53 protein-coding genes and 2 pseudogenes (1 of these 55 running past the window's edge) are annotated in these 57,671 nt (G+C 37.0%); 9 read left to right on the forward strand and 46 right to left on the reverse strand.

The window, feature by feature from the left end:
• Positions 1-24 precede the first annotated feature (24 nt).
• Complete coding sequence (locus AA0X95_RS24495) at positions 25-1,269, forward strand: helix-turn-helix domain-containing protein (protein ID WP_413302669.1); 1,245 nt, start codon at positions 25-27, stop codon at positions 1,267-1,269.
• Positions 1,270-1,297: 28 nt separating this feature from the next.
• Here AA0X95_RS24495 and AA0X95_RS24500 read toward each other — a convergent pair whose 3' ends face one another.
• From AA0X95_RS24500 to AA0X95_RS24510, 3 genes are all read right to left on the reverse strand, one after another.
• Positions 1,298-1,528 (reverse strand): hypothetical protein, encoded by a 231-nt coding sequence (locus tag AA0X95_RS24500; protein ID WP_413302671.1) that lies wholly within the window; start codon positions 1,526-1,528, stop codon positions 1,298-1,300.
• Between the two features lie 252 nt (positions 1,529-1,780).
• A complete protein-coding gene (locus AA0X95_RS24505; protein ID WP_413302674.1) occupies positions 1,781-2,173 on the reverse strand; it encodes a DUF5655 domain-containing protein in 393 nt (130 codons plus the stop codon).
• Between the two features lie 201 nt (positions 2,174-2,374).
• Complete coding sequence (locus tag AA0X95_RS24510; protein ID WP_413302677.1) at positions 2,375-2,629, reverse strand: GlsB/YeaQ/YmgE family stress response membrane protein; 255 nt, start codon at positions 2,627-2,629, stop codon at positions 2,375-2,377.
• Between the two features lie 162 nt (positions 2,630-2,791).
• Between AA0X95_RS24510 and AA0X95_RS24515 the strand changes: the two genes are divergently transcribed.
• Together AA0X95_RS24515 and AA0X95_RS24520 are read left to right on the forward strand one after the other, a co-directional pair.
• Complete coding sequence (locus AA0X95_RS24515; protein WP_413302679.1) at positions 2,792-3,052, forward strand: YiaA/YiaB family inner membrane protein; 261 nt, start codon at positions 2,792-2,794, stop codon at positions 3,050-3,052.
• 127 nt (positions 3,053-3,179) lie between these two features.
• Positions 3,180-3,455, forward strand: a complete 276-nt coding sequence (locus AA0X95_RS24520; RefSeq protein WP_413302682.1) for a CC/Se motif family (seleno)protein — start codon at positions 3,180-3,182, stop codon at positions 3,453-3,455.
• A 58-nt stretch (positions 3,456-3,513) separates the two neighbouring features.
• On the opposite strand, the gene AA0X95_RS24525 is transcribed toward AA0X95_RS24520, so the two are convergent.
• From AA0X95_RS24525 to kynU, 10 genes are all read right to left on the reverse strand, one after another.
• Positions 3,514-4,980, reverse strand: coding sequence for a protein adenylyltransferase SelO (locus AA0X95_RS24525; protein WP_413302684.1), 1,467 nt, complete (start codon positions 4,978-4,980; stop codon positions 3,514-3,516).
• Positions 4,981-5,118: 138 nt separating this feature from the next.
• Complete coding sequence (locus tag AA0X95_RS24530) at positions 5,119-5,826, reverse strand: M48 family metallopeptidase (protein ID WP_413302687.1); 708 nt, start codon at positions 5,824-5,826, stop codon at positions 5,119-5,121.
• Positions 5,827-5,934: 108 nt separating this feature from the next.
• Positions 5,935-7,101 carry an NlpC/P60 family protein gene (locus tag AA0X95_RS24535; protein ID WP_413302690.1) on the reverse strand — a complete coding sequence of 389 codons (1,167 nt, stop codon included), beginning with the start codon at positions 7,099-7,101 and terminating at the stop codon, positions 5,935-5,937.
• 355 nt (positions 7,102-7,456) lie between these two features.
• Entirely contained in the window at positions 7,457-7,828 is a 372-nt protein-coding gene (locus tag AA0X95_RS24540) for an MmcQ/YjbR family DNA-binding protein (protein ID WP_413302692.1), read from the reverse strand.
• Between the two features lie 24 nt (positions 7,829-7,852).
• On the reverse strand, positions 7,853-8,248 hold the full coding sequence (locus tag AA0X95_RS24545) for a VOC family protein (RefSeq protein ID WP_413302695.1): 396 nt from the start codon (positions 8,246-8,248) through the stop codon (positions 7,853-7,855).
• Positions 8,249-8,409: 161 nt separating this feature from the next.
• Positions 8,410-8,967: an MMPL family transporter gene (locus AA0X95_RS24550; RefSeq protein ID WP_413302698.1), complete on the reverse strand. Its 558-nt coding sequence runs from the start codon at positions 8,965-8,967 to the stop codon at positions 8,410-8,412.
• Positions 8,968-8,975: 8 nt separating this feature from the next.
• Positions 8,976-11,492, reverse strand: a complete 2,517-nt coding sequence (locus tag AA0X95_RS24555; RefSeq protein ID WP_413302700.1) for an MMPL family transporter — start codon at positions 11,490-11,492, stop codon at positions 8,976-8,978.
• A 13-nt stretch (positions 11,493-11,505) separates the two neighbouring features.
• Positions 11,506-12,015, reverse strand: a complete 510-nt coding sequence (locus tag AA0X95_RS24560) for a MarR family winged helix-turn-helix transcriptional regulator (RefSeq protein ID WP_413302702.1) — start codon at positions 12,013-12,015, stop codon at positions 11,506-11,508.
• Between the two features lie 749 nt (positions 12,016-12,764).
• On the reverse strand, positions 12,765-13,076 hold the full coding sequence (locus AA0X95_RS24565) for a hypothetical protein (RefSeq protein ID WP_413302705.1): 312 nt from the start codon (positions 13,074-13,076) through the stop codon (positions 12,765-12,767).
• 884 nt (positions 13,077-13,960) lie between these two features.
• Positions 13,961-15,247 (reverse strand): kynureninase, encoded by a 1,287-nt coding sequence (kynU, locus tag AA0X95_RS24570; protein ID WP_413310220.1) that lies wholly within the window; start codon positions 15,245-15,247, stop codon positions 13,961-13,963.
• Between the two features lie 211 nt (positions 15,248-15,458).
• On the opposite strand from kynU, the gene AA0X95_RS24575 reads away from it, so the two are divergent.
• Positions 15,459-16,073, forward strand: coding sequence for a TetR/AcrR family transcriptional regulator (locus tag AA0X95_RS24575; protein ID WP_413302707.1), 615 nt, complete (start codon positions 15,459-15,461; stop codon positions 16,071-16,073).
• A gap of 95 nt (positions 16,074-16,168) precedes the next feature.
• Here AA0X95_RS24575 and AA0X95_RS24580 read toward each other — a convergent pair whose 3' ends face one another.
• From AA0X95_RS24580 to AA0X95_RS24645, 14 genes are all read right to left on the reverse strand, one after another.
• On the reverse strand, positions 16,169-16,390 hold the full coding sequence (locus AA0X95_RS24580; RefSeq protein WP_413302710.1) for a hypothetical protein: 222 nt from the start codon (positions 16,388-16,390) through the stop codon (positions 16,169-16,171).
• A gap of 205 nt (positions 16,391-16,595) precedes the next feature.
• Positions 16,596-17,291, reverse strand: coding sequence for a Na-translocating system protein MpsC family protein (locus AA0X95_RS24585; protein WP_413302712.1), 696 nt, complete (start codon positions 17,289-17,291; stop codon positions 16,596-16,598).
• A gap of 82 nt (positions 17,292-17,373) precedes the next feature.
• The gene (locus tag AA0X95_RS24590; protein ID WP_413302714.1) at positions 17,374-18,069 is read right to left on the reverse strand and encodes a Na-translocating system protein MpsC family protein; all 696 of its coding nucleotides are present in this window, start codon (positions 18,067-18,069) and stop codon (positions 17,374-17,376) included.
• Between the two features lie 242 nt (positions 18,070-18,311).
• On the reverse strand, positions 18,312-19,385 hold the full coding sequence (locus tag AA0X95_RS24595; protein ID WP_413302715.1) for an ATP-binding protein: 1,074 nt from the start codon (positions 19,383-19,385) through the stop codon (positions 18,312-18,314).
• A 310-nt stretch (positions 19,386-19,695) separates the two neighbouring features.
• Complete coding sequence (locus AA0X95_RS24600) at positions 19,696-21,108, reverse strand: DUF4179 domain-containing protein (protein WP_413302717.1); 1,413 nt, start codon at positions 21,106-21,108, stop codon at positions 19,696-19,698.
• Entirely contained in the window at positions 21,101-21,640 is a 540-nt protein-coding gene (locus AA0X95_RS24605; RefSeq protein WP_413302720.1) for a sigma-70 family RNA polymerase sigma factor, read from the reverse strand. The genes AA0X95_RS24600 and AA0X95_RS24605 overlap by 8 nt, the downstream gene beginning before the upstream one ends.
• A 644-nt stretch (positions 21,641-22,284) precedes the next feature.
• Complete coding sequence (locus AA0X95_RS24610) at positions 22,285-23,268, reverse strand: tRNA dihydrouridine synthase (protein ID WP_413302723.1); 984 nt, start codon at positions 23,266-23,268, stop codon at positions 22,285-22,287.
• Positions 23,269-23,546: 278 nt separating this feature from the next.
• Positions 23,547-24,275, reverse strand: a complete 729-nt coding sequence (locus tag AA0X95_RS24615) for an amino acid ABC transporter ATP-binding protein (RefSeq protein ID WP_413310224.1) — start codon at positions 24,273-24,275, stop codon at positions 23,547-23,549.
• 27 nt (positions 24,276-24,302) lie between these two features.
• Positions 24,303-24,968, reverse strand: a complete 666-nt coding sequence (locus AA0X95_RS24620) for an amino acid ABC transporter permease (RefSeq protein WP_413302726.1) — start codon at positions 24,966-24,968, stop codon at positions 24,303-24,305.
• A 35-nt stretch (positions 24,969-25,003) separates the two neighbouring features.
• Complete coding sequence (locus AA0X95_RS24625) at positions 25,004-25,786, reverse strand: transporter substrate-binding domain-containing protein (protein ID WP_413302729.1); 783 nt, start codon at positions 25,784-25,786, stop codon at positions 25,004-25,006.
• 103 nt (positions 25,787-25,889) lie between these two features.
• Positions 25,890-26,048: a DUF1540 domain-containing protein gene (locus AA0X95_RS24630; protein WP_413302732.1), complete on the reverse strand. Its 159-nt coding sequence runs from the start codon at positions 26,046-26,048 to the stop codon at positions 25,890-25,892.
• A 387-nt stretch (positions 26,049-26,435) separates the two neighbouring features.
• Positions 26,436-27,527 (reverse strand): ABC transporter permease, encoded by a 1,092-nt coding sequence (locus tag AA0X95_RS24635; RefSeq protein WP_413302735.1) that lies wholly within the window; start codon positions 27,525-27,527, stop codon positions 26,436-26,438.
• A complete protein-coding gene (locus tag AA0X95_RS24640) occupies positions 27,524-28,450 on the reverse strand; it encodes an ABC transporter ATP-binding protein (protein ID WP_413302738.1) in 927 nt (308 codons plus the stop codon). Before AA0X95_RS24640 ends, AA0X95_RS24635 begins: the two co-directional genes overlap by 4 nt.
• A 93-nt stretch (positions 28,451-28,543) precedes the next feature.
• Positions 28,544-28,969, reverse strand: coding sequence for a DUF6526 family protein (locus AA0X95_RS24645; protein ID WP_413302741.1), 426 nt, complete (start codon positions 28,967-28,969; stop codon positions 28,544-28,546).
• Between the two features lie 400 nt (positions 28,970-29,369).
• Here AA0X95_RS24645 and AA0X95_RS24650 point away from each other — a divergent pair, with 400 nt between their 5' ends.
• Positions 29,370-30,923, forward strand: a complete 1,554-nt coding sequence (locus tag AA0X95_RS24650; RefSeq protein ID WP_413302743.1) for an ABC-F family ATP-binding cassette domain-containing protein — start codon at positions 29,370-29,372, stop codon at positions 30,921-30,923.
• Positions 30,924-31,191: 268 nt separating this feature from the next.
• On the opposite strand, the gene AA0X95_RS24655 is transcribed toward AA0X95_RS24650, so the two are convergent.
• The 4 genes and pseudogenes from AA0X95_RS24655 to AA0X95_RS24670 all read right to left on the reverse strand — a co-directional run bounded on the left by AA0X95_RS24655 (position 31,192) and on the right by AA0X95_RS24670 (position 34,143).
• Positions 31,192-31,785, reverse strand: a complete 594-nt coding sequence (locus tag AA0X95_RS24655) for an NADPH-dependent FMN reductase (protein WP_413302745.1) — start codon at positions 31,783-31,785, stop codon at positions 31,192-31,194.
• A 23-nt stretch (positions 31,786-31,808) separates the two neighbouring features.
• A complete protein-coding gene (locus AA0X95_RS24660) occupies positions 31,809-32,789 on the reverse strand; it encodes an LLM class flavin-dependent oxidoreductase (RefSeq protein ID WP_413310227.1) in 981 nt (326 codons plus the stop codon).
• 88 nt (positions 32,790-32,877) lie between these two features.
• On the reverse strand, positions 32,878-33,729 hold the full coding sequence (locus tag AA0X95_RS24665) for a VOC family protein (RefSeq protein ID WP_413302748.1): 852 nt from the start codon (positions 33,727-33,729) through the stop codon (positions 32,878-32,880).
• A gap of 27 nt (positions 33,730-33,756) precedes the next feature.
• A pseudogene (locus AA0X95_RS24670) lies at positions 33,757-34,143 on the reverse strand (DoxX family protein).
• A gap of 143 nt (positions 34,144-34,286) precedes the next feature.
• On the opposite strand from AA0X95_RS24670, the gene AA0X95_RS24675 reads away from it, so the two are divergent.
• Complete coding sequence (locus AA0X95_RS24675) at positions 34,287-34,622, forward strand: winged helix-turn-helix transcriptional regulator (RefSeq protein WP_413302751.1); 336 nt, start codon at positions 34,287-34,289, stop codon at positions 34,620-34,622.
• 565 nt (positions 34,623-35,187) lie between these two features.
• Here AA0X95_RS24675 and AA0X95_RS24680 read toward each other — a convergent pair.
• From AA0X95_RS24680 to AA0X95_RS24725, 10 genes and pseudogenes are all read right to left on the reverse strand, one after another.
• Positions 35,188-35,307 (reverse strand): annotated as a pseudogene (locus AA0X95_RS24680) (IS1595 family transposase); the annotation flags it as partial.
• 80 nt (positions 35,308-35,387) lie between these two features.
• Positions 35,388-36,488: a hypothetical protein gene (locus AA0X95_RS24685; RefSeq protein WP_413302753.1), complete on the reverse strand. Its 1,101-nt coding sequence runs from the start codon at positions 36,486-36,488 to the stop codon at positions 35,388-35,390.
• On the reverse strand, positions 36,485-37,936 hold the full coding sequence (locus AA0X95_RS24690; protein WP_413302756.1) for a hypothetical protein: 1,452 nt from the start codon (positions 37,934-37,936) through the stop codon (positions 36,485-36,487). Before AA0X95_RS24690 ends, AA0X95_RS24685 begins: the two co-directional genes overlap by 4 nt.
• Positions 37,937-38,230: 294 nt before the next feature.
• Positions 38,231-38,398 (reverse strand): hypothetical protein, encoded by a 168-nt coding sequence (locus tag AA0X95_RS24695; RefSeq protein WP_413302759.1) that lies wholly within the window; start codon positions 38,396-38,398, stop codon positions 38,231-38,233.
• Positions 38,399-38,403: 5 nt separating this feature from the next.
• Positions 38,404-38,643 (reverse strand): DUF1643 domain-containing protein, encoded by a 240-nt coding sequence (locus AA0X95_RS24700; protein ID WP_413302762.1) that lies wholly within the window; start codon positions 38,641-38,643, stop codon positions 38,404-38,406.
• Positions 38,644-39,234: 591 nt separating this feature from the next.
• Entirely contained in the window at positions 39,235-40,359 is a 1,125-nt protein-coding gene (locus AA0X95_RS24705) for an SPFH domain-containing protein (RefSeq protein WP_413302766.1), read from the reverse strand.
• Positions 40,360-40,377: 18 nt separating this feature from the next.
• Complete coding sequence (locus AA0X95_RS24710) at positions 40,378-40,962, reverse strand: PH domain-containing protein (protein ID WP_413302769.1); 585 nt, start codon at positions 40,960-40,962, stop codon at positions 40,378-40,380.
• 1,015 nt (positions 40,963-41,977) lie between these two features.
• Positions 41,978-42,628, reverse strand: coding sequence for a hypothetical protein (locus AA0X95_RS24715; protein WP_413302772.1), 651 nt, complete (start codon positions 42,626-42,628; stop codon positions 41,978-41,980).
• A gap of 89 nt (positions 42,629-42,717) precedes the next feature.
• Entirely contained in the window at positions 42,718-45,339 is a 2,622-nt protein-coding gene (locus AA0X95_RS24720) for a hypothetical protein (protein WP_413302775.1), read from the reverse strand.
• On the reverse strand, positions 45,326-46,870 hold the full coding sequence (locus AA0X95_RS24725) for a hypothetical protein (RefSeq protein WP_413302777.1): 1,545 nt from the start codon (positions 46,868-46,870) through the stop codon (positions 45,326-45,328). Before AA0X95_RS24725 ends, AA0X95_RS24720 begins: the two co-directional genes overlap by 14 nt.
• A 554-nt stretch (positions 46,871-47,424) precedes the next feature.
• Here AA0X95_RS24725 and AA0X95_RS24730 point away from each other — a divergent pair.
• Genes AA0X95_RS24730 through AA0X95_RS24740 form a run of 3 tightly spaced genes read left to right on the forward strand, consistent with a single transcriptional unit; the run spans position 47,425 to position 51,238 of the window.
• Positions 47,425-48,723: a dsDNA nuclease domain-containing protein gene (locus AA0X95_RS24730; protein WP_413302780.1), complete on the forward strand. Its 1,299-nt coding sequence runs from the start codon at positions 47,425-47,427 to the stop codon at positions 48,721-48,723.
• Positions 48,696-49,259, forward strand: a complete 564-nt coding sequence (locus AA0X95_RS24735; RefSeq protein WP_413302783.1) for a hypothetical protein — start codon at positions 48,696-48,698, stop codon at positions 49,257-49,259. Before AA0X95_RS24730 ends, AA0X95_RS24735 begins: the two co-directional genes overlap by 28 nt.
• Entirely contained in the window at positions 49,256-51,238 is a 1,983-nt protein-coding gene (locus AA0X95_RS24740; RefSeq protein ID WP_413302786.1) for an AAA family ATPase, read from the forward strand. Before AA0X95_RS24735 ends, AA0X95_RS24740 begins: the two co-directional genes overlap by 4 nt.
• A gap of 623 nt (positions 51,239-51,861) precedes the next feature.
• Here the strand turns inward: AA0X95_RS24740 and rlmD are convergent.
• The 5 genes from rlmD to AA0X95_RS24765 all read right to left on the reverse strand — a co-directional run.
• A complete protein-coding gene (rlmD, locus tag AA0X95_RS24745) occupies positions 51,862-53,244 on the reverse strand; it encodes a 23S rRNA (uracil(1939)-C(5))-methyltransferase RlmD (protein WP_413302789.1) in 1,383 nt (460 codons plus the stop codon).
• Positions 53,245-53,256: 12 nt separating this feature from the next.
• The gene (locus tag AA0X95_RS24750) at positions 53,257-54,117 is read right to left on the reverse strand and encodes a DNA-3-methyladenine glycosylase family protein (RefSeq protein WP_413302792.1); all 861 of its coding nucleotides are present in this window, start codon (positions 54,115-54,117) and stop codon (positions 53,257-53,259) included.
• A gap of 95 nt (positions 54,118-54,212) precedes the next feature.
• A complete protein-coding gene (pdaA, locus tag AA0X95_RS24755; protein WP_413302795.1) occupies positions 54,213-54,974 on the reverse strand; it encodes a delta-lactam-biosynthetic de-N-acetylase in 762 nt (253 codons plus the stop codon).
• A gap of 52 nt (positions 54,975-55,026) precedes the next feature.
• Complete coding sequence (locus AA0X95_RS24760; protein ID WP_413302798.1) at positions 55,027-55,992, reverse strand: nuclease-related domain-containing protein; 966 nt, start codon at positions 55,990-55,992, stop codon at positions 55,027-55,029.
• A 301-nt stretch (positions 55,993-56,293) separates the two neighbouring features.
• Positions 56,294-57,671 carry the 3' portion of a fumarate hydratase gene (locus AA0X95_RS24765; RefSeq protein WP_413302801.1) on the reverse strand. It continues 176 nt past the right edge of the window, so the window shows 1,378 of its 1,554 coding nt (coding positions 177-1,554); its start codon lies beyond the right edge, outside the window; the stop codon is at positions 56,294-56,296.

Below are 57,671 nucleotides of genomic sequence, written 5' to 3' on the forward strand. Positions count from 1 at the left end.
AACTAAATAGGGTGTGTTTCATACATGTTAGGAGAACGGATACGGGAAATTCGGAAAATGAAAAAAATGACACTTGAAGGACTAGCAGGGGAAGAACTAACCAAAGGAATGCTTAGCCTAATTGAGAACAACAAAGCTAAACCTTCCATGGAAAGTCTGACGTATATTGCAAAGCGTTTAGGTGTGGAGGTAACTGAGCTGTTAGAAGAAATCAGCGGACAGGAGCTACGAGGACTTTTAGAAACAGCGGAGAAATTATACAATTCCGCTGTTGAACAATGTCCCGACAAATATAAACAGCTTATTAGCTCGCTCGATCCTTATATGGATAAGTTAAATGGTGGGTATGAAGCTGCCCGATTATTAGACATCTATGGCCGCTGCCGCTATCATGAACAATTTAATGACTGGAATATCTATTGTAAACGTGCAGCGAAAATGTATGACGAGATGAATCTGACAGCGAAACGAGCAGGGATTGGGATTTTGTACTCCACAGAGAAATTTGTTAAACACGAGTATACTGAATCATTAAAGATTTTCTTAGCTGAACGTGCTACGATCGAAGCAAAGCATGCGTATGTTGACCCAATTACTCGTGCTGACCTTGATTATCAAGAGGCCATTCTTTACTTTGCGGTTGGCGATTCAGAATCCGCTAAGCAGGTGATGGAAAAGGCTATTCAATTCTCAAAAGAGCATCGGATTTTTTATCGAATTGATGATTTGTACAGGCTTGCCGTAGCCCATGCGATGATGACCAAGGATGAAGAAAATAAGTTGCATTATCTTAAGAAATTAAAGCAATATGGGGACTTTGCAGATCATACACCATCCATCCTTTTCTATGATTTGTTCAAGGTCATGTCGCTAATGGAAAAACAGGATTATTATGCTTCACTTGAAATAATTGACCACTATTTGTCTAATCCAAAAACAACAGATTTTTATGAAGTATGGTTTCTTCTTGAAAAGGGAAAGGCCCTATATAGCCTTAGACGGTTTCTAGAAGCTATACCGTTTCTTGAAAAAATGACCATTCCCTCTTGGGTGCATCATCCTTTTGATTTGTCACTGTTATATGTAAAGGATTGCTACAAGGCCCTTTGCCTGTTTGAATTAGGCCATGATGATGAAGCCCTTCATGCCGCCAAACATGCAGTGAATCATTTCGAACTGCTTCCACAAACACCTTTTAAGGATTTTGCCCATGAAACGTATAACAGAATGATAGAGAACATCAAAGAAAATAAACCCGCTGAAGACTAAAAACGTCACAACTCGGCGGGTTTATTTTCTATGTTTCTTTTGTTTCATTTAATTCATCTATTAATTGTTTAGTCCTTTTGGCATTTCCTTCAGCAAAGTTCTCGAGGCGTTCCTTTAGTTCATCATCATCGTGAATACGTTCTGCAGTGATTAAATACGATCGCATTAAATCTTCTTCCACCTCAATGGAATGTTCAAGGACTTGTTCAAGTTTGTCCTTCTCTTCCTTCTTCTTTCGGTTATCTGAGTTTAGAACCACAAGAAGACCTCCTTTTTACCATTATCCTTCACTAATTCATACCCAGCTATCCACTTAACCGAAACAATTTTAAAGATAACTTTATTCATATTTAGTGGGATCAGTAAAAGTGATATAGACCAAACAGATTGCTGTCGTCACAAATCCTCAACCAAGATTAATCTGCTCAATAATTAGATAGTTATTACATAATTGCACTTGTATGCAGTCTGCATAAGTTGGCGTTTTAAATTATTGGTTAAATTTATTTAGCTAATTTCTAGCTCTTTGGTTAGCAAAGGTATACGCTTCTTCTACCCATTTATTCACATCGCTAGTAAGTTCGGACTCATCTCTAATCATCAAATGATGAATCCAGCGGCCAGGATACGGTTCAGTTGCTTCAACAATTTGGTCATGTTCAATATATCGTCCTACGCAAAAAGTAAGGACAATCGCATTTTCCGGACGTTTATTGAGCCACGGCTTATGCTGCCATACCCAAGCAAACTTTGGTTTGGTTCCGAATGAGATTTGGGATTTCTTCACATCAAATGGTACGGGTGCAATCGATTGGATCATTTGATTCACAGCCTGGAACAATGAAATGAGATGTTCTTGATTAGAAAAGAAGTTGTCTATATCCTTTTCAAATACAGATTCCATCCTTTATTCCCCCTCTCTTCACCTTCAACCTTACATGTACAAATAACTTCTACTTATCTTATTCCTTCTATTTAAATTATACCTGTATTTTCCATAAATATCATTCTAAAAGAAATGTAGTTAGGTAGAGAATAAATATACGAAAATAGGGTCCCCAATTGGTGGTGAACCCTATTTTTTCATATATGATTTTTCCCTATATTAATCAAACAGTTTTGCAAGTAAGCCTGCAACAATGACGACAATAATGGCACCAATTATTGATGGTACTAACGAGAATCCCAGAATCATAGGACCCCAATTCCCCATTAAATATGGACCAACCCATGCTCCCACGAAACCTGCAACAATAGCTCCTGCCCAGCCCCCCGGCATATCGAAAGGTGATAACTTGCTCCCCACAACACCAATTACCATAGCAACAATAACAGTAAGAATAAAAGAAAGAATAGTCATGCCATTAACTCCTTTTTTGCCATTATATGCAAAACTTGTACAAAGCGTTCGGACATACGGGAGGTATTTCACAAAACGCAAAATTTATAATTTTGTAAATTTACTTTGTACTTTTATGGTAAAATTATTGTAATAAATTATAAAAAATGGGGGATTTTACAATTGAAGAAAAGAAAGCGTAATACTCAACACTTTACCTTTTTAGCCTGGGCATCCTTTTCAATTTTTACAGCTTTAATGTTTATTGGACTCTATACGTTAGATGAAACATTATCTGTTAAAGGTTATTATGCAATGGGGACTATCGGAATTATTACATCATCCTTTATGGTTGCAAAAGTAACACGTGACAATCAAGAGGATATGGAAGACGAATACTATGAAGACGGAATCAAAGGAAAAAAGGAAAAAATAGAAGGTTAATAATTTACCTTAAAACAACAGGTGGCAGCTTTCTACTTGTTGTTTTTGCTTTTTTAATAGGTTTAACACTGTTAAAATCAATTTTTTAGTATAATAAAGACATACCAATCCTGGGGAGGATGTTTGTATGCATGTTGAAATAGATGCAGAATCAAAGAAATGGATAGAATCTAAAGGTAATCAAATTACTGTAAAAATTCTAGAAACAAAAACTTGTTGTGCTCCCGGTGTTCAGGAAGTAGTGGCAGTTCCAGGAAAGCCCAAAACAACAGATCAGTTTACCGAATTAAATGTTGAAGGTCTTTCAATTTATGTACAAAAAATTTTATGTAATAAAGAAAAACTAACCCTTAAATTATCGGGCATCAGCTTTTTAAAAACCCTAGCAGCTAAGCTTCAATAAATGGAATAACAAAAGAAAAAAATGCTACTTCCTAACACGAAGTAGCATTTTTCTCAAATCAGGTGCCGCAAAACGTTTGATACGGACGACTTGATGGTGCAGGTAGTGTGCAGTATTCTTCCTGTTCAGGTGAGTGAGCATAAGGATTAGATATCACCTGAAGAAGCTTATCCAGTACACTGAAATCTCCCTTTTCCACCGCAGCTTCTAAAGCCTCTTCTACCCGGTGATTTCGGGGAATAACAGATGGATTGCTTTTCCGCATTAACTCATGTGAAGATTCTTTCGATTCCTGTTGTCTTTCTAGTCTCGCCTGCCACTTCTCATACCAATGTTCAAATTTTGGATCTACAAACAGTGCATTATTTTTCTGTTTATCAAAGGTTAAAGCAATGAAGGTATTGGTATAGTCTGCACGATGCTTTTCCATCAACTGAAGTAGTTCTTTCACTAAAGCCTCATCTTGTTCCTCTTCGTGAAAGATTCCCAGCTTTGCCCTCATTCCTGCGAGCCATGCTCCTTCAAATAACGCACCATATCCTGAAAGTGTTTCTTCAGCTAGCTTCACAGCCTCATCTTGTTTTTCGTGCAAAAGCGATAATAGTGACTCAGCAAATCGTGCCAAATTCCACACAGCAATATACGGTTGATTGCCATACGCGTAACGGCCTTCCCTATCAATGGAACTGAATACGGTAGCCGGACTATATTCATCCATAAAAGCGCATGGACCATAGTCAATCGTTTCGCCGCTAATGGCCATGTTATCGGTGTTCATCACTCCATGAATGAAGCCTACCAGCTGCCATTTAGCAATCAGTGCGGCCTGAAGCTTAATTACTTCTTTTAAAAACGAAAGGTATTTATTCTCATCATCTTCAATTTCAGGATAATGACGGTTAATAGTATAATCAGCTAAAGCTTGTAAATCCTCCACTGTACCAAATCTTGCAGCATATTGAAACGTACCGACGCGAATATGACTGGCAGCAACACGGGTTAGAATAGCACCTGGCAGGACTGTTTCTCGGTATACTGGTTCCCCTGTTGTTACAACAGCGAGACTCCGGGTCGTTGGAATACCAAGCGCATGCATGGCTTCGCTAATGATGTATTCTCGCAACATTGGTCCGAGCGCGGCTCGACCATCACCGCCTCGAGAAAATGGCGTTCTTCCAGGCCCCTTGAGCTGAATATCCACCCGTTCATTCTTGGGAGTAATCTGTTCACCAAGAAGTACAGCCCGCCCATCACCTAGCATGGTAAAATGACCAAATTGATGTCCTGCATAGGCTTGAGCCAGAGGGGAAGCACCTTCGGGAATCCTATTGCCTGCAAAAACGGCAATACCCTCCTCTTGTAATGCCTGGACATTCAGCCCTAGAGATTTAGCTAATGTGCCGTTTAGAATGACCAACTGCGGTGAGTTAACGGGTGTTGGATTGGTGCTTTTATAAAATGCTTCCGGCAGTTTAGTATAACTATTGTCGAATTTCCAGCCTGGGTCTTTCATTTCTTTTGTCATTGGGTCTCCTTTACTACTTAAGTCATTCTGTAACAAAAAATTAGTAGGATTTTATTACTTCTGCTAATTATTATACCCATTAGCTGACAATATTGGCTTGAATTGAGTACTTTATAATTCTGTTAAGTCTCTTCACTTTTATACAGTCATTTTCCAATTAGATAAAGCCAACCAGTTTTCTTTTTCCTTATAATCAGGCATAATTTTTCCAACCAGCCTCCAAAAAGAGCGATCATGATTTAAATGCACCATATGACACATTTCGTGAACAACTACATAATCAATCACACTTTGCGGCGCCATCGCCAGTCTCCAATTAAAGGTTAAATGATGCCTTGAATCACAGGTTCCCCATGTAGTTTTGCTATCTGTGATTCGAATAGAACGTGGTTTTGATTTAAAGTAACTTTGATATGTCGAGATGCTCTTTTCAACTATTGTTTTACACTGCTGATAATAAAAACGTTTTAAAGTTTGTTTAATTTTCTCATCCTCGGGGTATTTCACATATATATATAACTTATTTTGCTCAAATTTTACGTAATCCTGGGCAATCGTACTGTCTTGAAAAATTTGTATAGGAAAGGTGTTTCCTAAGTAAAGAAAGTTCTCACCATGATCATATACCTTTTCCTGCGGCCCCTGTAGCCGCTCCTTTATTTCTTTTAATTTTTGCTGAATGGGGTCCCAATTTTTCTCTAATAAATGAACCACCTTTTCATCAGGTGTTCCTTTGGGAGCCTGAACTTCAATACTGCCATAACTATCAATTGTAATAGCTATGGAGGTTCGGTTTTTGTACTTGATATCAAAATGTATGGACTTACCAGAGTATGAATGTATCATTTCTTCACCTTTTTGCATTTCTTAAACAAATAGTGCCTGTCCCTCAGAAGGAACAGACACTATTATTATAAACTATATTAGTTTAAATCTTAATTTTTTCCCATGTATTTAAGGATGTAGTACTCTAGCAGCACTCGTGAATTTTGCTGGGTTATAAGTGGAAATCTTCACCACATCACCTGTTTGCGGTGCATGAATATATTGTCCGCCACCGATATAAATACCAACATGGTAAGCTGGTGAACCTCTAAATACTAAATCTCCTGGCTGTACTTGACTCGGAGAAATTCTCGTTCCGACATTTTGCTGGTCTCTTGACACCCTTGGAAGATTAATACCCACTTGACGGAACACATAACTTGTAAATCCTGAACAATCAAATCCACTTGGCGTTGTTCCTCCCCAAACATAAGGCGTGCCTAGATATTGTTTTGCAATGGCAATTACGTTACTTACCGTTGCAGAAGTAGACTCATTGGATACATTGACCGTTGGTGCAGATGGTGCAGATATTGAAGTGTTGCCTACTACAGATTGCCTTTGAGCTGGTTGAACACGCTGCTGCTGGGCTAATTGAGCTTGGCGACGCGCTTCTTCTTGTGCTTTCTTTAGTGCCTCTTCTTGTGCTTGTTGTTGCGCAAGTTGATCCTGTTGGCCTTGTAATTTGTCTTCAGCTTCTGCTAATTCTATTTCAATTTCTTTTTTATCTTCTTCTATATTTTTTTGTTCAGTAGCTAATTTATCCTGGCTCTTTTTTAATTGGTCATATTCACTGTTTAATTTATCCTCTGCAGCTTTTAATGCTTGTTCTTTTTCATTCAGCCCGTTTAGTAAAGCATTATCACTTTCCATGATGTTTGAAATAGCAGTAAAACGGGTAAAAAACTCAGAAAGGTTACCAGAAGAAAGCAATAGTTCAGCGTATGTAACAATAGACTGTTTTCCTTCTGACTGAATACTTTTTAGTCGTTCAGAGTAGACCTCTTTGTGAGCATCTAAGGATTTTTTGGCTTCTTCAATTTCAGCCTGAGTTTCGACTATTTTCCCTTGTTGTGTTTTTATTTGAACATTTAGTTTTTCACTTGTTTCTATGGAAATACTGATTCGATTATCTAATTGTTGGATCTTTGTTTCAAAATCATCAATCTGATTTTTGGTATCACTGATCTGTTTTTGTGTTGCAGATGTGGCTGGACTTGCAAAAGTAGGTGTTCCTTGAATAGTAGTAGCAAGAATTGCAGCTGTAACTGTATATTTAAATAATTTTTTTATCATTACATTATCTCCTCTTGTAACCTATCATTTATTCCAACTTCCTAATATATTTATAGTTTATACTCCAAATGGACTAATAACAATGGAATTGGCATGAATGTAATATAATTGTAATTTTATGTAGAATAATCTGACAAAAATGTCGACTAATATTCCAACCTTGTAGAAAAATGATAAAGAATGTTTGGAAAATGAGATAAATTTACTATTTTTAGAGAGTCGCTGTTATGCCCCGTTTGCTATGGAATGTTTGCTTTCACTGGTAAAAAGGATACAGATTCTACCATTAATATAACTACAATATATCTGTAATGATGAAAAAACGAAAAAAAAAGAAAGGCAGATTTGCCTTTCTTCACTGTTTATGAAGTTCTTTCCTTTTCTTAATTAAACGCTTCGGTGCTGCACGCAAATAGGCTTCTTGAATGAGATCAGCCAACTCTTCCCAGTCTTGTCCCTCTGGATTTTGAGTAGACACCCAGCCATGTTGTCCTATGTATGGGGTTTTGAAAAAATGTTCTTTCTGCAGCAACAATTCTTGCGTTTCCCTATCTGACTTGAACGACAAACTGAATCCATTCTCACTTTCACCTGATATCACGAAGGATTTCCCATTGATTTTAAAAGTATTGTGACCGAACCCATCGATAATTTCAGTAGCTTCAGGCAGTGCTAGACAAATGTTACGCACATTTTCAAGCATGCCCGTCGTGTCATGTGTTTTCATGTCTCCACCCACCTATCGACCATTCTATTTTGCATTTGCATCGGGTTGATGAATTCCAAAAATATTGCCTTCAGTGTCAATATAGTATCCTTGCCACGCCATTCCAGGGAGGGCATATTTAGGCATGGCGACCTTGCCGCCATTCTCAAGAATTTTCGCTTCCGTTACATCGTAATTTTCCACTCCCATTGTACAAGCATATCCATTTAATGCTTGGTTTGTTTCCGGAGAAGCACTTTGACGTTGCATCAGTGCCCCATTAATTCCAGGTTCCTTTTCATCGCCAGTTACTGCACCAAAGTAAGGCATTCCTGCATATTCACTCCAATCCTGAAATGACCATCCGAATACCTCTCCATAAAACTTTTTTGCCCTTTCCATTTCACTCACATGAATTTCAAAATGAACTAATCTTCCCATAATGGCCTCCTATTTTTACAAGAATGAATTATTTCTAGGTTGCTTTTCAACTTAGTAGATTCTCTCAGACTTCTCTATTATAGGATATTTTATAGAATTTAATTCCGTCAATATCAAAAAAAGGCAGTTTCCCCCTTTGAAAGGGGATTGCCTTTTGCGTTTTACACTATTTTTTCCTCAAGACTTACATTCTCTGCTCTTTTTCTAGAAAATACATTTGCTAGCACTTCTGGAAGAGCCATCAAGGCTGGCACAAAAATTGGAAGCAGTATAAAGCAAAGGATGACCAGACCGGCAATAACAGCTATGGCCAGTTCTGATAAAAGGATGATACCTGAAGGCATCAGTGTGGCAAAGGTGCCGCCAAGGATGATCACCGCTGCTATAATCACACCGCCTATTTGCTTTGAAGCCAACACGATTGCCTCTTTAGCCGGCATATGAGGATATTCCTTAAAGCGCATCATTAAGAATATACTATAGTCTACTCCCAGAGCCACAATGATGATAAAGGAGAAGAAAGGTACGAAGGAAGAAATACCTGCTAACCCCTTCAAATCTATGAAAATATAGTTAATGATGAACATCGCCGTATAGTAAGCCCCAACAAGGGATGCAGTAATGAAAACCGGTGTCCAGAAAGATCGTATAACAAAGAACAGGACAAGCAATACTCCGATAATGACGATTGTCGTAGTTTTATTTAAATCTCTGGTCAAAACCTTATTCATATCGTTTGTTGTCGCACTGGTCCGGATGTTCCACTTTTGGCATCTGATAGAACAGTGCCTTTAAGCCCATCTGAAACAGTTTGATTAATTTTGTCTACTGTTTTTAAAGCACTCTCTGAATATGGATCATCATTCATAACAACCATAAATTTGGTGATTTTTCTATCTTCGGACATGAACGTGTCAAACGATCTTTTAAAATCCTTATTTGTCAACGCTTCCTTTGGCATAAAGAAGGTTTTATTTGTATTTAGCTGTGTTAGGTACCCATTTGTTTGGCCTAGTCCGTCAGAGATTTGCTTTAATCCGTTGTTTACATCTGATAGCTTTTCACCAAACACACTAAATCCATTTAGTCCGTCTGCCAGCTGCTGCTGACCTGATTTCATTTGGTTCAGACCATTCGTGACATTGTTCATATTGGTTACGATGGTGCCGATTCCTTTGGAGGCTTGATCAAGTCCCGATTCGAGCTTTTTCAACCCATTTGCCATTTGCGATAACCCGCTGCTCATGACAGACAGATTATTATTAGCTGTCCCAAAACCAACAGTTACTGCATTATAATTTTCATTTAGTTCTTGGATTCCTTCAGGTGTAATTGGACTTAATGAAGCTGATACCTGATCGATGGTTTGCTTCAAAGCTAAATAATTTTCATCACTTTGAGAATCTTCATAACTGTTTCCTAAAGCCGTTACCATGGATTGCATTTGCAATAAGACACTTTTGACCCCAAGTAGAGCCTGTGCTGCATCTTGATAATGGGCCCCCATCTCTACATATCCATTCTGCATCTTCCCATAATTTTCAGCTAACAAAGCAACACCACTGCTCATTTTGGAGAGATTTGTTTCAATAGCAACTATACCGTTAGAGATCGTTTGTGAATGACTTGACCCATCATCTATACCAGTTTGGATTTGCTTCAATCCATTGGTTAGTGCATTCATTCCATCTTGGAGCTTTGCAGTGCCGTCTACCATTTGACTGACTTTGGAAAAGTCCGCCGAACCGAATCCAGCTTGTGCCTCTTTCAATCCATTATAGATTTGATCGACACCACCTTGAGTTTGGGACAAGCCATCTGTTACCGCCCCCATTTGATTATCGACATAAAAACCGTCAATTGGCTTCCCTTGGGGTTGGGTGATGGAAGAAACCTGCTTCACTCCTTTAATACTCTTCACTCTCTCGGTTATGTTGTCAATGACAGCGAGAGATTCATTATTATCCATTGCTTTGCTAGTTTCGATGACCACAGTCGCAGGCATTGCCTGGCCTTTACCAAAGTGGTCCGCTACTAAATTAATAGCTTTAGATGAAGGGTATTTATCTCCAAGTTCTCCAATGGTATCAAAGTTTAGCTTTTCCTGATGCAAATACATCATCGGTCCAATAATCAAAAGAATGATTACCGTGGATATAATTGGATGCTTAACAGCAAAAGAGGATGTACTTCCCCAAAATTTGTTTTCCTTATGACCGGTTATACTTTTAGAAGGCCAGAAAAGCTTTTGGCCTAACACCTTCATGATAAATGGAGTTAAGGTCACAATTTCAAGCAGTAAAATGGATACCCCAATGACGACCACTACTCCAGATCGATAAATTGGGGATTCGGCAAAAATGAGCGCAAGAAAAGCAATAAATACCGTGAGTATGCTGTATGCAATTGTTTTACCAGCCGTTTTATAGGTGTTTACGATTGATTCATCAATAGAATGTCCATGGGATAATTCTTCCTTAAATCGATTAAACAGAAGTATGTTATAATCCGTACCAATCCCAAAAAGAATAAGCACCAGAAGCATTTGGGTAAGACTCGTTATTGGAAATCCCGCTTTATCAATAAGTTGAGCTGCAATTCCCATGGAAACAAGATAAGAAAAAGCTACAGTCACTAAGGAAATCAAAGGTGTAACGACTGACCTAAAGGCAATAATAAGGACTACTAATATAAAAATAACGGTTAAAGCCGCACTCTTTTCAACACCTGCCTGAGAAGCCTTCAGATAATCATTATTGATAAAGTCTTCCCCACTAAGATAGTATTCAACAGGTACTTGATCCAATTTGCTTTCCATTTGTTTTTGGATATCATCAATTTCTCGCCCTCTTTTATCCAGCTTATAGCTCACCATAAGTGTCGTACCATCTTTAGATACAAGAGAGCTTTTGGCTTCGGGGATACTGAAGGGATCCATGATGTTAGCAACCCCAAGCTCTGAGCCGCTATCGCGAATAGATTCTACCGCACCGCTGATTTTCTCCATTTCATCATCTGATAGTTTATTTTTATCGTAAAAAACGATGAGGTTGTTCGTCCCTTTCGTTGTATCCATCTTTTTTAAGATACGATCTGCCATTACTGAAGGGCTGTCACTACTCGTTCCTTGCTGCCCTTTTTGCCGTAGTATGGCATTAATGTCTGGCTGAATGACTGTAAGTACAATCGTCGCAATTAGCCATATGGAAAAAATGGCCCAGCGGCCTCTAATAATCTTCCTCACCTTGAATCCTCCGTTATTTTAGAAATTTATTTTGTTTTTCTTGAAAGTATAAAACATCAAAGAATTCACGATTATCCATTCCTTCTGCTTCCATTTTTTCCTTAACAGCAGAAACCAGTAACCTCATGCCCTTCTCAACAATCTCTTGTTCCGCTGGATTTAAGAGATTTAATACTTCCAATAATGACTTATTTGCGATTTCCGATATGTCCTCATTTATTCCTTCATTTAATTCGTTGGAGAGTGAAATATACACTGAGCGTTTATCTTTAGGGTTTGGCGTTTTCACAAGAAGCCCTTTTGAAGTAAGTCGTTCAACGATATCTGAAACAGTACTTTGGGTCATTTTAAGGTTTTGAGAAAGATGTTTGATACTGATTTTTTTATGAGCAAATACTTCCCCAATGACTCTTGCTTGCGGAATAGTAACACCATGCTCTTCAGAATGTTTCTGAAGACTTTTCATTATATAACTTTGTAATAGATCAAGAGATTCACGAATAAAAATAGCTTTTTCCTCCATTATTAACCCCTTTCAAAAAAATAGCACACGATACATCCCGCAAGATACATCGTGTGCTATCTATCGTAAAATTTACTAGCCTTATTTTTCAATTAAAAGGTGCCAGGGGGACGGTTCTCTTGGCTTTTTAAGAACGGCCCCCCCTTTCATCGGCACTATGGCTTACCTCAAAATTATTTCTTGTGCTCTTTCCTTCATTTCGTAGAACCGATTATTTAAGAGTTTTAGGATCGTGTCATCGGCGGTAAAGTGCATGACAATGGACTGTATTTCACGTTTGTTGAACTTGCCACGTTCATGAATTTTAAATCCCTTGCCGTTAAGTTTATACCTGACCATAAAACTGTCAGCCTTTCTTCTCTCGGATAAACTTGTAGAAAATGAAGAACCGCCTCTTGGCATGTACAATCAGGATTCATACAATAGGAGTCAGCGATCAAAAATAGCTTTCCCAAATAGTCTAGGGAAAAAAAAAATCACTGTCTTCATTTGGGAATATCTCTGAATAACAAACAGTAACGCCTTGAGCAATTTTTCTCAGAACCGCATTCATACTACCTCTCCTTTTTTATACTTCGAAATAAGGGCAACTTTCCCGTTTATTCTAATTATTAATTTATACTCAATTCATCACTTTAATAGAAAGTTACTATATGAGGGCATGGTCGTGGGATTAAAATGGTGAAAATTAAAGGGGAAGATTGCAGGTTTAATAGAGATAAAAAAAATTCAGAAACAGTTAAATTAACTTAGCCAAAATACACTCTTACACTCTCTTCTTTTTTTGCTGTTTCTAAACAGTTTTGTATAAACTCCAGGATTTGTTTTAAATCCCAATTCTGAGAATCACCATTTTTATATAGTTGCTTGTATTTATTCAAAGCCTTTTCAATTTGTGGAATGGAGTAAGTATTCCAATTTCCTGACCCACTAACTCCTGCATAGTATTTATGCGCTTCAAGCAAGCTGTACAGGATCGTAGCATTATAATTCCCCATGCTAAAACGTGCATAAGCAATTTCTTTTCCTGCTTTATTGACTCCATAAATATCGTGACCCATTATTTCTCCTCCTTAAAAATAAAAAATACCAGAAAGTGTAGTGACAATGGAATCTTTTATTAATTATAAGTAGTTACTTTGTTTATCACTCCTTTCAGGCTTGTTTTTTATTGTTTAAACAGTATGGAAGAAAAAAGGTTGTATAGGTAGGAAAGTGAATGTTCAACTAAGAGGTTGGAATAATTCTCTAGTTGTTATCATTTTATAAAGGTTTCAAGTGTACTGGATGTATAAAAAATGCGAGTATGAGCTTGAGGCAAAGTGGGGCTTTCAATATAATAATTTCATCATTTGTTAAGCTTGTCAACATCCAATAATTCGACAAAATCTGAACGTTTTACCTATTGTTTGGTGTGATCGTATCCATCTGAAATAACAGATGAAGGCAACTCCCAAAAATGGGTAGTTGCCTTCTTCTAAAATGAATTGTGAAACATTCTTTTACATGCCAATGTTTGTGAAACACACAGGTTACTAGTACTAAAATAACGGCTTAAATTATCCTTTTACTTCTGCCTTTTTTTTATTGGCTCTACCCTGAATAACTGTGGATAACTTTTAGCAGTTATTTCATTCATTGATGTGCAAATACTTTTGCATGGATGTCTGTTATCATTCATTGTTGATTTTCGTGTAGGTATGAGAATCATAAGAGGAGAAATTCCCCCTATTGTATAAAAAGTAAGTTTAATAAGCAGAAATAAGCGGAAAAATTCCCCTTACCTGCTCTAAAATAAGTCAAAATCCAACGATTTGGATCAAATAAACGGAAAAAATACCCTTATTTTGAAGGAAATAAGGGTATTTCCCAATTTAAGGGGAATTTTTCCCTTTATTTTTCAAACACTGTGAAATCAACATTCAGTTATAACAAAGCCTTTTTATTAAGCAACTACTTCACGTTCATTCTTAAATTTCTCGTATTGTTTTTCCACCATAATCTTTTTCAGAATTTGAACCACTTCCCAGACTTCCTCGTAGGACGTATATAAGGCAACAGGGGCAAGTCGAATAATATTTGGTGCTCGAAAATCTGGAATGATCCCATTTTCCTTCAAAGACTTACAGATTCGTGCTGCTTCCTCATGCTCAAGACTCACATGCCCACCACGTCGGACATCCTCTCTTGGAGTTCCGATGAAAAATCCTAAATCTATTAATTCATTGTCAATTAAATTCATTAAATATTGATTGATTTTAAGAGATTTTTGGCGAATATTTTCAATACCTGCCTCTGTAAAAATTTCTAATGACCCAATTAAAGGTGCAGTACTTAGTACATGAGGAGTTCCTATCTGGAAAGCACCTGCTGAATTAGCGGGAGTTAATGTATGCTCCATATCAAATTGATTCTCTTTGTTAGAGCTAAACCATCCAGCGAGTCCAGGCATCTTTCCAAAATGCTTACGATTTACAAATAAGCCTCCTACTCCACCAGGTCCGCCATTTAAATGTTTATAATTGCACCAAAACGCAAAATCAACATCCCATTCACTGAATGAATGTGGCATCGAACCTACTGAATGGCAGGCATCAAATCCAATTAAAATACCTCTTTTATGTGCTTCATCGGTTAATCGTTTTATATCTAATATTTGACCACTACGATAAAGTACAGTGGGCAAAACGATTAAATTGACCGTTTCATCCATCGCGTCGATAATATCGTCCTCATCTAAAAAGCGGCTATCTCGGCTTTTTACGCGAATGAGATGTGTATCTGAGTCATATCCACGGGTCCTTAATTGGCTTTGAAGAGCATAAATATCTGATGGAAATGTTAGTTCATCTGCTAAAATTTTTGTGCGTTTGCCTTCCGGCTTATAAAATGTTGAAACAAGTTGATGCAGATTAACAGTTGTAGAACCAGTTACAATCACTTCTTCTGGCGAGCCACCTACTAACGGAGCCAGACTTTTACTAAGTTCCTCTGCCATATAGAACCATGGATAGGTCCCTTGGGTCCAGCCATCAATCCCAAATTCTTTCCAATCTTCTAAGGATTGTAAAAGAGTCTTTTCCGCCCTTTTCGAAAGAAGTCCTAACGAGTTCCCATCCATATAAATAGTCCCAGGTTTTAAATAAAACTCTTCGCGAAAGCCTTTAAGAGAATCTTTCTTATCCAATTCTTTCGCGTAATCTAAATCTGCTTGAAAGTTATTTAAAAGCATCATGATTCTCCCCTTCTCAACGAATAAAATAGTTTTAAAATCGCTTTCATAAATTAATATGATATCATGTCAATATCATTATCTTTTGAATATGACATGGTGTCAATATTATATTTTTCAGATAATTATTACTATATGTTTCTTCTTACTTCCCTTTCCTTTTTTTGAAAATCCATATATTCTAAAGATAATGAGTAGTGGAGGAGTAAAAATGAATCAAAGTAATATTGAGGATAAACGACATTTACGATCGATGATGACTAGGCAAAAGTTATTGGAGGCTGCTAGGGAAGTTTTTCTCGAAGAAGGCTTCCAAAAAGCCACAATCTCACAAATGATCAAAAAAGCGAACATTGGATACGGAACTGCCTATGTTCATTTTGAAGGAAAAGAAGACCTTTTAATTGTATTGATGGAAGATGTTATGGAACGATTTTATGAGATTGCCGAGATCTCCTTCCTTCCAAAATCAAAACAAGAAGCTAAAGATATCATTTACAAACAAGCCAAATCTTTTTTATTAATGGCAGAAGCTGAACGGGATATGATGCAAGTCTTCGAACAGGCTATTGGGGTTTCTTCTCTCATTTCCGATAAATGGAAAGCGATTCGTGAAAAATTTATTCAGCGAATTTCAAAGGACGTTTTCTATGCTCAACAAAACGGATTAGCTAGAGCAGAATTAAAACATGAAATCGTCGCACGAGGCTGGTTTTTTACGAATGAAATGTACTTATGGGAAATTGTTCGCAACGAACATCATCGTTCTGTTGAAGAGGTAGCAAATACGATAACATCTATTTATACCAGAGGTCTTTATATTTAAGGTCCTATGTGGGACGGTTCTCTTGGCTTTTCAAGAACTGTCCCTTTTCTACATAAATGAGTTGCACCACGCATTCCACGTGTCCGGAGTCTAGGTTATTCCATCGAAATCTTCACAATATCATCCAAATATTTCGTTATATTATATCCATAAATCTCTAGCCTTTTGGGAATCATTTTTTCCCCAGTGTTAGTCTCTACCTTTATGTTTTGAACTGAAACGAAATAACGGGGCTGCTCGATGTCTTCATACGGGACAGCCATATCTTCATTGTATTCTACTCCGTTTTTGTCAACGAGCACTCCTTCAGAATTCATCTCCATTGAACTCGGTTCATTTTCATCCCCACCCATAACATTAAATTGAAGCGACTCAAATGCTCGATTCTCTATTTCATGATTGCTTATGACAACTTTGGTTGGCTCTCACTTCCACCATGTCGATGGAAATTGTACTGCATGCATATTCAAAAGTTTGAGGATATTCCTTAGTGGCATCCTTTCCAAAAATCCTTTCATTGCATTACTTTAGGATAAAGCATATGATACTGTTATCTTCGTGAAAGTCCCAATCCACAAATATATCTCCAACAGGATTGCTAAAGATTTCTTCAAAGCGACCATCACGATGAAGATATGACTTTTCGAGTTCATCCTTTGTAACCGACAGAGTCTGTTCAAATCCCTTAGCAATCAAAGCCTTTTCAATTCGCACTAAAATCCCATCTCGTTTCACCAAAAATATCTTCGGCGAAATAAAATAGGCTTCTGTTTTCTCAGGTTTTTTTTCAACCAATACACTAATTCTATCAACTTCATCGATTAAAGGGTTCAGGTCAACATGGACACCTTGATTCCGATCAACAAACTGAGTGACAGCATTTTCAAATTGAACAGTTATCATACCTGTATTTTGCGGATAGTTCCAATCATGGTAAAAGGATTCAATGTCCTGTTCAAATTCCAGCTCAAGAATTCCTTTTAATTGGTTAAGAACTGTTTTCATGACTATATGTCGCGAAATATCAACATTATCTGAATTTCCGTGTTCCAACAATGTAGATTCTAATGGAGACATGAATCCCCGTATGTAAAAAACCAGAAACCTCTCATTTGCAAAAGCAAAACAAGATTCCGGCCCACGCCCGAAATTTTTCCTTAACAATTTACTAGTTAAGCTGCTAATATCCATTAGCTTTTGTTGCAGTGACAAAGACATCAGTGCTACTACCTCACTTTCCTCAAAGCAAAAAAAATACTGCCTGACATTATCATGCCCAGGCAGTAAATTCTTTATTTCTTTAATGAGTATAGCCTTTGTTAAAAATGAAGATTAAATAACTTCTATTCTTTTTAGGATCCCACATCATAAATAAATCTTCAATCGACCGATTAAACATTTCTTCGAATAATTCTCGATGCTGATAATACCCCTTTTTAATTTCCCTAGCATTAGTAAATAATAAGTCGGTATTCCCCTGTTCAACGAGCAAATAATCTAGTGGGAGAATGACCCCTTTAGATTCAATCGCACAAATATTATGAGTATACTTAACAACCTTGAGCTCACTGGGGATTTTATGAAGCTTGGAGCCTACTAGTCGAACTAATTGAAATAACTTCCTCTCAAAGCTTTTATCTATCTTAACATCAGGATTAAAACTATTATTCACTAATAGTAAAATACCCGAATTAGAATGATAGTTCCAATCTTGATAGAGTGATTCAAAGGGACTACCTAATAGTTGTGATGCCTCTCTTAATAATTCTTTTGACAATGCTGTTATGACGGTGGAGCTGTATTTCATCACCAAATTATATTCTTGCTTGTCCGTCAATATTTCCTCAGCAGGTGTCATAAAATTACCGATATACACATATAATCTGTTTGCCCTTAAAACCGCATAACAAGTTTCAGGACCTTTTCCAAACCCCCGCTTTATGACTTTACTAAATGAACTGCTAAGAGACACCAAATCTTCTTGAGTTGCAACCATTCAAATCCCCCTTACAAAAAATAAAAAGGCCTAACTCCACAAAAAGGAAGTTAGGCCACAGTTAGGACGACTATTAAGATAGTTTCCACTATTTACCATTACAGTAAGTTATTAATTAAGTTAAAATTACTCATTTTTAACAGAATGATATAACTAATGACTGCAAGACATTAGACAAAGACAATTATAACAATATGATGTAAGGATAACAATATCTTTAGATAAAAAATAATAAAATAACATCACTTTTGTGAAGGGACAGGTAATTTCACATGAATGGAGGCTCCATTTGAATCACTCTCTATGTATATATCTCCTTTATGTTCCTTAATAATTTGCCTGCTGACTAACATGCCTAGTCCTGTTCCATTTTCTTTTGTTGAAAAAAAAGGCTGGCCAATTTGGTTAAGTATCTCCAGCGGAATACCGGAACCCTGATCGCTGATGCTGATTTTGACGAGTCCTCCAACAATGTGGTTCCCATGTATTCTCAGAATTCCCCCATCAGGCATAGCTTCGATTGCATTTTTTATATAATTAATAAAAACTTGTTTTAATTGGTTATTATCACCAATGATACATGTATTAGTAAAATTGAATTGTTTTTCTATTTGAATATTATTTAAGTGGGCTTGAGGTAGCATTAAGGTTACAACCTGCTCTAATAGAACTTGGATTTTTACTCTTTCATATTTTTGTTTGGATGGTTTTGCGAGCACCATTAATTCCTTTAATATAATCTCAATCCGATCAATTTCCGAATTAATGATTTCAAAATAGATTTTATTACCTTTGCTTTCTCCCATTATTAATTGTAAAAAGCCTTTGATCGCTGTAATTGGATTGCGAATCTCATGGGCGATCCCAGCTGCCAACTGTCCGGCAGTAGCTTGTTTTTCTGATATTCGGGATAGACTATTAATTAATGTTCGAGACTCTTGTTTTTCACGTTCCGTTGTAAGCCTATTTTGTTTTATGGCCGTAATATCCTTTAAGACGAGATACGAACCAAGAAAGTCCCTTTCAAAAAAAATGGGCATTGAGGTAATGTTAACATCTAAGGTGCTCCCTTCAATCACTTGTACCTGGGCATCGAAATTATCGAGTTTCCCCTGTTCTCTTCCTTTAAAAAAGGTATGCGCTGGCTCTAAAAATTCTGAGATAAACAGCTTATTTAATGGTAATTGTTGTAAGGTATCTCTTGAATAGCCCAATAGCGGTTCACAAGCATGGCTGGCATATACAATGTTCCCTTGCAAATCAATTAATATAAACGCATCGCGATTTTTAGATAGGATTGAGAATTCCTTATCCATATTGGTATCTCTATAAACTTTTAAAAGAACACTTTTTCGGTCGGTTCCATGTATAACGATAAGGATGATCCCCCTTTTTATGAAATTAAAAAGCCACAATAAGTGCAGGGGATTCCCTTTTACTTACTGTGGCTTTAAAATCTAGCGTACTATTCTAGAATTCGTTACCGAATAGATTTCATTATTTACTTCATTTTCAAATAGAACAGAGCATTAACCCCATATCCATACTAAATATATTATATTTTTAGAATTTTAGCAATAGTATATGGGTATTTTCTTCCAATGACAAATTTTTACTACCGTGAGTTTATTTTTCCCCAGGGAGTTCAACTGTAAATGGTTTTAATTCCTTAGATGGGACAAAACTGGAAAAATCAAATAGCAACATTGTATTTTCTAGCTTAAAATTTTCAATCCTTTCTTCTCCGTTTAAGTCAAAAGTAGATTGGAAGTGCGCTGTTGCCTTATCAATCATTTTTACTTTATTAAGTGGAATACCGTGATTTTTAGGAGGCCATGGATTCTCCGGGTCAATCTTTGTTAAATATTCCTTATCAACCAACCAGAAAAGGTATTTCAAATTATGGTTAATCGTTTCAAGTTTACCTTTACTCAAATTCTTCGGAAGTCCTGTAAGTTGATAATCTATTACCAATTCCTCACCTTTTTGAGTAACATCATTTACCTGTAGGCCTAAATTGAACCGTGTGCTTTTTACGGTGAAAGAATTACTATTCAAAAGCTGTTGTACTTTCGGATCTGCTTCAGATAAATGAGGATAAAATGTAAGAGAAGTAATATCTGAATCGAGCTTAGTCATTTCTCTTCTCATGGTACTATGATATCCATCTTCTTGTTTCGATTCCTCGAGATAGGTTGGGTTTTCAAACCTATACACTTTTCCTTTATTATCAACAGCTTTTTGTATAAAAATATCATCACCCTTATATTTCTCCACGGTCTCATAAATAAGCGAAGATGATGCTTTTGCAGTGAGTATCTCTTTAATACTGATTTTCACCTCGTCTTCCGGGTATCTTCGCTCCTGATTAATAACAAGTGTGCGATTTTTTTCTTGTTTAATTGGAATATCAAAATTCCATTCGCCTTTGATACCGTTTATATTATGAATCGTTATAGGAAGAGTAGAGTTCTCCTTAAATGATTTATACGGGTATTGCATTTTCCATTGAAAATTATATCCATTTTGTACTTTTTTAATGTCATTTGACTTTCCATTTAGCCAAGGGTCATGATCCCCTTTATTGTGTTCAAAGTTTACATCAAAGCTTACTTCCCCTTTTTCGTTATGCCCCTTTTCAACATCTTCATCTACAAATCCTGTAATGGATACCACACTACCATCAAAGTAAGCACTGGTCAGTTTTACAGTTAACCCATTTTTTGTAATGGTTTGGTTTAATTCTGTAACCGCATCCTGGTTAGCTAATTCCACTCCTGTTGAATCATTAAATCCTTGAAAAATCCCGCCAATTAAAGGAGTTTTAGCTAATACTCTATTCATTGTAGGATTAACAAATCCTGAGGCAACGGTGATTCCAAGAAGAGCAGCAGTAGTCGCCACACCTACAAGAACCTTCTTATTCTTTGCTTTTCCCCTGTTGCCTTCCTTGTTGATCCCTTTGGAAATTGCGCTAAATACTTTTTCTTTGGGCACAGGTATTTGCTCTATTGCTGTTTTGAAGTCCTTGTTATCCATGGCATTTGTCCTCCTCATTTTTATAGGACTTTTTTAACTCTGCTTTGCCTCGACTTAAATAAGTTTTTACGGTGCTCTCAGGAATTTCCATGATACCGCTAATTGTTTTGATCGAGTAATCGTAATAGTAGAATAAAATTATGGCAGTACGGTAATTCTCTTTCAGCTGCTGAATAGTACTTATGAGCTGTAAAGATTCTTCAATATTTGAATTTGCCAGACCCGGCAGGTTTGACAATATTTCATCACTCAAGGGAACAACATTGCTTTTTCTCTTTACCACTTGTCCCGAACAACGAATGACAATCTTAATCAGCCAGGTCGTAAAATACTCCGGATGTTTCAACGAATGGATAGATGCAAAGGCCTGATAGGCTGCCTCCTGGACAACATCCAACGCATCTTGTTCGTTATGTACATAAAGATAGGCAGTCCGGTAGATTCTTTCATAGTGCTGTTGAACTAACTTTTCAAAGGCGCTTTTATTACCTTTGATTGCTTTTTTAACTAGCCGGTGGCTTTCATTTTCCATCTTTTTTAACCCCCTTTACTAATTAGTGGAACTTATAATCAAGAAAAGTTTCAAAAAGTTAGAGTTTTTATTTTTCTAAGGAAAAGCATAACATGGGGGTAATATCCTAAGTTCAAAAAAATAAACAGAACCATTTTGGTAAAGGGTTCCGTTTTGATGTACTTTTCTTAAAATACGTGCCAAAATGATAATCGTATTGGCATCGTTATCGGTATGTAAAAAAGTAAAACTCGCCATTGGCGAGTTTCTTTATTAGGAATATATAACCTCACTTACTTGTGACACGGTTCACCGTAATGCATCAATCTGAGGTTCTCTTGGATTATTGAGATAAAACTCACCCTTTTAAATAAGATGTCTTATTCTTGTAACCAGCAAAGGTAAAATAAGCGGAGTTTTTCCGCTTAAATTTAAAAATGGAGCTCGTTTCGGGGTAAATAAGCGGAGTTTTTCCTCTTATGCAAAGAAAAACCACCCCTTTTTCACATTTTTCGAGTCAATAGGCGGAATTTCTCCGCTTATTTAAGCAATTTTTAATAATAATTTCTAAATAAGCGGAATTTTTCCGTCTATTTATTTGATCGGGTTATTACCCGACCCCCTAACCGATAAGTTTTCCGAATTTATACAAAGGGCACAACATTTTACTGTGCCCCGATTCCCTCAAGATTCTTTGACGCAAAGGTATTAAGCAATGCACGCACTTCATCTGTTGATTTCGTGTTCATCAATTGATTTCTTAATTCACCAGCCCCAGGGAATCCTTTGACATAGATCTTAAAAAAGCGATGAAGAGCAGTGAACCGTCGTAGCTCTAAATGCGAATATTTATCATGAAGATCCATATGCAGTCTTAAGAGATCAAGCAATTCCTGGCTGCTATGAGCTTTCGGCTCCTTTTCAAAGGCAAATGGATTATGGAAAATACCACGGCCAATCATAACCCCATCGACACCATATTGATGGGCGAGCTTCAGGCCAGTTTGACGGTCAGGAATATCCCCATTGATCGTCAAAAGGGTATCTGGTGCAACCTCGTCACGAAGTTTCTTAATCTCCGGGATCAGCTCCCAATGAGCATCTACTTTGCTCATTTCATCCCGTGTACGCAGATGAATGGAAAGATTGGCAATGTCTTGTTCCAGTATGTGTTTTAGCCAGACCTTCCATTCGTCTACATCCGAGTAACCAAGCCTTGTCTTGACACTTACGGGCAATCCTCCAGCTTTTGCTGCTTGTATTAATTCTGCTGCAACTTCCGGACGGCGGATGAGGCCACTACCCTTCCCGTTCTGTACCACATTGGGTACGGGACAACCCATATTGATATCCAAACCCTTAAAGCCCAGTTCCGCCATTCCAATACTCATTTGACGGAAGTTTTCAGGCTTGTCCCCCCATATATGAGCAACAATTGGCTGTTCATCCTCTGTAAAAGTCAAACGCCCGCGCACACTTTTGATCCCATCAGGGTGACAATAACTCTCACTGTTTGTAAACTCTGTAAAAAACACATCAGGTCTGGCTGCCTCACTCACTACATGACGAAAAACAACATCCGTCACTTCTTCCATGGGTGCCAGTATAAAAAAAGGTCGTGGTAAATCACGCCAAAAATTTTCTTTCATATTGAAATTCAAATCCTCTCATTATGGGATACCAGGCCAAGCTCTTGTCCCAAAATTAAAGAGCAGAATGTCCCTGCTTCTTTTACACTTATACCATGTTTAAGTACTTTTTATCAAACGGATTGGAACTGTTTATTTTCACCAAATCGGGGATTGTATCTGAAATTTTCATTTTAATCACAATCTATGTACAATTTTTTGCAGAATATATATACGCCTATCTAGATTCACATACAAAATAGCCCAGTTTTTGGACTGGGCCATTTCGGTATTTCAAATTACTTTAACATGGTTGCTTGAAGGAATTCTCTTGTACGTTGCTCCTTTGGATGATCAAAGAATTCATTTGGCCGATTTCTTTCGATAATTCTACCATCGTCCATGAGGACAATCCAATCAGCAACCTCACGAGCGAAGCCCATTTCATGGGTAACCACTACCATGGTCATTCCCTCATCGGCTAACTCCTTCATGGTTGCCAATACCTCACCAACTAGCTGCGGATCAAGGGCAGATGTCGGTTCATCAAAAAGCATAATATTCGGCTTCATGGCCAGCGACCTGGCAATTGCCACACGCTGCTTTTGACCGCCGGACAATTTGCTAGGATACACATTGGCCTTATCCTCTAGACCCACCTTTTGTAGCAACTCGTTTGCTTCAGCAATTGCTTGGTTTTTTGGGACTTTCTTTACCATGATGGGTGCTTCAATGACATTTTCAAGAACGGTTTTATGCGGGAATAGATTAAAGTGCTGAAAAACCATCCCCACCGTTTGGCGGACCTTGTTAATATTGTGTGTTTCCGGGCTAATCTTTTCCCCGCGAATTGAAATTTTCCCACCATCCCTTTTTTCTAAAAAGTTTAGGCATCGCAGCAAAGTACTTTTACCAGAGCCAGATGATCCGACCAAGCAGACAACTTCACTATCATACACGGACATGTTTATATCTTTTAATACATGTAAACTGCCATAAGATTTATGTAAGTTTTCTATTTTTATCATTTCTCGTTCATTCACTTTATTGTCCTCCTATCGATCACTAACTGCTAATCTCTTCTCGAACAGGCTCACCAGCATTGTTAATACTGCAACAAGTACTAGATAATAAACGGCTACTATTAACAAGTAGGTCATTTCATCGAAATTATTGGAACCCAGTGTCGTCGAAACATTGAACAGTTCATTCATGGAAATAAAGGCTGCCAGAGATGAATCCTTAAGTCCAATAATAAATTGGTTTCCAAGGGGAGGCAGTGCCCTCTTGAAAGCCTGTGGAAGAATGATACGGCGCATGGCTAGTATTCTAGTCATGCCGAGAGAGCGTGCCGCTTCCATTTGCCCTTTATCAATGGACTGAATCGTCCCCCGAAAAATTTCTGCAATATAGGCACCGTTATGGAAGGCGAGTGCAAGAGCCGCTGCCCAAAAGTCAGGAATGAGAAAAATTCCGCTGAAGCCAAAATACAGAATGAAAATCTGGACAATGAGCGGCGTTCCCCTTACAAGGAATACATACGCATTTGAAATATAGCCCAATACTTTAATCCTTGAAATTTTTAAAAGAGCAAAAAATAATCCGAATAAAATCCCAATTAAAATGGAGACAACCGTAAGCTTTAACGTCAACAGTGCCGCATCTATGAAAAGGTTTTCACTGCTTATAAATGTATGTAAAAAGTGAGAAAAACTAGGCAAAATAACAACATCCTTTCTTTCTAATAAACAATCTATTATTCTGGTTTTTTCGTAATATCCTCACCAAAATACTTTTGACTGATTCGGGATAGTGTTCCATCGTTACGAAGTCTTTGAAGTGCTTCATTAATCCTCTTGAGCAGGATTGGATTATCTTTCGGAACAACAATAGCCTGCTCGCTTCGCTCAATTAACTGCTGCCCCTGAATTTTGAATCCTTCCTTTTTTGCACTTTTACCAGTGACAAAATCGGTAATAACGGCGTCATGCCGGCCAATACTTAGCGCTTTTAATGCCGTAATATCACTGTCATACATTTTAATATTGCTGGTATACTTTTTGGCTGTATCCGCATAGGTGGATCCCTTTGCCACGGCCACTTCTTTTCCTTTTAAGTCATCTACTGTTTTAATCTTGCTGTCAGGTCTTGTGAAGATCTGTGGACCTGAGTAATAGTAGGGTGTGGAAAAATCAACTTGTTTGGCACGTTGGGGATTAATGGTGTGGCTGGCAACGGCTGCATCAGCCCGTCCCGTTTTAATGCCCTCAATGAGTCCTTTAAATTTCATCCTCTTCTGGACTGGTTTAAGGCCAAGTTCTTTTCCGACTGCGTTTCCTACCTCAATATCGAAACCAGTCATCGATAAATCATCATTTCTAACATAGCTAAAGGGCTTAAATTCTCCGGAAGCTGCAAAAATAAATTTCTGCTTATCTATCAGCTTGGTTCCATCTGTCAGCTGGTCCTTTTGGATACAGCCAGTCAGCATCCCCATCAGAAACAAGCACGATAGAATAATTATGTATCGTTTTTCCATGCTTGATTTTCTCCTCTCTCGTTCAAGCTATACCGTTACTTTCCCAGCATTGATGAAAAGGACTGCTCTTCTGCTTCTGAAGCAGAAGAGCAGTCCCCTGTTTTCAATCACGAAGCTCGAACGTTTTGCAAGCTGTTTCTTCCACAGTATCAGCCTTTCTGCTGCCGTGTGGACCTATAACATAAATGGAGTCAGCCACACATTGGTCGCCATCAGCCCAATACTTGCAGTTTTTAACATTACATTTCACATCCAATTTCATATTGTGCCACCCCCTCTATAAGGTTTTCTTTTTTAATACCCCCTTCAAAATTGGTTGAAACAAGATATTTTTACCAATGCTTTGCCACTGCCAAAGTAATTCGCCGTTAAAGTGGTTCAATTCGCTGATAAACTTGTGAATTCGCTGATAAACTTGAAATAATCGCTGATAAAACAAATTCACAAACTAATATGGTATCGTTTTGCACCTTATTAGTTTGTGAATCTGAGTTCAAACGTGTTTAATAACAACATTCTTTACGAAAACAGCCAAAAAAAAAGACTATTTCTTTTTGAAATAGACTCTTTGAATTATTTAAATACAAATTGTACGGTGTGCAACTATATTTTACAAAATCAAAGTTGGAATTTGTTATTAGCCTTTTTCCTATTCCCATTTAAACACATAACTGGCTAACACAAACCCAACTAATAACCAACAGCCCAATACAAGAGTGTCCGTTCCCAATTGAAGAAAAGGGGTTCCAAGATTCATCGTCTCCCTCAAGGCAGAACTTAAATGAGCAATAGGCAGTACCTTAACAATGGGTTGAATAATATCTGGCATATTACTAATCGGAAAGAACACACCTCCAAGAAACAGCATGGGAAACGTAACAAATCCTGCGATTGGCCCAGCACTTTCAGGATTTTTGGCAATCCCTGCAATTATAAAACCAAGTGACATAAATGCAAGGGTGCCAAGGACAATGAAGAAGATCAAAGCAAGCCAAGAGCCTACGACGCTAATACCGAAGACTAAATTAGCAATTAGGACGACCAATAGAGCTTGAGTTCCATTAAGTAATAACCGAGCTGTGATTTGAGCAGCGATGAAGGTGGAGGCTTTGAGTCTCGTTCCTTGCATTCTCCGCAAGATCCCTCTTTCCCGCCAGGCAGCAATTTGTCCAGCCACACCGTTCATGTTATTGCTCATAATCATCATAGCAACAATTCCTGGGACGAGGAAATCGACATAACGAATATTTCGGGCTTCGATGCCTATTTTTTCAACTGTCACTAATGGTTTGTAGCCAACAAGTGCTTTACTATATTGATCAATGATGCCATTTACAACGGTCAGGCCGAGTTCCGAGGTGGTGAGATTTTTCTCATTATAATAAACTGGAAGGGAAAAGGGGTGTTCCTTGTCCTTCAAGTTTGCTTCATACCCTTTTGGAATTTCAATAAGAAGCTGGATTTCTCCATTTCTCAAGGCTTGTTTTCCATTTTGAACTTTTCCATAACTTATGGTTTTTAGTCCCTCGTACTTGTCAAACAGTTTCTTTAAATCCTCCGAGGAACTTGTTTGTTCCAAGTCGATTACCCCTACGGTTAACGATAGATTATCCTCCTTACCTGCAAAGGAACCAAGAGCTAGCATTAAGATAATCGGAAAGAGTAAGGTAAAGAATAAAACCTGTTTATTGCGAGCAAAGATTCTTAATTGTGCAAGAGTTAACTGCCAGTAAGCTCTCATGACTCTCTGATACTCCTTCCTGTCATATGAATAAATACATCCTCTAATGTTGCAAAACGTGTTTGTAAATCCTCAATTTTAAATAAATGTTCCGTAGAGGCCTGAATTAAGGAGGTTAAAGCTGTTTGTAAATCATCTGTATATAACTGGATAAAGGTATCTTTTATAGACACTTCCTTAACACCATTTAAATTCAAAAGTAACTCTTTTTCAGGCGAATTGCTTAAATGAAACTCTATGGTACTAGTTGATTGAAGTTTCTTCACTAAATTGTCTGGCGTATCAAGAGCAATTAATTCACCTTGATCCATAATCCCGATGCGGTCACAGAGCACATGAGCTTCATCCATATAATGTGTGGAGAGGATAACTGTTTTTCCGCGATCTTTTAAGCGAAGTACAATGTCCCACAAGGTTCTTCTTGCTTGTGGATCGAGTCCAGTCGTTGGTTCATCGAGAAACACAATTTGCGGGTCATGTATAAGAGCTAAGGCAATAGCAAGACGCTGCTTTTGTCCGCCGGAAAGTCCTTTAATACGGGCATTTTTCTTCTCTGTTAAAAGCATTTCATCAATTAATTCATCGATGTTTACGTGGCTCGGATAGAAACTTCCGTACAATTGCAGAATTTCATTTACTTTCAATAATTCAAATAAAGAAGTGGACTGAAGTTGAACTCCGATGACCTCTTTGACTTTGTTCACTTCCTTTTTCACATCAAAGCCTGCGAGGGCAGCGGTTCCTTCATCTGGCTTTCTAAGACCAACTAACATTTCAATCGTGGTTGTTTTTCCAGCACCATTTGGTCCAAGGAGACCAAAAACCTCTCCTTTTTCCACCTGAAAGGATACCCCGTTAACCGCTGTGTGAGAGCCGTATCGTTTTAATAGACTTTTTACGTCTACCATTATGTTTTTAAGCATAGCAAGCCTCCTTATGACATTTATGTAATCCTTATATTGGAATTTAAGAATTCAAAAAAAGAAACAGCCATTTTAAAGCTGTTTCCTTATCAATTATACGCGATGATGGTCTGCACGCCAATTCCGAACAGCCTTTTTAATGTCATCTGGTGAAAGGTTCACTTGGACAGCTCGCTCAACTAAATCTACGAATTCTTCGTCATCCGTAAATCTTAGTGCAATCACTTGCTTCAACGATAGCTTCGAGTCTAATAGCTTCCCAGTTAACCGATAGTAGCGAAAATTTTCCTCCGTACGAATGATTCGATCCTGTAGCTGCAGGGCATATCCTCTTAGTTTAACTGTCACAAAGAAAAACAACAGGGCAAATCCTAATATAATCACACTGAGCAGCCACTGACTTTCTACATGTTGAAAGAAAAACACAATCGATAAAATGAGCATAATAAGTCCAAGCAAAGCTGTCCCAAAATGATAAAGCGGGTCAACTTTTCTGTGATTTTTATAGTTTTGGTTCATTGTGGGGAAAACCTCCTTTTTATTAAGTTTACCATCACTCATTCTATTCCTAAATGATTTTCCTTATGCCTTTAATGATTAATTTAACAATAGCCACTACTTCTAGGAAATCGCAGTCAGGGCTTCCTTTGTTACTGTGACGAACAATTAGAACACAACCAATTCTTTCATTTTTTGTTGAACTATTCCCACATAGGAAAACCTCATATCATACATCCTAGTTCGGTTGTATAATAGACTTTTACCCGATTGTTTTACATCTAAGTAAAAATAATTTTATAATCTCATTTTATTAAGATGGGGCAGACTTCATTTTTCACAAAAAATAACTTCAAGATAGAAAAAGAAGACAAATTCTAGTAAGATATTCACATGTGACATTAGATAAGGGGTTAAAAAAATGAGCGTATTAAATGTAAAAAATTTAAGTCACGGTTTCGGTGATCGTGCGATTTTTAATGATGTGTCTTTTCGACTTTTAAAAGGAGAGCACGTTGGACTAGTTGGGGCAAATGGTGAGGGTAAGTCTACTTTCATGAATATTGTTACTGGGAAGTTGCAACCCGATGAGGGGAAAGTGGAGTGGTCAAGAAAAGTTCGTGTAGGTTATTTAGATCAGCATGCTGTACTTCAAAAAGGTACTACGATGCGTGACGCTTTGAGTACTGCTTTTCAATACCTATTTGATGCTGAAGCAGAGATCAATGAACTTTATGCAAAAATGGGCGATGAAGGTGCTGATATCGATGCATTACTTGCAGAGGTTGGAGAACTACAAGAAACTTTAGATAGTAATGATTTCTATCAAATTAATTCAAAAGTTGAGGAAGTTGCTCGTGGTCTAGGATTAGACGATGTTGGACTCGACAGAGATGTGGATGATCTTAGCGGTGGGCAACGTACGAAAGTTTTGCTAGCTAAGCTTTTGCTAGAAAAGCCTGAAATCCTATTACTAGACGAGCCTACGAACTATTTGGATGAACAGCATATCGAATGGTTGAAGCGCTATTTACAGGAATATGAGAATGCATTTATCTTGATTTCACATGATATTCCATTCTTGAACAATGTTGTGAACTTGATCTATCACATGGAAAACCAAGAGTTGAATCGCTATGTTGGTGACTATGATAACTTCTTAAATATTTATGAAATGAAGAAGCAACAGCTAGAGTCTGCTTACAAGCGTCAACAACAAGAAATTGCTAATTTGAAAGATTTCGTTGCTCGTAACAAGGCAAGTGTTGCGACTCGTAATATGGCGATGTCTCGTCAAAAGAAGCTCGACAAAATGGAAGTTATTGAGTTGGGGAAAGAGAAGCCGAAACCAGAGTTCAACTTCAAAGAAGCTCGTGCAGCTAGTCGTTATATTTTCACGGCTGAAGATCTTGTTATTGGTTACAATGAACCACTTTCTCGCCCGCTGAATTTGAAAATGGAACGCGGACAAAAAATTGCATTTGTTGGCGCAAACGGTATTGGTAAGTCTACTCTTCTAAAAAGTATTCTTGGGTTGATTGATCCAATTTCGGGTAAAGTGGAACGTGGTGAGTATCAACACATCGGTTACTTCGAGCAGGAAGTTAAACAGTCCAACTACAACACTTGTATTGAAGAGATTTGGAGCGAGTTCCCAAGTATGAATCAGGCTGAAGTACGTGCTGCTCTTGCAAAATGTGGATTAACGACGAAACATATTGAAAGTAAAATCGAAGTCCTTTCTGGCGGCGAAAAAGCCAAAGTTCGATTGTGTAAAATTTTAAACACAGAAACGAATTTATTAATTCTAGACGAACCTACCAATCACTTGGATGTTGACGCAAAAGAAGAATTAAAGCGTGCTTTAAAGGCCTATCGCGGAAGTATCTTAATGGTATCCCACGAACCTGATTTCTATCGTGAAATTGCGACTGATATTTGGAACTGTGAGGATTGGACTACGAAAGTGTTTTAAATAAAGAATAAGGGGTACCCAATGAGTAGTATCTCATTTCGGTACCCCTTTTATTAATATTGTTAAATATCACTTCTATAAACTATTTATCAAGCCTTTTTCCGAATGATGGAAAGGTTTGAAATGTAGTGAGAACACCGTATTGGGCAACGCTATACCCCACCTTTTCCCCAATAAAATGGCTTCCCTAAGTATAGCTTCAAAAAAGAATATCAGACACCTAAAATTGCGTCTGATATCCTCGTAAAATTATTTATAAGATTTGAGTTCAACGTAAGGTTTTTAATGCTCTACTCCAATCAACAACCTCACCAAGCATAGCATTTACATTATCTAGATGTAATTCTTGTGGTTTAAAATCAGTCATATTTTCAAAGTCCGTAAATAATGAAAGGGTTGGGTGTGTGCGAACATCAGCCATTTTTAATTCGGCACATATTCCACGCAAATGTTCTGCCGCACGAGCACCACCAGTTGAACCATAACTCACTATTCCTGCCGCTTTGTTATACCAATTTTCACGAGCAAAGTCTAATGCGTTTTTCAAAGCTCCAGTTAGGCTATGATTATATTCTTGAACAATAAAAACAAAACCATCAAGGCTTGCTAATTTTTCATTCCAAGGTCCGCCCTCCGAACCATCGGTTGTTCCTAGGAAAGGTAAATTATAATCAGCTATATCTACAATTTCATAATTTGCGTCTCCACGTTTGTCAGCAATTTCTTTTACCCATTCTCCTACTTGTGGACTTACACGTCCTTGGCGAGTGCTTCCTAATATAATTCCAATGTTTAACTTTTCTGTTGTCATCGTTTCTACCTCCTCAGTTTGTTTCCCAAATAGTTTGTCAAAAAAACCCATTTTCAACACCCCTTTAAAAGTTATTATTTACTTGTTTCTCTTCGAACAATTGGAGCAATTTCCGTTGCTAACAATTCAATCCCTTTGGCCACATTCGTAAAAGGCTGACCACCTATATCTAATTGAGCTAGGAAACGTTGGTGTCCAAAAAGTTCATATTGTTGAAGAATCTTTTCAACGACTTGCTGTGGACTGCCCACGAACAATGCAGTATCCGGACTAGCCATGTGGTCAAAGTGCTCCCTTGACATCCTTGTCCCCATTCCACGCTGACGATTCACATACTCCCAGTAATTAGAGTAATAAGGATAAAACTCATCTTTTGCTTGCTGGGTTGTCTCAGCCAAATAGGCATGGCCGGTTACACCAACCTTCAAGTTTTGAGGTGAATGTCCAGCATCTATTGCCGCTTGACGATATAGATCGACAAGCGGCTTAAACCGTCTTGGATGACCACCTAAAATAGCTAAAGCCATTCCCACACCAAATCTTCCAGCACGAACGGCACTTTCAGGTGTCCCCCCAACTCCAATCCAAACGGGTAAATTTTCTTGCACCGGTCTTGGAGCAATTTCAGCATTCCTTAATGAAGGGCGAAACTCACCTGACCATGTAACGGTCTCATTTCGTGTCAGTTGTAAGAGGAGGTCCATATGTTCTTCAAACAATTCATCATAATCGTTTGTACTAAAACCGAAAAGAGGAAATGATTCAATAAATGCTCCTCTACCAGCCAGAATCTCAGCTCGTCCATCTGAAACTAAATCCAAGCTAGCAAAATCTTCAAATAGACGAACAGGATCAAGCGTGCTTAAAACACTTGTTGTACTTGTTAATCTAATTTGTTTTGTTACTTGTGCAATAGCAGCCAATAGCACCGCTGGGGACGAAGAAGCATAATCCAGACGATGATGTTCTCCTACTCCAAATACATCGAGTCCTACCTCATCAGCAAGTTTGGCGGCTTGAATAATTTCATTTACCCTTTCCTTAGCCGTAATCATCTTTCCAGTCAAGGGGTCCGGACCTATATCTGCAAGTGTGTATATACCAATTTCAATACCCTTAGTAGCCAATTGGGCACCCCCGCTCTTATATAGCTAACTTTATTGCAATTCCAGAAGGATCAAAGGTTATAAATTGATTATTTTCTTCTATTACCTCCGCACCAATCTGCTGCAATTTCGCGACTGTTTGTTTACGAGTCTCTTCATTATCAAAAATGAGTGTAAACGAATCGAGACCAACACTATTTTTGGCTGGCGCAGGAGCCCCAACACCATTCCACGTGTTAACACCTACATGATGATGATATTTCCCGTAGGAAAGGAATAAGGCTTGTCTTCCAAATCGGTTAACAACATCCATTCCCAATCCTTTTACATAAAATTCTTCCGTCTTAATTAGTTCTGACACATGTAAATGAATATGACCCATTACCGTTTCCTTAGGCATTCTTTGCCAAGGCTTATCCGGTGTTGCATGTTTTAGCAAGTTTTCAAAATCCAATGGATCAACAGCCATTTCTACCTCATTACCATTCCATTTCCATTCAGAAGGAGTCCGGTCACGATAAATTTCTATCTCATTTCCATCTGGATCATGTAGATATAATGCTTCGCTGACAAGATGATCTGAAGAGCCAAAGCGAATTCCTTTATCTACTAAATGAATGACTATATTGGCTAAGTCCGATTGATCTGGTAATAGAATGGCAAAATGATATAAACCAGTAGTTTTTCCTTGTTTTGGTACTACGCCTTCAGGTTGTTCAAGTGAAAGAATACTTGTTTTCCCATCTGTTGTTAGTTTTGCTGTTGAGGCTGTTTGTTCCAAAATATTGAAACCAAGTATCTCCTTATAGAATTGTAAGGAACGTTCTAACTCTTCAACTTTGATTTTGACATGTCCCACGAATGTGATTGGTTTTGTGTGAAATCCCATAATTCCCCTCCAAGAGTATTCTTTTTATCATCTAAATAATTTTTGATCCAATGATAGTTGTGATCTATCTGCAAAGACGAAATAAATTGATATGGCTAATAAAATAAGCTCAAGTTCATATCCTGCCATTTGCCCATTACCAAGAAAACCAACTGAGAGCTTTGCAGTAATAATAGCTCCTGCCGTAATAAGTGCAAACAATTAGGTAAAAAGTCGTGTACCAAGCCCTATTATTATTGCAATACCACCTAATAATTCTATTACTGCTACAACATAAGCAACGAATCAGGGAATCCCCAAACTATCAAAATAGTCTAAGGAATTTGTAATACCACCTTAGAACTTGGATAATCCATGTATAAAGAATGTAAGACCTAATAATGCTCTTAATATACTTCCCAATTTTGTCTCTATTCATGTTGCATTTTTTACACTAAGTTACTTTATGTAAGTAAGTATATTTATATACTCAAGTTATGTCAAGTAACTAAATTATATTTTGTAATTCAATATCTTTTTTGTGGTACAATAGATATTAAGAGAGGTGCAATAAAAAAATGAAACAACCTACTATTTGCCCAAAATTTGAAAAGGCAATCTCGCTATTAAGTCAGAGATGGACAGCGTTAGTTATCTATCAATTATTATTGGGACCACAAAGGTTTAATGAGATTCAATCTTCTATTGGTATAAGTGGAAAGGTATTATCAGATCGTTTAAAGGAATTAGAGCACCAAGGGGTGGTAAAACGTGAGGTCATACCTGAAACACCTGTCATCATTGAATATTCGTTAACAGAAAAAGGACTTTCAATGGAACCCATTTTAAGAACGATTGAAAGTTGGTCTCAGGCTTGGGTTAAGGTGGAATTAGACTCATCTGAAAATGAATAAAGGGAATATACAGATTTTATAAAGTTAATTGAATATCAGAAAGAGCCATTAACATAGTGTTCCTTTTTGGAACCGCTTTGCTAATGGCTTTTTCTTTTTGCTTGGGAATGATTGAAGATTAATAAAAGTATATTGTATTGAAAAAGTCATTAGTAGCAAGGGTTCTAGCAGGTATTGAGATTATATTGATTTTCTATTGAATTTTACTAAAGAAAATCCCGGGATCCTAATGAGGAAAAACCGGGATAATATTGTATCAGGACTTAAAATCGGAGATGTTTATTTTAACTGAAACCGTCCTGAATAGGAAATGTTTTAGTTGGGGATAGTTTATTTTTGGGTTACTATTTCAATATTAGTTTGGCAACAGCTTCCACATGGCTTGGATGGTGATTGCAGACAAGATGTAGTGGTGTTTACCTTAGAGCATTTACATAACTTACTTACATGTTGGTTTAACTTATGATACGGTACTCCGATCCTCACTCACTGGTAAAGAAGTTTGAGCCAGTCCATCGTCCACTGTGAACCAGAAATTGTAAATAACAGAAAGTGGGCAAATACTGCCGACAGAGGAAGCAGGATCAGGATCAACATAGCGCTTCAACCAATGGTAGACGCGTTCTTGTTCGGTTGGATTCAATTTTCCCAAGTGTTTCAGTAAATTGCTGAATGCTTTGCTCATCGCCGCTTCCTCCATTAGAGTTTCATACTCTAATCATAGCACAGACGTTCGCTTTTTTTGCTGGATATCAACATTAATGTTTAACAGAGCCTAAAATAAAGAGCCTCGCAAACTATATCAAGAATTATATCATCAAACTCTTTCTTCGAGATATTCATTGATGATAAGAACTTCTTGTTCTTTCTAAAGGACTTCCACAAAAGTTTTTTATCCTTATAATCTAATTTAATTTTATATAAAAGATTTGATAATGCGATTATCAAATCTTTATGTGAGGAACATAAAACTTCATTAGCTTTTCCGTTACCTTCAGAAATAAATTTGCTGAAGTCTTCTTCATTGTACTTTGGTTGCAAACCTAATATCGGATTTACAAGCAATTGTGTTGATGCTGACATCAAATTCACATAAGCTCCTAATTCATACTGCTGAGCTTCGGTCATTTGATTATAATCCACTCCAAATGATTCTATCTTTTCAATCGCATCGTTGAGTTTAACACTTTCGTCTTTTATACGAGATATGCGTTCATTAAGCTCTACAATTGCAAGTTCATATGATTTTTTATCTCTCTTAATTATCAATGTAAAAATGTTTTCAAGTCGATTCTGATCACTTTTAGTCTTCCAAAAAAGAAGTCCACTACCCAAAAGTGCAATGCCTGCAATTGCCCAACCAACAGGTCCAGCAAGGGCTAAGAAAGCATTTCCGGCTGCCATACCGCCACCACCTGCGGCAAGTGCTCCACCACCTAACCACGCTAATGCAGCATTAGTGGCTGCAGCACCACTCAAAGCGGATATAGCCGTACCTGTTGATGCAACACCGAAAGTTGTAGCTATTCCCATTGCTGCAGTAGGACCAAGGGCGGCTACTGCAACACCTGCGCCAACACCTGTTACACCTTTTCCAGCATTCTTGGCGACAGCATTTTTATAATCTGACTCGATTTTTTCAACCTGTTGTTTCCAATTCAAACGAACTTCTTTTAGTTTTTTATATTCCAAGTGATTCTGACTTGGCACGTTTCTAATTTTATCAAATAGCTCCTGAATATCGTTTAAGGCAGTATAAAGATTGCTAGTATATTTTCCAAGCTCCTCTATTTTATCGTTTGTCTTTTTGATGGTAGATTCAGCTTGTTCTTGAGCAATCTGTAAATTTGATCTCTTCTTACTCACGCTTTATTTCCTCCCAAAAAATAAGAATCTATTTCCATCTTATTTTTTAATATTTCATTATTTGGCACATTTCTCTTTTTAGCTAACATAACAGATTTTTCAAAAGCGTGTATATACATATCACTATTCTTGAAATCAGTTATAAAATTCAAAAGATTTTTATCTTCATATAATTCCGATAATAGTTTAAGTCCCTCAATATAATTTTCTACAACTAATTTTTCTTTTCTCGCAAAGATTATTTCTCTTTCTGCTTTTTGTATGCCAATTTCACGCTTAACTTCACCGTATAAGGAAATAGTTAATCGTCCAACCCCTACGATGTTAAGACACAAGAAAAATTCAGTCGGATTAAAAGATCCTGCACCTGTTACAAAACCTCGAACAGTAGCATCACCTATATCTATAAGGCAAAACGTCCCATGTGCTACAGTCAACATTCTTTTAACAGTTGGATTTGAAAAAGGCTCACACTTTTTCCACATAAGTGAAAACGAACGAGTTTCTTTATCGGTTTCAGCAAAATATTTTATAAGTCTTCTGATAGCAAAAACAAGTCGAACTAACATCTCGTTTATAAAAACTGGAATGGCTTGAGTCGACTGGAATCGAGCATCATATCCTTCTTTATATATATTTATAGCTAGCTCGTTTATTGAGTTATCGAACTGTGACACAGGAATATTCAAAGACCTTTTTAATGCAATAATATCATTTGACCATGTCCATAAAGGAGAAGGAATCCCCATTCCACGGCCCTTGCTACCTGATGAGCCTGACATATCAGATATTAAATGACCAAACCAATTAGCAAATGCACAGAATAATTTGCTTGGTATGTTGTTTCCTCTTAACTCGAATTTCCCATCTGCATCAGCTAAAGATATAAGTTCACCACCGGAAATAAAATGCGAAGAATTAGTAAACTGGTCTAATATCGAAAAGAACAAACCAAGCAAACTAGGATTATGTGCGAGTGATTTAAAATGATGATTTGTCGGATTTAAATCAAAAACAAAACTTGCCGCGTCACCAACTCCACGCTGGTCATATGGAATTTTAAACTTTTTTTCAAGAAAACGGATTGCTGAAGACAAAGAGTTCTCTCCTTTATCTTCCCATCCGCACAATTTAGCAAAATAAGTTGTTCGATTAGCAAACCATTGATCAGTAATATCTCCGAGAGGTGATTCTCCAGGTTTACCAACCAAGAAAATATCAATGATGCCACACAATGCACCTGAACTCGCAGCTAATATATAGTCCAATTTATCACAATTAGGCTTTAAGCTTTGAATTGACTCAATTGTTTCATCTAAATTATGTATTTCTAATTCTGCTTGATTTAGTGCTGCGACAATAGACGATGTGAAGTCATGTTCACCATCCACAACGCTCATCTCAAGCAACAATTTTGTGTTTTGATTTTCTCTAAGTATCTCACCCACCTATGCACACCTCATTATCACTTATTTTTGTTCTTCCAAAGATCGTGATATGTAATTTTAACCTCTGCATCCAACCGGAATTCATCGTAAGAATTAAATTTCTTCTCGCCATCAATTGTGACTGATTCTACTTCACCCTCTGGACCAGCGGCATATAACCTTTCATCGATTTGTTCAGGTTATCCTTACGAAACTTTCCAAAGAAAACCCGTACAAATAATCATCCTTTCTATTAATAGAAAGATTAGTTTATTAAATTAAAAAAAGATTGTTGTTATATAAAATTACAAAAAATTAGAAACCGATAAACTGCTTTTTTGAAACTTTTACTATTTTATTAATTGATTTGCCATAGGTACTTGCAGGATGACGGGGATCATTATTTTCAGTTAATAAAGTGGTAGTGTCTTCAACCTTAAAAGTATAAATTTCTTGTTTAGAAGAAAATAACACTTTTAACACATTACTTACCTCACGATAATAAAATAAATATGGAATCGCCCACTTTTTGGTTTTCCCCAAGCAGCTACTATGATATCAGTCGTTTTTAGTTCTTTCTGAATTGTTGCGATATTATATTGTCTAATATTTTTATATTCACCTATTGACTCCATATCTTTTATTTTTTCAAATGCCAAATAAGGCTTTGGTGAACACACAGGAAATATATTTACTACTTTAAGTTCTTTGATTAAATTCTCATTCATAGTAAATGTAGTGAAAAATTCTATTAATTATCTACGCTTTGGTCAGATTCTACACGATTTGCTTTTGACGGGTTCATCATAACTACTGTGATAGATAAACCTTCGTTTCTATTCTTAAATGGAATTCTAAGAACATAACGCAGACTAATATGTGGTAAAGCACTTTTTGGGTTTTTTCGAGTGATATACTTAAAATATCAATTATTGATGAATCATATTCCATAAGAAAGCACACCTCCATAACGGCGATATAAAACAATCTTATCTTCATATAATACTTGCAAACTATTATTAATCTTTATTCATGCCTTTTTACTTTTTATTGCTGCTTTCTTCTTTTTCCTCTCTGCTAACTTAACCCGGACACCACCTTTTAAGGCGCACTTCCTCGTTTCTTTCATCAACTGCCGCCTATATAGATTCAGCAGTATTCCAATCGTTTTCCATTTGATAGTTTCCTATCTAGTAATTCATAAGAAATAACGTGATTATATCGATACCCCATCACACCACATGAGAGTAAAAGCCGACCAACTTATATGACCGGCTTTTGCACGCTATACACTTATTAATCTATTTTTTGACACTTTATTACAGCCCCATGATTTCTTTCTTTTTAGCATCAAACTCTCCCTGTGTTAAAACACCCATATCAACAAGTTCTTTTAACTTTTTCAATGTTTCGATCTGCTCGTCGAAAGACATTGAAGAACTTGGCGTTGAAGCTGGTTGGCCTTGTGGTCCAATATTCTGGGCCATATTCATTCCAAAGAGCATACCTCCTCCGTTTCCAAGTCCATTATCTTGAATGCCCTGAGCAATTTTTTGCTGTGCAGCAATATTGGAAGCTCTCTGTGAAACATCTTCATACGCTCTCATATTCATCTTGTTCGCAGAGAACCCGTTAACAAGCTCTCTAGATTCTGGTGAAAATTCGATATTTTCAACCGCAACCTTAACAAGTTCAAAACCGAATCGGTCTTTCCATGTGCCAGCATTATATGAATCCTCAGATATTCTCTTTGAAATTTCAACTGCCTGTGAAGGCAACTGTGAAATCCTATATGTAGTTGAAAGTGAATTCAATGCAACGATAAATGATTGTACAAATTCTGAAAGAACTTGTGATCTCACTTTTGGATTATCAAATGAATAGCTACTTACGTTAGCTGGCACAAAGTTTTTTATAAACCTCTCAGGATTAACTATTTTAATAGAAAAGCTCCCATATGAATAAATTTCGAGGTCGCAACCATAATACAAATCATTATAGACCTGAGGGCCGCGTGTTCCAAACTTAATATTACGAATTTCACGTAAATTGACAAATGCTATTCTCTTTTCCGAAGAAGAGATACCACCGTAGCCGATTCTATCTTTTGCCTGTTTAATGATTGATGCGGCTATACCATTTCCATTGAATAAGCTTTCCTCACCATCTTGATATTCATAGCTGCCAGGAGTAGTGATAATGTTTTCAATTCCGGCTTGGCTAAAAATGAAGGCTGCTGTATTTTCAGGAATAAATATTTTTGAGCCGTTTGATATAACATCCATTGATCCATGCATATTGACTCCACGCCCATTGTTATTCGTTTTAAGTATTCCAGGTGCTACAGCTGTATGTTCATCAAAATATCCAGCAGTTATTAGTTTTTTCCACTGATCAGCAAAGGAGCCTCCTACCGAATCAGTAATCGCTTTTAAAATTCCCATAGTCATCAACCTCTCTCATTATAATATTTGGTCTGTATCACAATAATTGCAGCGAATGCTTTGACCTTTGGTTCCAGTAAGAGGTGACATACAACCGATACATTTTTTTGTAGCCTTTACCGCATCCGCAGCTTTGGTTTTGGATTTAATTCCTAATGTTCCTTTAAAAACACCTATAGTATCTTTAAGCGTTTCTGCTACAATATCCGCTCCGGGAATTGCAAATTGATTTGCTACTGAATTTGACTCTCTGCCAATTAATACCTTGCTAATCCCATTAACATATTTCACAATTTCCTTTTTGGCTGAGCTTTGAAATTTGAAAGTCAATTGGCCATTTGTAAAATATATCTGAAGATTAGGTATACCATTAGTACTTTTACCCATAATAGCCTGTGCTTCGCCATTTATGATTTTCACCTGATTGAGTGGGTATTTCCGCACACTTTTTGTATTTCCAAACAAGCCCTTACTAACATGGATAATGTTCATGTTAGTAAGAACAAGTTCATCGTTAAATGCGGTCATAAGCCCGCTGCCTTCACAAACACCGGTACTCTGAATAAGAATTGATTCACTTGGTTCTAAATTGTATTTCACCATATTTATACTTCTCCTAAGCTCTTTTATTGACGTACAGCCTTTCCTTTAATTCACCCAAATTCAACCTATACTACTTAAAATATATTTACTTTATTGATTTAACGCTAACCACTACATTAAATATGTGCGGTCATTATTGACTAGTACTTCAAACCACTCGGAACAAAGAAAATATTCTTCTACATAATTTATTATTGGTGGAGTATAATATCTTGAGTGAATTTTTCCAAGTGTTAAATTAGCCTTATTGCAGAAGTGGATACTATATACAAGGCTTTTATTCTACATTTTCCGTAATCATCTAACCATCCCATTAGAACTTGCTCTATTACTTCCTAAAAGTTTCTATTTTAGGAATTTCACTCCTACTATTTTACTATATTTTGGTTTATATTTATACAAGAAAAGTGCCTATGGGACCCAATTAGCCAGGTCTACAATAATATTCGGGCAAGAAATATATCAATTCAGAGACAACTCAAAGTTTTACTCAATAAGCCGTTATGGAAGGGTACACCGCACCTGCTAAAAACTCGAGGATATTTTTGTAAAAAGAGTTTTTTTGTAGATTTTAACTCAATTAATTGTGTTAAAAAAAGGATCAATTATTGATTCAGTAACAATTTGAATAAAAGCAGGAAAACCCTATTAGGTTCCTGCTTCTTCTTATATTGTTGTTTCTAATATTATTATAATATGATTTATTTCAATTCAAGCTAGATGCAAATCATAATTATTTTAAACATTCAGAATTACATCACGTATTTCATTTAGTTTTTCAAGTGTGTATGGTAGTGTGGCTATCAGTTCTTGCTCCTCATCTAGTCTTGGTTTAGAAATATTGTTAAATTCCTTCTCACTTATGCTAACACCTCGCAAATATGTATTTTAGTAGGGAATCATTAAGTGTAGAAATTCTAATAACAGTCACTAACACATATTATCTAATACCCTAAATTTCTTTAATTTTCATAGACTGCGACCTAATAACACGTAGTATTCTTCTCAAACTAAATTAAAATACAAATGGATCATTGTTAATTTCATATGTATGCAAAGACAGTGGGTATTCTATTTTTGTAAGTACGGTTTTTCCTATTATTCTTGCTGCAAAATAGCTAATAATTGCATCTTCTACTGAAAATAACCTGGCCCTCTCATCACGCATGTTAACTTCATGTTTTGCCTTGTTAAATAAAACGATAAAATTAAATAATGAATTAATGAGCACTTCATCAAAAATATTTTTTTCTTTTGCTTCATGTGCTAATTTTCCTAAAGTAGATTTTGAAAATCTTAATTTACCCATTAATTTTGTACTGACAACAAAGAGCCTCATAACAGCTTCTAAATGCATACCACTATAATGTATAACATGCCTAGCATGCAATCTAATATCTAAAACATCAATTTCAGACCTTGCATTCTGTAAAGGTCGAAAGAGCTCCCTCTCCAAACCTCCTGGAAAAGGGTTTTTCTTCGGATCAGCGGGCATACAGTAGCCACCAATTCCTCCTATTTTTTGATCCATTAACCATAAAACTTGTGTTTCATATTTTTCTTTCTTTGTTTCTATTTCATTTAGGAAAGTTTTAATATATCCTCTTTGTTCTTCATTCAAAAGCTTTTTAAAAATAAGCTTGGTCTCTGGAAGTGCCCCATTCATATATGTCTCTCTCCAATTTAATTATGTTGATTTCAATTTGTTATCTAGAAAGGAAAATAGAGGGTTCAGTCGTTCAACATCATAGCCTTTTATTTGTCCCTCATCCCCTTAAACCCGTCAGCCAAAATGGATACTGCTCCTTTATTTGCAGCTGAAAGGAGATTAGTCTTCGTTACGTTTACTTTTTCTTCTTTTCTTGGCTCAAGCCCATTTCGATAAACAAACTTTTTTCTTAATATTGATTTTTTTTGATTGTAATAGAGAACAAATCTTTTTAAGTTCGAGCTTTGATCGGTGTTCTTCCAAATAATATAAAAGCTCGGATGCTCTTCCCATTCTTCTACCGATAACATTGAAGATAGTAAAGATAACATTTTTAAATTAAAGTCATTGTTTAGCCTTACGATCCGTTCACATGTAACTTTTGGTTCATTAACACTTGGAAGATTATCTTCAGAAACACCATCAAACTTCTTTAATCGTTCAACAAATTGATTATAGGTTAGGATTGGAAATCGTTCCTCTATTGTTTTTTCGATGTCTTCATTGGTTACCTGCACTTGAAGTATTTCCAATTGCTGTTGGATTAAGTCTGTGTATTCCGAGTACGATTCTCGAATCGGATGCATACGCTGATGAATCCGTTTCAGGTGAAGTCCTAGTTTGGCTTTTTCAGAACGCACTTGCTGGTAATTATCCTCATCCCTTAACAGAAAGTCCTTCGCAACAATAGAGGATAGGGCCAGCACAAGTAAATACTGTACTTCTTCATCCTGGATATCTAGAGTTTGGTGCTCAGTATACTCTTCAAGAGCTTTAACGACCTTACACAACTCCTCCACAATCCCATTTTTAGAATAAAGTTCATTGCCTAGTTTATAATACAGTTTTAGTAAAAACCCACAATAAATCGTCAAGTTTCTTACAAAAGCATCAGGAGAAATTTTTTCTAAAAAGGAGGAAGAAGTGATACCTTGGTGTAGCTTTTTTGTAAAACGGTACATTCTTCTTAATAGCTGTTCTTTAAGATCCCGTGTTAGTTCACCACTTCCCTGATGGGGTGATCGCTCATTACTTACTTCGAGAGTCGCTACTGCTTCTTTGTTGAATTGACTTAATATGGATTGGATAAGGCTTCCAAGCACATCCACCCCACCAACAGAACAATACTTAATATCTTCCAAGCTTTCATCAATATAATAGTCTTCAAGATTTCCACTAACCTCTGTTTCATTACCATCACTAATTTCAATGTTTTGATAGACAGTTAAACTAGTTTTGATTCCCTTTTTCTTTTCCTCTATATCCTCTTCTGTGAGAACTAACCTATGATGTAAATCTTCAAGTAAACTAACGATATTTTGGTAATCCTCTAAATGAGGGTCCTCCTTGAGATTCTCATAGGGCAGCTTATTTATGTTTTCAAAATGCCTCTGAAGCAAATCAATATGATGCACCCACCCAAATAGCTTAAAGGATTCCTTATTTATAATGACTTCAAGCTCCACAATAGAAGAAGGAGTACAATCCTGAAACTCATACGTCCAAACCTGAGTGTTTATCTCCTTAACTTGACCTTCGGTGCCTTTTAAAGAAAGACAATCTATATACTCATTTGTTTTCACTTTTACTGTTAGGCACTTATTTTCATAGAGTCCGTCCACAAAGCTAACGGGATTTAAAGCCGTTTCTCTGGTCTCATCTTCCTCAAGGACAGAAAAGCTGTCTGGCATGATCTGTTTAATTTGGATACTTTCTAAAAAGAACGATTCAAATGTTCCTCTTGCAGCTTTCTCTACAACTATCACTTCACTGTTTCCAGCATCCATAAATTTTTGTAAAAATGCCTGACGACTACAATTGGCACTACCATAAACAATGACCTCTTCCTCATCACCGACAAATCGAAAAACCTTCCCGTGGTACCGCTTGTCCCAATCCTTATGAAAGACAGCCTCATAGATAGAAAATCTTGTACTTTGCAGAAAGTGTTTTGAAAAGTTTGTTGTTCCGTTTTGCAAATATACCCTGATTTCACTATCGATAAAGGCATTTTTCCATTTATTCAATACTGATAGGGAACGGTCAAAATAAGGAGTAAAGCACTCGATTAAACGAATAGTGGTTGGTAGAATTCCAGACAGTTGTTCCTGAAGAGAGTGGGTATGATTATGTAAGATTTGTACCAAACCGTTTGAGTTTGTCTGTTGAAACAAGTAAGGATATTCGGTCAGCTTTTGAAAGATGGACTTCCAAAGCTTCTGATCTTGTTCATGATGGAGAGAATGAAATAATTGGTACGCTGCTTGAATAATCGCTAGATGATTTGTATCCAGCTCCTCTTTATTATATGTAAATACATTAAAAACCTCGTGATTTGTAATAAAGCCCGCTGGTGTTAAATTTCCGCTTCCAATCATGAGCTTGGCCTTCTTTTCACCTAACAAAAGATACAACTTAGGGTGAAAGGCCTGATTTGTTTCTACACCTTTCACAATATAATGAGTACCGAGCTCTACAATATTGGGCTTTTGAATTGACTCCTGCAAGCAGTTTTGATCCACTACTAACCCTACATAAGTACAGTTTTGTTCTAGCAAATGTCGCATAATCATCTTTTCAAAGAAGACGAGATCAATCGAGTATGAAGTGAACAACGCAACTTTATAGCCTGGTTCATTTAACTCATCGATAAGATTAACTGTTTTCATCTAACTTCACCTGACCATATGGTGTTACAGAAAAGGAACCGTTTATTCCTTTTATTAACTGTAAGTCCTCTAATATCGTTAAGCCTTGGTTCACACGAAATACGTTAAACGTTGGTCGATCATCATTTATAAAATAAAGCTTGCCATCATTTTCAACAAAATGATACGTGTCGTTCTTTGTCGTTATGATTTTATTTAAAGCAACCTTCTGATGTTGGCCTAAAATATAATATTTTAAAATGTATGAGACAAAATCTCTTACTAATTCATCCTGATTTTGCTCAACAATATGATCCCAGGATTGAAAGGAGATACTCTCTCTTCCACCTAACGTTAAAAGACCTCTATGCAATTCATTAAAATCACTTCTATTTTGAAGACGATGACGTATATCTAAAAGCACCAATAAAGCATTCCAAACATGTGTTACCACATTCCGCTGATCGGAGGACATATTTTGAACATATTCCTGACGGATATCTGCTTGTAGAGGGATTAAATCTTCTAATTGACGAACATTTTGATATAAATCATACCCAGCAGTCTTTAACTCATCTAAAACACGAGTAATTAACTCGGAGGTTGTATAAATCCTTCTAGACATCTGATCAAGTCCATACGACCAAATACTATCTAAACTATAGGTAAACATTTGACGAGCATGATAGATCTCCCATCCAATCGCAACCGTATGGAGCTCCTTTGGAACATGAATCTTTTGGTGATAATATCCATCATACATCGTCTTTTGCCAGGCCTTAAAAGACATTCTTTGCCCTCGTAGTTGACGAATAATATTCATATAATAGAGCAATGATTGCTTTCTTAGCCTTCCTCGATCACTCTTCGATTCTTTCGGCATAAAGAGGTTTGTCAGTATAGGCAGATCCTTTGAAACTCCATACTTCATACTCGAAAGTCCCGCTACTGATCCGTATTCCACTAGTACATCCCTTGGAACGGGAACATCGGAATGACGATATCTTTGATAAAAAACCGTACCTTCTATAGACTTTTCAAATGACTCCGCAAGTTCTTTACCAAGTGGTGTCATGCGGTCAATCTGAACACCTTTATCGGCATTGGATTCCCGTGTTAATCCTACAATCTTCATTACATTTCGATACGTTCCATAGCCTCCAAAGGAGTCCTTCACATAATCTAGGACAGGCTCAAAAGCAGACTGAGTGCTCTCCCAAGCAGCCACTCCTTTTGTACTTCCAATTAAGGCATTTGTCACGGTTTTGGTTTCCACAGCCCAACCGATATTGGCCAGTATGTAAAACCACTCTTGTGTTTTTAGAAATCTCTTAAACTCTTTCAACGATTTTTCAGATTGACTATATTGAAGGAAATCATGAAGGACCCAAGCAAAAAACGCCCAATATCTAGCGCGGGGCGTAATACTTGTAATACCAGACTGGAGTGTGTCGGCTATGCTAATTCCAACAAACCGAATACCAAGATGATCTTCACCTTTTATTGTATTAACGTTAGAGGTTGTCCAACCAGGACCTTGAATAAGTTGCATGGATGCTGTCCTCCTAAATTAGTTTTCTTATAGAACTAGAACTATTTATTATTATATTAAAATATAGTGAAAATTAGGAAACTCTTTATTAAGTTTTTTTGGGGTTAATAGCTTATAGGATATCTCTCTGTGCATGAAGTGCTATTCTCTTATGGATTTATCCTGCACCGACACCTATACAATTTTAGCTCCTACAGGTACTCCGCAAATACTCCATCCACCAACCATTCCTCAGCACCATCTAATAAATTTTGCTTCTGCAGAATAGACCTTTCGAAAGTATCTCCAAACAAGTTCAATGTATTCTTACAAAATCCATGCAAATTTAACTTTTCCCGCTAATTAATATCTCTTACTTCATGATTACTTTAAATTAATATAAAAATAGAAATCCAAATCAATTATTTTATCCATACAACCATAAATAGGTTATAGGTCTTACAATTCTAAAGCAATACCTGTATTCCCTTTTTATTAAAGGTATTTGTAAAATTTTGTTGAATGTAATTACTTTGGAAATAAATTACTTCTATAGAACTGTAGGAGGATAGTCGATGAGCGATGAAACACCTCAAGTAAATAAAAAGTCGGTATCACCCGATGAAGTTCTTTCTAGTACTGATCCAGGTGATGAAGTACAGAGAAGATTTAGATACCAGCATACATATACTGCACTTATTGCTATTCAAATGACTTCAGGAAAAATAGCTTATAAAGAATTACTATGTGAACACCATGAAGACATTCTAGGTGTTCGTAATGATGGGAAATTTGAAGGAATACAAATAAAGACAAAGCAAATATCAGACGGGCCATTTGAATTGGAGGAAGAGTCAGTAACGAAAAGCCTATTAAGGTTCATTAAACTAAATAACGATTTTCCGGATTCATTTAAGAAATTTATTTTTGTATCTAATTGTCCAACGAGAAACGATGGGACAGGGAAAAGTTTAAATAATCTAATAAATCAGGCAAAAACTAAAAAAACACAAGATCCCTTTAAACCAGGTACATTAGAGAAATTTTTTAAATGGCTATGTGAAAAAAGTAAATCAAATGAGCATGATGTCATTAGTGTCTTATCCATGATCGAAATTCAACAAGGTCCTAGTATTGAAGATATAGAATCAAAAATTTTAACTGATCATTTAGGTAAAATGGATGAATGCTTACAAACACCTTTACCTAAATTAAAACTCATCCTTGATTCTATTGTTAGTCATATTTATTTTTCTTCATCTAAAAGGGTTGAAAATCCGCTTCAAGATTATATTGCCTTTGTAGATGGTAACGAGCAGCTACTTGATAAAGTGTATATAAATACTAAAAGGATTTCTATAAAAAGTATTAACAAATTAATAACTGAGCCGCTTACAAAAAACTTGTTTCTCAGTTCAAGGAAAGGGCCTCCTATCAAAATCGATTTATCTACATCGGACCTTATGTTTTTTAAAATGCAATGTGGGCTAATTGAAGACGATAGTATTGAAATCATGGATGATTTAAGGGCATCTTCAGAGACCTATATCTTAAAGAATTATTATAAAACAAAAAATCCTAATGAAACATTAGAACAATTAGACCAAATTCGTACGATTGTAAAAAACCAAGCTATTGAATCAAAATCTAGGAGCAAATTAAAGGGGTCACCATATGGTGTAATAATGCTTCACGATATTGAAGACAGATTGGAAAAAATAGTTGAAAATCGTCATCATGATGTCTATCAAACACCTTATGAAATCCTCAAGGGCTTAGTCGGAATACTTACAAATGAATGCAAGGTTGCTTTTAGCGAAGAGCCAACAGGAGGTTGGAAAAAAGCATGGATCAATCATTACTCGAAAGAATAATTAGACTCGATGAGAATGATGAATTAAATATAATTAGGATTCTTATCTTGATTGATAAAATGGCGGGCAGAAACCAGAAGCAAACTATTGATGGGATAAATAAGTTAGTAAAATTGGATTTTCTCCTACGTTATCCAGTAGCCTTAGAAAGAGCGCTAATGAAGCTAAAAAAGGAAATGGATATACTTAAAATAGATATAAAAGTATATGAAAGAGTAAGTGTAGAGACAAATTTAATGCATTTCAATTATGGGCCATGGGATAGTAGGTATCGGAGATTCCTAACAATTCTCGAAACTAAAGGCTTAATTACTTATATTATCAGTGGAAATACAGTTAATGTCGTCATTTCTCAAATTGGTCATAAAACAGTAGAGGACATTTCTAGTTGTTCTGAATTTCAAGATTATGTAATAAGGAGTGGACTAATAAAAAAAAATTTTGGTTCATATTCTTCAAAGAAACTTATTAATTTTTTTTATGAAGTGTTTCCTGAAATGGTTACGATGAAACAGGGAGAGGAAATAAAAATATGAATTTGAAAATAGAAAACTTAACGCTTACTTGTAGAAAAGAAATAATAAAAATTCCGTTCGCAAATAATATTACTTATTTTTATGGAAAAATGGGTGCTGGTAAATCGACCATATTACAATTAATTGATTATTGTTTAGGGAATGAACTTATTGTTACGCCTGCTCTCCAACAAGAATTCATTAATGCTGAATTAAAGCTAGTATTAGGCAATAATCAAGTTATTCTTTTTCGAGAAAAGGGTTCAAATCAAGTACAAGTTGAGTGGACTGACCTTCAAAAGCAAGAGGTACTAAACGTAATTGCACCAATATATAAGCAGGAAAACGCTCAACCTTTAGTACCTAACACTAACATAATACTATTAACGGATCTGTTATTTTATTTAGGTGGATTCCAACCTCCCCTTGTTAGGAAGAGCAAAAGGACTGAGAATACAGAACTTATCCGTTTGAGTTTTAGAGATTTAATGTGGTACTGCTACCTTAATCAGGACGAGATTGATAGTTCTTTGTTTCATTTGGAAAGGGAAGCAAACAATTTTAAAAGATTAAAAAGTCGGGATGTAATGAGGTTAATCCTCGGTTTTCATCAAGAAAGTGTTGCTTTACTAGAAAATGAGCTACTTGAGGTTCGCAATGAAAAGTCAACTCTTTATTCAACTGCAAAACAACTACATATGTTTTTAGAGGAGAACCAGATAGGAGAGACTTCTACAATCTTTGAAAGAATTGAGGATATTGATAAGAATATTAATCAGATAAAAAATAATATTAATAATATCAACCAAGAAATACAACAAGAAAATACTACTCATCCAGTAGACAAATTAAAAGAAGAAGCAAGATCCTATGCAATTCTTCTAGATGAACTTAATACGTCAGTTTATGATATTGAGGTACAAATTGCACAAAGGAAAAGGCTTTTAGGGGAATTTGCTTCAGCTAAGATGAAAGTTAATCGATCGTTAATTGCTAGGAACACCCTAAAGGCTTTATCATTTTCTTCTTGCCCGCAATGTGAACGTGAATTAATAAATAGAGTCCCTAATAATAAACATTGCTCTTTATGTAAGATTCCATTTGATGATCAAAACCATTTTGAAAGTAATAACATAGAAGTAATAAAAACTGACTTAACATCAAGATATAATGAATTACAAGATTCTATTACTCGACTTAACCGACAGAGGGATGCCATGGTAAAAGAATTACATAGAATTAAAGAAGAAAAACAAGTAATTGATGAAGATCTAATAGAATTACAATCTACTTATGATTCAATTTATTTAGCAAAAGCAAAAGATTATGAACGCACATTAGGTGAACTTAAAGCTGAAAAGGTAGCCTTACATAAATTACTCCCATTAACAAATCAAGTACAGGAGTTACAAGATAAGGCAGATAATTTATCAGTTGATGAAGAACGCTTGAAACGGGAACTAAAGGAAGCACGAGAAAAAGCAGAAAAGGACAATACTAACCTTGAAGAGCTTAAATCATTATTCCTCGAGAATTTAGTCGAAGTAGGGCTCCCAGGTGTTAACCAAAATGATATAGTATCTATCAGCACAAATGACTTCATTCCAAAAATTTATCGTGAAAAAGATGATGATGTATTTGAAATGCAGTTTTCCAATCTGGGGAGTGGAGGTAAAAAGACAATTTTTAAATGTTGCTTTGCTCTAGCAATACACCGTTTAGCAAAACAAAGGAAAATACCTCTTCCAACTTTCCTTATGATTGATACACCAATGAAAAATATTAGTGAACGAGAAAATGAAGACATTTTTAAAGGCTTTTATACTTTTCTTTATAAGTTAGTAGAAAATGAGTTGAAAGATTTACAATTTATTGTTGTAGATAAGGAATACTATCCTATTCCAGTAAAGCTTTCTAAAAAGGTCGGTACATTAACAAAACATATGACTCCTGATGACCCTATGTATCCGCCATTAATACCATATTATAAAGGACACTAATCATTTTGAACTAAAATAAAATGGTAGAGGAATGAAAATATTCTTCTACCTTTTATCTTTTGCTATTTGCTATTTGATATTTTGATGTCGCCCATTACTGTACTGAAAGCAACAAAAAGATAATAGAAATAAATTCCCATTTTTTCAAACTTTTCATAACTGTTAGTAGCTTGTACGACACTCTGTCCTACAAGCCTAAGAAAGGAGCATATTTTCCTAATTACTTTTATATGAATTCAGCTCATTTATTTTCGTCAGTAGAGTCGCAGCATAATCTCTATTTGGGGTCTGCTGCTTCTTTTTGTTCAGTGATAAAATAAACGTTCCCTTCTTCCCTTTTCCTCCCGCATTCCACCGTTCGCTGTGATAATAAAGATTTTCCTTTTCTCCCGCTTTCCACCCTTTTCCACTTCAAAAACTCACGTTTTTTCGGGCTTTTTTCACGCTTTTTTTCACGTTTTTTATCGGGTTAAAATAAACTTTTTCATCGGCTATTTTTTCACGAATGCGGATAGGTCGGGCTTGTCGGGCATTTTCCGCTCACTTGGATGCACATTTTTTATTCTCACTGTTGGATGGTGAGGGAAAATGTTTATTGTGTCGTGAACGTTTTTATTCGTTGGCTACACTTTTAAAACCATATGCGACACGCACTCCACATGCGAGGTATGCGGAAACATATCCACAGGCTGAATATATTTAACCTCATACTTCGAACTTAACGTTTGTATATCTTTCGCCAAAGTGGACGGGTTGCAAGAAACATAGATCAACTTTTCCGGCTTTACTTGCAAAATGGTTTGAAGTAGCTGGTTGTCTAGGCCCGTTCTTGGTGGATCGACCACGATGACGTCTGGCTTCCAGCCCTTTTTCACCCACTTTGGTAGGACTTCTTCCGCTTTACCCGGAACGTATTTTGTATTGGTGAATCCGTGACGCTTGGCGTTTTTCTTTGCGTCATCAATCGATTCTGGAATTACGTCCATGCCGCGCACTTCTGCCGCCTGATCCGCCAGCCATAATCCGATTGTACCTACACCACAATACGCATCAACAATCTTTTCTTTACCTGTAAGAGCTGCTGCCTTTTTAACCTCGTCGTAAAGTTTAACGGTTTGAATCGGATTTAATTGAAAGAACGTTCTTGCCGACAGCTCAAACTGCAGGTCCCCTAGTGTCTCTTGGATAAACTCTTCACCAGCTAGCGCAAGGGTTTCCTCTCCAAAAATCAGCGACGTTTTTTCACCGTTGATGTTTTGGACAATCGATTTTACCTTTGGAAGTCTTTTTTGAATTTCTTCTATTATTAACTCCGTTTTCGGCAGTTCTTTTTGTGTAGTAATCAGGACAACTTGTAGCTCTCCCGTTTCTACTCCTACACGGGCAACAATTGTTCTAACAATTCCCTTACCTGTTTTTTCATTATAAATAGGAATTTGCAGGTCCTCTAGGATTGATTTTACCTTAGAGACCGCTTCGTTTGTTTGCGAATGCTGAACCGCACAATGTTCGATATCAATGAGCTGGTGCGAATTCATGCCATATAATCCGGCTAACACCTTGCCATTTTTCTGAGCTACTTGAAAACTGCTTTTATTCCGGTAGCCCCATGGATTTTCCATTCCGATCGTTTCACGAATATCCAGCTTGTTGACTGCTAGTTTCGTATGTCGTTCCAGTGATTGAATGATGATGTCGCGTTTTTCTTTTAATTGCTGACTATACTGTAAATGCTGCAGCTGACAGCCTCCACATTGCTCATAAAACGGGCATGGCGCTTGTACACGATGCGGTGATTGGATACGGATTTTCTTTATTTTTGCCTCAGCGAATTTAGGATTGATTTTCGTCGCCTCAACGACTACCTCTTCACCCGGAAGTGCTCCAGGTACAAACACGACTTGCTTTTTAAAATAGCCGACGCCTTCTCCATTAATCCCTAGTCTTTTGATTGTTAACGGGAACGTCTGCTTCGGTTGAATTTTTATACTTTGCTCGGTTTTCATATATTCACTCCATTATTCAAGGCTTCTCCATAAATACAAAGAAGCGTAGCTTAGATAAGGCTCCCAGCCTTGTTTATAGTGTTCCATTTCTTCAAAAGTTGGCTTTGTCTCCAACTTGTACAATTTCTTCAGTGCATTTTGAATGCCTATGTCAGCCATCGGGAAAAGATTAGGCCTCCCCAGACCAAACAATAGGAAATTCTCGACTGTCCACCTGCCAACCCCACGAATTTGCGTTAATTTATGAAAAATTTCTTCGTCAGTTAACATTTTGAGAGCCTGTAAGTCCAGACCCTTTTCGATGATTTCCTTCGCAATTTGAATCATGTATTCCGCTTTTCTACCGCTGAATTGGAGCTCACGTAGTTGTTCTACAGTAAGGCTAGCTACTTTTTCAGGTGGAGGAAAAAACCAAACACCGTCAATCTCATAGCCATATGTTTTAACAAAGCGCTCCGTTAATCGATAGGCAAACGTCATATTAATCTGCTGGTGGATAATACACTTGATGAGGCTATCAAAGAGACCGAAATCAAGAACGAGCGGTGTGCCAATGTATGTGTCGAAGATTTCCTTAAGGTCGGTTTGTTGAAAATGATTATGGATTGGTTTTAAGGATATGTTCCATTGAAAAAGTTCGGATATATGTTGTATGACAGCTTCTTTATCCGTTTGTCCTTTTACGGTAAATGCAGGCTGATTGACAGAACCAATTGCCGTCACATCAATAACCTGTGAGTGGTTGCCAATAACCACTGGTACTCTGATCGACCGTGCATCTATATCTACCTGTTTCAATGGATCTGGTTTATGCCTCTTTAGCACACTATCGAAATTATAAGGATCTTCGAAATGAATCTCTTCTCTCCACACGGGCCGATTCCATCCTTTAGTATTTTCCCCGTATTATAGCACGAAAAATATTGAAAAGGGAAAAACCGAATTTCTTTGGAAATTCGGTTAGTCGATTATTCTTTAAACTCATCAAGGCTCTTGAATTTATAGCCTCTCTTTTTCAAATCCTTAATCGCTTTTTCAAGCGCATCTGCGTTATCCTGTGAAATGGAATGCAGCAGCATCACGCAGCCGGGATGAGCCTGTCTCATAATGTTGTCATAGGCATATTGCCAGCCCCTCTGTTGATTGACATTCCAATCAACAAACGCAAGCGACCAAAAAACATGAGTGTACCCTTCTTCTTTGGCGATCTGTAAGGTTCTTTCACTGAAAACCCCACGTGGTGGACGAAGATATTTCATCTTTTTTTGTCCGGTGATTTCTGTTGTTCTTTTCTTTACTTTTGCCAATTCTTCACGAACTCGTTCGTCACTAACAGCCGTAAAATCAGGATGATGCCAGGAGTGATTTCCAATGATATGGCCTTCTTTTACTATACGTTTGGACAGTTCCTGCTGAGATTCTAAAAAATGCCCGGTGACAAAAAAGGCAGCTGGTACTTTTTCTTTTTTTAATACATCAAGAATTTTCGGCATTTGACCGTTCTCGTACCCGCTATCAAAAGTAAGATATAGGATTTTGGCGTTAGGGTTTCCTTTGTAAAACGCCCCGTATTTAGCCAATATCTGATCGTAGGCGGCACCCGCTTCTGGCGGCTGCTCATTGACAGATTTTTTAAAGCCCCAATGAATGGGTTGATTGGAGACGGCTGCATATGACATTTGCGGAAGGATTAGTAACCCCGCAATCAGCAGACCAATAAATCTTTTCATCCATGTTCCCCCTATTTTGTTTTTTTTAGTGTTTGTTTTATTGGGAAAAAGATTATAGGAAATCTTTGGGTTGGTGGTAGATACGGCCTTTTGTGGTGCCTATGTATGGGAAATGTAAAAAGGAGAACAAATAGGTTGCTGCTCTTGTTGAGGGGAGATGTAGAAATTCACGTAATTCAAGGTTTGTAATGGTGGGACCAAAAATCAGGAAATATTCTTTAATGTCTTTGAGGTGCGCATCTTTCGATAAAATTTTACACGACGGACATTCCCAATGTCGTCCTTTATAATCCATTGGGGTAAAGAGACATATAGGACATCGGACACCTGTAATAATATTATTTTTATTAATACCATATGTCTGTATTATATCTATTCTAAGCGGAGTATGTTTATTTAGCAGTAATTTCTTCATTCTACTTATTGTTTTCTGGTCTATGCAATCCTGTTTATATCCTTTACTATGTTCAATTATTTTCATTAATAAGTTATCAGCTTTACATATTCTTTTTTGAGCTTCATTGTAACCTTGGGTGATTTGTAAACTCGCTGATTGATTTGTGAAAGAAACTAAGTTTTCAATGGGAGTAAGTGGTATTTGGTGTTTATCAAAGAAATTATTAAGTAGGATTTTATGTCGGTTAACTTGATCGAGGGGATTGGAGTAGATTTTAACTGTTTCATTGAAGGTTTGAGTTAATTGATGTTTTTCAATAAGAATGTCTCCTGAAAAATTCTTCCCTTCAATTATAAATCCTAATTTAGTGGAAAAGAGCACTGCATCCATTTGGAAGAATGTATCCCCAATTGGAAGGCGAAGGCCTTGAAAAATATGATATTGCTTTGGGGGTAACAAGCTTAAATAGTACTTAAGTGTCTTTTCTCCTCTGTAACCTGAGCTTAGAATAATCCTTTTTTCTTCGATTTCTGATCTTATTACAAGATTTTCCGATAATCTGTTCAATATTGCTTCATGTTGTTGTAAAATAATGGGCTTAACTAAGTCTAATTCAAACAAAAAAATTCCTCCTTTATCTTTTATAGTTTAAATTCTTCTTGGAGCTATAAAAACCTAGGTCTAAAATTGAACATTTTAAGACTCTTTTGTTTTTTCTACACGTTTTAGAGGGAATTCTACACAAATTCATTAGAATTCTACACGATTTTGGATTTTTTCTACACGACTAATCAATAATTCTACACATATCCACAACTTTTCTACACACTTTTAGGATAATTCTACAAATTCAACCTCAAGCAAAAAAAAAGGCCAAGCACACAAGTGCCCAACCCCCAAACAAAATCAAATCCACACAATCCTATTTAAAAACCGGCTCCTTAAACTGCGCCAATTTTTCCAATGAAGACTTATCCACATCAGCGTGTAAGCTGTTACCGTGAGAATCCATCGTTACAACGGCAGTGAACCCTTCAACGCGAAGATGCCACATCGCTTCAGGAATACCGAATTGCATTAAATCCACGCCTTCAACGCCCTTGATACAGTCAGCATAATACTGAGCCGCACCGCCGATTGCGTTCAAGTACACCCCGCCGTGCTCCTTCAACGCAGCCAACGTTTTCGGTCCCATACCGCCCTTACCGATTACGGCGCGGATTCCGAACTTCTTCATGATGTCACCTTGATATGGCTCCTCACGAATACTTGTTGTTGGCCCAGCCGCCTTAACGTGCCACTGACCAGCTTCGTCCTTCAACATAACCGGACCACAGTGGTAAATAACTTGCCCATTTAAATCAACTGGTGCGTCGTGATCGCTTAAATATTTGTGGATCGCGTCACGGCCTGTGTATATTAATCCGTTAATTTTGACCACATCGCCGACTTTCAACTCACGGATTTGTTCCTCCGTAATTGGTGCCTGCAACGTGATAACACGTTCAGAATCGCCAGCCGATGCAGCAGCCGTTTCCTTCGCTGCCTCACCCTCTGCGAAATCAATGAACTCACCATCTTGGTATGCCCATTCTGTGATTTCACCTGTCATAGGATCCACACTTACGCCTAAACGGCGGAATGCCCAGCAGTTATAAGCAACAGACACATAGAAGCTTGCAGGAATACGGTTCATTACGCCAACTTTACAGCCTAACAAGGTAGCTTCCCCACCGAAGCCCATTGTGCCGATTCCAAGCTTGTTCGCATTTTCCATAACATACTCTTCAAGCTTACGAAGATCTTCATTTGGATTCACGTCATCAACAGATCGGAATAACTGTTCTTTCGCTAAATCATAGCCAGATGAACGGTCCCCACCGATACCTACGCCGATAAAACCAGCGCTGCATCCTTGTCCTTGAGCCTGGTAAACGGAGTGCATAACACACTTACGAATACCATCAAGGTCTCGGCCCGCGCGGCCAAGTCCATCTAATTCACATGGAAGGCTATATTGAATATTTTTATTTTCACAACCGCCGCCTTTTAAAATCAAGCGGACATCGATATAATCCTTTTCCCATTGGTCAAATTTCATAACCGGAAGGCCTGCACCTAGGTTATCTCCACTGTTTTCACCAGTTAATGAGTCAACAGAGTTAGGGCGAAGCTTTCCTTCTTTCGTCGCAAGGACAATCGCATTCTTAATTGCTTCTTTCATCACTAATTGGTTTACACCAACAGGAGTTTTAATTTTGAACGTTGGTAAACCTGTATCCTGGCAAATAGGTGATACT

The sequence above is a fragment of the Neobacillus phoenicis genome (genome assembly GCF_047302305.1).
Lineage (GTDB): Bacteria > Bacillota > Bacilli > Bacillales > Cytobacillaceae > Neobacillus.

Coding starts and splice junctions, on each gene's coding strand:
- AA0X95_RS24495 (WP_413302669.1), top strand. CDS start 25: ATGTTAGGAGAACGGATACGGGAAATTCGGAAAATGAAAAAAATGACA.
- AA0X95_RS24505 (WP_413302674.1), bottom strand. CDS start 2,173: ATGGAATCTGTATTTGAAAAGGATATAGACAACTTCTTTTCTAATCAA.
- AA0X95_RS24510 (WP_413302677.1), bottom strand. CDS start 2,629: ATGACTATTCTTTCTTTTATTCTTACTGTTATTGTTGCTATGGTAATT.
- AA0X95_RS24520 (WP_413302682.1), top strand. CDS start 3,180: ATGCATGTTGAAATAGATGCAGAATCAAAGAAATGGATAGAATCTAAA.
- AA0X95_RS24525 (WP_413302684.1), bottom strand. CDS start 4,980: ATGACAAAAGAAATGAAAGACCCAGGCTGGAAATTCGACAATAGTTAT.
- AA0X95_RS24530 (WP_413302687.1), bottom strand. CDS start 5,826: ATGATACATTCATACTCTGGTAAGTCCATACATTTTGATATCAAGTAC.
- AA0X95_RS24535 (WP_413302690.1), bottom strand. CDS start 7,101: ATGATAAAAAAATTATTTAAATATACAGTTACAGCTGCAATTCTTGCT.
- AA0X95_RS24540 (WP_413302692.1), bottom strand. CDS start 7,828: ATGAAAACACATGACACGACGGGCATGCTTGAAAATGTGCGTAACATT.
- AA0X95_RS24545 (WP_413302695.1), bottom strand. CDS start 8,248: ATGGGAAGATTAGTTCATTTTGAAATTCATGTGAGTGAAATGGAAAGG.
- AA0X95_RS24560 (WP_413302702.1), bottom strand. CDS start 12,015: ATGGAGGAAAAAGCTATTTTTATTCGTGAATCTCTTGATCTATTACAA.
- AA0X95_RS24565 (WP_413302705.1), bottom strand. CDS start 13,076: ATGGGTCACGATATTTATGGAGTCAATAAAGCAGGAAAAGAAATTGCT.
- kynU (WP_413310220.1), bottom strand. CDS start 15,247: ATGCTTTTAAATAACTTTCAAGCAGATTTAGATTACGCGAAAGAATTG.
- AA0X95_RS24575 (WP_413302707.1), top strand. CDS start 15,459: ATGAATCAAAGTAATATTGAGGATAAACGACATTTACGATCGATGATG.
- AA0X95_RS24580 (WP_413302710.1), bottom strand. CDS start 16,390: ATGAATTCTGAAGGAGTGCTCGTTGACAAAAACGGAGTAGAATACAAT.
- AA0X95_RS24585 (WP_413302712.1), bottom strand. CDS start 17,291: ATGTCTTTGTCACTGCAACAAAAGCTAATGGATATTAGCAGCTTAACT.
- AA0X95_RS24590 (WP_413302714.1), bottom strand. CDS start 18,069: ATGGTTGCAACTCAAGAAGATTTGGTGTCTCTTAGCAGTTCATTTAGT.
- AA0X95_RS24595 (WP_413302715.1), bottom strand. CDS start 19,385: ATGGATAAGGAATTCTCAATCCTATCTAAAAATCGCGATGCGTTTATA.
- AA0X95_RS24600 (WP_413302717.1), bottom strand. CDS start 21,108: ATGGATAACAAGGACTTCAAAACAGCAATAGAGCAAATACCTGTGCCC.
- AA0X95_RS24605 (WP_413302720.1), bottom strand. CDS start 21,640: ATGGAAAATGAAAGCCACCGGCTAGTTAAAAAAGCAATCAAAGGTAAT.
- AA0X95_RS24610 (WP_413302723.1), bottom strand. CDS start 23,268: ATGAAAGAAAATTTTTGGCGTGATTTACCACGACCTTTTTTTATACTG.
- AA0X95_RS24615 (WP_413310224.1), bottom strand. CDS start 24,275: ATGATAAAAATAGAAAACTTACATAAATCTTATGGCAGTTTACATGTA.
- AA0X95_RS24625 (WP_413302729.1), bottom strand. CDS start 25,786: ATGGAAAAACGATACATAATTATTCTATCGTGCTTGTTTCTGATGGGG.
- AA0X95_RS24630 (WP_413302732.1), bottom strand. CDS start 26,048: ATGAAATTGGATGTGAAATGTAATGTTAAAAACTGCAAGTATTGGGCT.
- AA0X95_RS24635 (WP_413302735.1), bottom strand. CDS start 27,527: ATGAGAGCTTACTGGCAGTTAACTCTTGCACAATTAAGAATCTTTGCT.
- AA0X95_RS24640 (WP_413302738.1), bottom strand. CDS start 28,450: ATGCTTAAAAACATAATGGTAGACGTAAAAAGTCTATTAAAACGATAC.
- AA0X95_RS24645 (WP_413302741.1), bottom strand. CDS start 28,969: ATGAACCAAAACTATAAAAATCACAGAAAAGTTGACCCGCTTTATCAT.
- AA0X95_RS24650 (WP_413302743.1), top strand. CDS start 29,370: ATGAGCGTATTAAATGTAAAAAATTTAAGTCACGGTTTCGGTGATCGT.
- AA0X95_RS24655 (WP_413302745.1), bottom strand. CDS start 31,785: ATGGGTTTTTTTGACAAACTATTTGGGAAACAAACTGAGGAGGTAGAA.
- AA0X95_RS24660 (WP_413310227.1), bottom strand. CDS start 32,789: ATGATTACGGCTAAGGAAAGGGTAAATGAAATTATTCAAGCCGCCAAA.
- AA0X95_RS24665 (WP_413302748.1), bottom strand. CDS start 33,729: ATGGGATTTCACACAAAACCAATCACATTCGTGGGACATGTCAAAATC.
- AA0X95_RS24675 (WP_413302751.1), top strand. CDS start 34,287: ATGAAACAACCTACTATTTGCCCAAAATTTGAAAAGGCAATCTCGCTA.
- AA0X95_RS24700 (WP_413302762.1), bottom strand. CDS start 38,643: ATGAATGAGAATTTAATCAAAGAACTTAAAGTAGTAAATATATTTCCT.
- AA0X95_RS24705 (WP_413302766.1), bottom strand. CDS start 40,359: ATGGGAATTTTAAAAGCGATTACTGATTCGGTAGGAGGCTCCTTTGCT.
- AA0X95_RS24710 (WP_413302769.1), bottom strand. CDS start 40,962: ATGGTGAAATACAATTTAGAACCAAGTGAATCAATTCTTATTCAGAGT.
- AA0X95_RS24715 (WP_413302772.1), bottom strand. CDS start 42,628: ATGAATGGGGCACTTCCAGAGACCAAGCTTATTTTTAAAAAGCTTTTG.
- AA0X95_RS24720 (WP_413302775.1), bottom strand. CDS start 45,339: ATGAAAACAGTTAATCTTATCGATGAGTTAAATGAACCAGGCTATAAA.
- AA0X95_RS24725 (WP_413302777.1), bottom strand. CDS start 46,870: ATGCAACTTATTCAAGGTCCTGGTTGGACAACCTCTAACGTTAATACA.
- AA0X95_RS24730 (WP_413302780.1), top strand. CDS start 47,425: ATGAGCGATGAAACACCTCAAGTAAATAAAAAGTCGGTATCACCCGAT.
- AA0X95_RS24735 (WP_413302783.1), top strand. CDS start 48,696: ATGGATCAATCATTACTCGAAAGAATAATTAGACTCGATGAGAATGAT.
- AA0X95_RS24740 (WP_413302786.1), top strand. CDS start 49,256: ATGAATTTGAAAATAGAAAACTTAACGCTTACTTGTAGAAAAGAAATA.
- rlmD (WP_413302789.1), bottom strand. CDS start 53,244: ATGAAAACCGAGCAAAGTATAAAAATTCAACCGAAGCAGACGTTCCCG.
- pdaA (WP_413302795.1), bottom strand. CDS start 54,974: ATGAAAAGATTTATTGGTCTGCTGATTGCGGGGTTACTAATCCTTCCG.